Source organism: Streptomyces sp. SX-6 (genome assembly GCF_059089585.1).
The window spans coordinates 1-57671 of sequence record NZ_JBTHHU010000029.1; the positions used below are offsets into that span (position 1 = coordinate 1).

At 71.2% G+C, this 57671-nt stretch carries 47 protein-coding genes and 1 tRNA gene (1 of these 48 running past the window's edge); 31 read left to right on the forward strand and 17 right to left on the reverse strand.

Annotation, left to right across the window (positions count from 1 at the left end; genetic code table 11):
- Nucleotides 1-214: 214 nt before the first annotated feature.
- The 5 genes from ACV530_RS27715 to ACV530_RS27735 are packed head-to-tail and all read right to left on the reverse strand — an operon-like array spanning nucleotide 215 to nucleotide 5844.
- Nucleotides 215-1684 carry a phytoene desaturase family protein gene (locus ACV530_RS27715; protein WP_494335360.1) on the reverse strand — a complete coding sequence of 490 codons (1470 nt, stop codon included), beginning with the start codon at nucleotides 1682-1684 and terminating at the stop codon, nucleotides 215-217.
- A 10-nt stretch (nucleotides 1685-1694) separates the two neighbouring features.
- Nucleotides 1695-2288: a DUF4126 domain-containing protein gene (locus ACV530_RS27720; protein ID WP_494335361.1), complete on the reverse strand. Its 594-nt coding sequence runs from the start codon at nucleotides 2286-2288 to the stop codon at nucleotides 1695-1697.
- 19 nt (nucleotides 2289-2307) lie between these two features.
- Nucleotides 2308-2925 carry a TetR/AcrR family transcriptional regulator gene (locus tag ACV530_RS27725; protein WP_494335362.1) on the reverse strand — a complete coding sequence of 206 codons (618 nt, stop codon included), beginning with the start codon at nucleotides 2923-2925 and terminating at the stop codon, nucleotides 2308-2310.
- Between the two features lie 41 nt (nucleotides 2926-2966).
- On the reverse strand, nucleotides 2967-5102 hold the full coding sequence (locus ACV530_RS27730; RefSeq protein ID WP_494335363.1) for a YhgE/Pip family protein: 2136 nt from the start codon (nucleotides 5100-5102) through the stop codon (nucleotides 2967-2969).
- Complete coding sequence (locus ACV530_RS27735; RefSeq protein WP_494335364.1) at nucleotides 5074-5844, reverse strand: ATP-binding cassette domain-containing protein; 771 nt, start codon at nucleotides 5842-5844, stop codon at nucleotides 5074-5076. Before ACV530_RS27735 ends, ACV530_RS27730 begins: the two co-directional genes overlap by 29 nt.
- A gap of 146 nt (nucleotides 5845-5990) precedes the next feature.
- On the opposite strand from ACV530_RS27735, the gene ACV530_RS27740 reads away from it, so the two are divergent.
- The 3 genes from ACV530_RS27740 (at nucleotide 5991) to ACV530_RS27750 (ending at nucleotide 7917) form a co-directional block, all read left to right on the forward strand.
- Nucleotides 5991-6431 (forward strand): SAV_6107 family HEPN domain-containing protein, encoded by a 441-nt coding sequence (locus tag ACV530_RS27740; protein ID WP_494335365.1) that lies wholly within the window; start codon nucleotides 5991-5993, stop codon nucleotides 6429-6431.
- 45 nt (nucleotides 6432-6476) lie between these two features.
- Nucleotides 6477-7268, forward strand: coding sequence for a methyltransferase (locus ACV530_RS27745; RefSeq protein ID WP_494335366.1), 792 nt, complete (start codon nucleotides 6477-6479; stop codon nucleotides 7266-7268).
- A 247-nt stretch (nucleotides 7269-7515) separates the two neighbouring features.
- Nucleotides 7516-7917 (forward strand): SCO2097 family morphological protein, encoded by a 402-nt coding sequence (locus ACV530_RS27750; RefSeq protein ID WP_494335367.1) that lies wholly within the window; start codon nucleotides 7516-7518, stop codon nucleotides 7915-7917.
- 62 nt (nucleotides 7918-7979) lie between these two features.
- On the opposite strand, the gene ACV530_RS27755 is transcribed toward ACV530_RS27750, so the two are convergent.
- Genes ACV530_RS27755 through ACV530_RS27770 form a run of 4 tightly spaced genes read right to left on the reverse strand, consistent with a single transcriptional unit; the run spans nucleotide 7980 to nucleotide 13165 of the window.
- A complete protein-coding gene (locus ACV530_RS27755; protein ID WP_494335368.1) occupies nucleotides 7980-10295 on the reverse strand; it encodes a transglutaminase TgpA family protein in 2316 nt (771 codons plus the stop codon).
- Nucleotides 10292-11560 carry a DUF58 domain-containing protein gene (locus ACV530_RS27760; RefSeq protein ID WP_494335369.1) on the reverse strand — a complete coding sequence of 423 codons (1269 nt, stop codon included), beginning with the start codon at nucleotides 11558-11560 and terminating at the stop codon, nucleotides 10292-10294. Before ACV530_RS27760 ends, ACV530_RS27755 begins: the two co-directional genes overlap by 4 nt.
- Before the next feature lie 14 nt (nucleotides 11561-11574).
- Nucleotides 11575-12573 carry an AAA family ATPase gene (locus ACV530_RS27765; protein WP_494335370.1) on the reverse strand — a complete coding sequence of 333 codons (999 nt, stop codon included), beginning with the start codon at nucleotides 12571-12573 and terminating at the stop codon, nucleotides 11575-11577.
- Between the two features lie 49 nt (nucleotides 12574-12622).
- Nucleotides 12623-13165: a beta-class carbonic anhydrase gene (locus tag ACV530_RS27770; RefSeq protein WP_494335371.1), complete on the reverse strand. Its 543-nt coding sequence runs from the start codon at nucleotides 13163-13165 to the stop codon at nucleotides 12623-12625.
- A 387-nt stretch (nucleotides 13166-13552) separates the two neighbouring features.
- Here ACV530_RS27770 and rsmH point away from each other — a divergent pair, with 387 nt between their 5' ends.
- The 17 genes from rsmH (at nucleotide 13553) to ACV530_RS27855 (ending at nucleotide 31525) form a co-directional block, all read left to right on the forward strand.
- A complete protein-coding gene (gene rsmH / locus ACV530_RS27775; RefSeq protein WP_494335372.1) occupies nucleotides 13553-14512 on the forward strand; it encodes a 16S rRNA (cytosine(1402)-N(4))-methyltransferase RsmH in 960 nt (319 codons plus the stop codon).
- Nucleotides 14513-14559: 47 nt separating this feature from the next.
- Complete coding sequence (ftsL, locus tag ACV530_RS27780; protein ID WP_494335373.1) at nucleotides 14560-15024, forward strand: cell division protein FtsL; 465 nt, start codon at nucleotides 14560-14562, stop codon at nucleotides 15022-15024.
- Between the two features lie 4 nt (nucleotides 15025-15028).
- Nucleotides 15029-16927, forward strand: coding sequence for a peptidoglycan D,D-transpeptidase FtsI family protein (locus ACV530_RS27785; RefSeq protein ID WP_494335374.1), 1899 nt, complete (start codon nucleotides 15029-15031; stop codon nucleotides 16925-16927).
- Nucleotides 16928-16942: 15 nt separating this feature from the next.
- Nucleotides 16943-18634, forward strand: a complete 1692-nt coding sequence (locus ACV530_RS27790) for a UDP-N-acetylmuramoyl-L-alanyl-D-glutamate--2,6-diaminopimelate ligase (RefSeq protein ID WP_494335375.1) — start codon at nucleotides 16943-16945, stop codon at nucleotides 18632-18634.
- 65 nt (nucleotides 18635-18699) lie between these two features.
- The gene (locus ACV530_RS27795; protein WP_494335376.1) at nucleotides 18700-20109 is read left to right on the forward strand and encodes a UDP-N-acetylmuramoyl-tripeptide--D-alanyl-D-alanine ligase; all 1410 of its coding nucleotides are present in this window, start codon (nucleotides 18700-18702) and stop codon (nucleotides 20107-20109) included.
- Nucleotides 20109-21173 carry a phospho-N-acetylmuramoyl-pentapeptide-transferase gene (gene mraY / locus ACV530_RS27800; protein WP_494335377.1) on the forward strand — a complete coding sequence of 355 codons (1065 nt, stop codon included), beginning with the start codon at nucleotides 20109-20111 and terminating at the stop codon, nucleotides 21171-21173. The genes ACV530_RS27795 and mraY overlap by 1 nt, the downstream gene beginning before the upstream one ends.
- Complete coding sequence (gene murD / locus ACV530_RS27805) at nucleotides 21155-22588, forward strand: UDP-N-acetylmuramoyl-L-alanine--D-glutamate ligase (RefSeq protein WP_494335378.1); 1434 nt, start codon at nucleotides 21155-21157, stop codon at nucleotides 22586-22588. Before mraY ends, murD begins: the two co-directional genes overlap by 19 nt.
- Before the next feature lie 60 nt (nucleotides 22589-22648).
- Nucleotides 22649-24028: a putative lipid II flippase FtsW gene (gene ftsW / locus ACV530_RS27810; RefSeq protein WP_494335379.1), complete on the forward strand. Its 1380-nt coding sequence runs from the start codon at nucleotides 22649-22651 to the stop codon at nucleotides 24026-24028.
- A 6-nt stretch (nucleotides 24029-24034) separates the two neighbouring features.
- On the forward strand, nucleotides 24035-25129 hold the full coding sequence (gene murG, locus ACV530_RS27815; protein WP_494335380.1) for an undecaprenyldiphospho-muramoylpentapeptide beta-N-acetylglucosaminyltransferase: 1095 nt from the start codon (nucleotides 24035-24037) through the stop codon (nucleotides 25127-25129).
- 29 nt (nucleotides 25130-25158) lie between these two features.
- On the forward strand, nucleotides 25159-26031 hold the full coding sequence (locus ACV530_RS27820; RefSeq protein ID WP_494335381.1) for a cell division protein FtsQ/DivIB: 873 nt from the start codon (nucleotides 25159-25161) through the stop codon (nucleotides 26029-26031).
- A 240-nt stretch (nucleotides 26032-26271) separates the two neighbouring features.
- A complete protein-coding gene (ftsZ, locus tag ACV530_RS27825) occupies nucleotides 26272-27513 on the forward strand; it encodes a cell division protein FtsZ (protein ID WP_494335382.1) in 1242 nt (413 codons plus the stop codon).
- Between the two features lie 31 nt (nucleotides 27514-27544).
- Entirely contained in the window at nucleotides 27545-28285 is a 741-nt protein-coding gene (gene pgeF, locus ACV530_RS27830; protein ID WP_494335383.1) for a peptidoglycan editing factor PgeF, read from the forward strand.
- Nucleotides 28282-29001, forward strand: a complete 720-nt coding sequence (locus ACV530_RS27835; RefSeq protein ID WP_494335384.1) for a YggS family pyridoxal phosphate-dependent enzyme — start codon at nucleotides 28282-28284, stop codon at nucleotides 28999-29001. Before pgeF ends, ACV530_RS27835 begins: the two co-directional genes overlap by 4 nt.
- A 118-nt stretch (nucleotides 29002-29119) precedes the next feature.
- Nucleotides 29120-29725: a cell division protein SepF gene (locus ACV530_RS27840; protein ID WP_494335385.1), complete on the forward strand. Its 606-nt coding sequence runs from the start codon at nucleotides 29120-29122 to the stop codon at nucleotides 29723-29725.
- A gap of 78 nt (nucleotides 29726-29803) precedes the next feature.
- Nucleotides 29804-30088, forward strand: coding sequence for a YggT family protein (locus ACV530_RS27845; RefSeq protein ID WP_030364712.1), 285 nt, complete (start codon nucleotides 29804-29806; stop codon nucleotides 30086-30088).
- 49 nt (nucleotides 30089-30137) lie between these two features.
- Entirely contained in the window at nucleotides 30138-31346 is a 1209-nt protein-coding gene (locus ACV530_RS27850; protein WP_494335386.1) for a DivIVA domain-containing protein, read from the forward strand.
- A gap of 106 nt (nucleotides 31347-31452) precedes the next feature.
- A tRNA-Ala gene (locus ACV530_RS27855) sits at nucleotides 31453-31525 on the forward strand.
- A gap of 224 nt (nucleotides 31526-31749) precedes the next feature.
- Here the strand turns inward: ACV530_RS27855 and ileS are convergent.
- On the reverse strand, nucleotides 31750-34878 hold the full coding sequence (gene ileS, locus ACV530_RS27860) for an isoleucine--tRNA ligase (protein ID WP_494335387.1): 3129 nt from the start codon (nucleotides 34876-34878) through the stop codon (nucleotides 31750-31752).
- A 447-nt stretch (nucleotides 34879-35325) separates the two neighbouring features.
- On the opposite strand from ileS, the gene ACV530_RS27865 reads away from it, so the two are divergent.
- The 6 genes from ACV530_RS27865 to ACV530_RS27890 all read left to right on the forward strand — a co-directional run bounded on the left by ACV530_RS27865 (nucleotide 35326) and on the right by ACV530_RS27890 (nucleotide 47238).
- Entirely contained in the window at nucleotides 35326-36165 is an 840-nt protein-coding gene (locus tag ACV530_RS27865) for a TraR/DksA family transcriptional regulator (RefSeq protein WP_494335388.1), read from the forward strand.
- 154 nt (nucleotides 36166-36319) lie between these two features.
- Complete coding sequence (locus tag ACV530_RS27870; protein ID WP_494335389.1) at nucleotides 36320-36901, forward strand: signal peptidase II; 582 nt, start codon at nucleotides 36320-36322, stop codon at nucleotides 36899-36901.
- 38 nt (nucleotides 36902-36939) lie between these two features.
- Complete coding sequence (locus ACV530_RS27875; protein WP_494335390.1) at nucleotides 36940-37881, forward strand: RluA family pseudouridine synthase; 942 nt, start codon at nucleotides 36940-36942, stop codon at nucleotides 37879-37881.
- An 84-nt stretch (nucleotides 37882-37965) separates the two neighbouring features.
- Nucleotides 37966-39558 (forward strand): Na+/H+ antiporter, encoded by a 1593-nt coding sequence (locus tag ACV530_RS27880; RefSeq protein WP_494335391.1) that lies wholly within the window; start codon nucleotides 37966-37968, stop codon nucleotides 39556-39558.
- A gap of 84 nt (nucleotides 39559-39642) precedes the next feature.
- Nucleotides 39643-43092, forward strand: a complete 3450-nt coding sequence (locus tag ACV530_RS27885; protein ID WP_494335392.1) for a hypothetical protein — start codon at nucleotides 39643-39645, stop codon at nucleotides 43090-43092.
- Between the two features lie 3 nt (nucleotides 43093-43095).
- Nucleotides 43096-47238 carry a hypothetical protein gene (locus ACV530_RS27890; protein ID WP_494335393.1) on the forward strand — a complete coding sequence of 1381 codons (4143 nt, stop codon included), beginning with the start codon at nucleotides 43096-43098 and terminating at the stop codon, nucleotides 47236-47238.
- Nucleotides 47239-47285: 47 nt separating this feature from the next.
- Here ACV530_RS27890 and ACV530_RS27895 read toward each other — a convergent pair whose 3' ends face one another.
- Nucleotides 47286-47543 (reverse strand): hypothetical protein, encoded by a 258-nt coding sequence (locus tag ACV530_RS27895; RefSeq protein WP_494335394.1) that lies wholly within the window; start codon nucleotides 47541-47543, stop codon nucleotides 47286-47288.
- A gap of 112 nt (nucleotides 47544-47655) precedes the next feature.
- On the reverse strand, nucleotides 47656-48684 hold the full coding sequence (locus ACV530_RS27900; protein WP_494335395.1) for a mechanosensitive ion channel family protein: 1029 nt from the start codon (nucleotides 48682-48684) through the stop codon (nucleotides 47656-47658).
- A 118-nt stretch (nucleotides 48685-48802) separates the two neighbouring features.
- Between ACV530_RS27900 and ACV530_RS27905 the strand changes: the two genes are divergently transcribed.
- Entirely contained in the window at nucleotides 48803-49378 is a 576-nt protein-coding gene (locus ACV530_RS27905) for a dienelactone hydrolase family protein (RefSeq protein ID WP_494335396.1), read from the forward strand.
- On the opposite strand, the gene ACV530_RS27910 is transcribed toward ACV530_RS27905, so the two are convergent.
- On the reverse strand, nucleotides 49375-51027 hold the full coding sequence (locus tag ACV530_RS27910; RefSeq protein WP_494335397.1) for an alkaline phosphatase D family protein: 1653 nt from the start codon (nucleotides 51025-51027) through the stop codon (nucleotides 49375-49377). The two genes, ACV530_RS27905 and ACV530_RS27910, sit on opposite strands and share 4 nt — an antisense overlap.
- 473 nt (nucleotides 51028-51500) lie before the next feature.
- Between ACV530_RS27910 and ACV530_RS27915 the strand changes: the two genes are divergently transcribed.
- On the forward strand, nucleotides 51501-52364 hold the full coding sequence (locus ACV530_RS27915) for an alpha/beta fold hydrolase (protein WP_494335398.1): 864 nt from the start codon (nucleotides 51501-51503) through the stop codon (nucleotides 52362-52364).
- Between the two features lie 128 nt (nucleotides 52365-52492).
- Entirely contained in the window at nucleotides 52493-54589 is a 2097-nt protein-coding gene (locus ACV530_RS27920) for an NEW3 domain-containing protein (RefSeq protein ID WP_494335399.1), read from the forward strand.
- Nucleotides 54590-54630: 41 nt separating this feature from the next.
- Here ACV530_RS27920 and ACV530_RS27925 read toward each other — a convergent pair whose 3' ends face one another.
- Nucleotides 54631-54843: a DUF7848 domain-containing protein gene (locus ACV530_RS27925; protein ID WP_494335400.1), complete on the reverse strand. Its 213-nt coding sequence runs from the start codon at nucleotides 54841-54843 to the stop codon at nucleotides 54631-54633.
- Between the two features lie 159 nt (nucleotides 54844-55002).
- On the opposite strand from ACV530_RS27925, the gene ACV530_RS27930 reads away from it, so the two are divergent.
- Entirely contained in the window at nucleotides 55003-55269 is a 267-nt protein-coding gene (locus tag ACV530_RS27930; RefSeq protein ID WP_494335401.1) for a GntR family transcriptional regulator, read from the forward strand.
- Between the two features lie 104 nt (nucleotides 55270-55373).
- A complete protein-coding gene (locus tag ACV530_RS27935; RefSeq protein ID WP_494335402.1) occupies nucleotides 55374-55634 on the forward strand; it encodes a hypothetical protein in 261 nt (86 codons plus the stop codon).
- Between the two features lie 63 nt (nucleotides 55635-55697).
- Here the strand turns inward: ACV530_RS27935 and ACV530_RS27940 are convergent, their stop codons facing one another.
- The 3 genes in view from ACV530_RS27940 to ACV530_RS27950 are tightly spaced (at most 49 nt apart) and all read right to left on the reverse strand, a layout consistent with a single transcriptional unit that may run on beyond the window.
- The gene (locus ACV530_RS27940; RefSeq protein ID WP_494335403.1) at nucleotides 55698-56534 is read right to left on the reverse strand and encodes a thioredoxin domain-containing protein; all 837 of its coding nucleotides are present in this window, start codon (nucleotides 56532-56534) and stop codon (nucleotides 55698-55700) included.
- Between the two features lie 45 nt (nucleotides 56535-56579).
- Nucleotides 56580-57239: a hypothetical protein gene (locus tag ACV530_RS27945; protein WP_494335445.1), complete on the reverse strand. Its 660-nt coding sequence runs from the start codon at nucleotides 57237-57239 to the stop codon at nucleotides 56580-56582.
- A gap of 49 nt (nucleotides 57240-57288) precedes the next feature.
- Nucleotides 57289-57671, reverse strand: the 3' portion of a protein-coding gene (locus ACV530_RS27950) for a thioredoxin domain-containing protein (protein ID WP_494335404.1). Its footprint extends 448 nt past the window's final position; only the last 383 of its 831 coding nucleotides appear in the window; the start codon falls outside the window, past its right edge; the stop codon is at nucleotides 57289-57291.

Below are 57671 nucleotides of genomic sequence, written 5' to 3' on the forward strand. Positions count from 1 at the left end.
TGCCCGCGCCGGATTTCGCGCTTGCGCTGAAATCCGGCGCGGGCACGGGAATTCAGCCTGTCCGGCGTTTGAGGACGAGCGGCGGAGCCGCGACAAGCGGGGTCTGGGGCGGAGCCCCAGGGCACCGCGCGGAGCGCGGTCACGGGGTCCGGGGCGGAGCCCCGGGAGACGGCGAGAGGGTGGGACCGGGGCACAACTCACCACCCCCACCCCACTACTGCGAGCCGCGGAACTCCGCCCCCTCCACCACAAGCCCCGCGACCAACGCCCCGCTCATCCCCGCATGCGCAAGCCCCCCACCAGGATGCGCAAAACCGCCGACGCGGTAGAGGCCCGGCAGCCGCGTCGCATTGCCGGGCCGCAGGAACGCCCCCTCCGCACCCGCCAGTACAGGCGCCGGTACGCCGCCACCCTCCGCACCGATTTCCGCTTCCGTATCCCGCGGACTCCGCACTTCGCGCCACAGCAGCCGCTGCCGCAGCCCCGGTATCGCCGCCTCGGCGGCGTCGAGCATCCGCTCCGCGAAGCCGTCGGCCGTACGCTTGTCCGCCCAGTCGACACGGCCGTGCGGGGCGACAGTCGCGGTGAGGGTGACGGCCTCGTGTCCGTCGTCCGGCCGGACGACCGGGTCGTCGGGGCGCAGCACGGTCACCGTCGGCAGGTAATCGGCATCGCTACCCGCCCCGAAGACCGCCTCCAGCTCCGCCGCGCGGTCGGCCGAGTGGACCACCGTGCGGTGCACCGTGCCCTCGGGCCGCGCTCCCCGCAGCGCCAGGAAGACGCTGAACCTCCCCGGCGGCACCGCCGACCGCTCCTCGGTGACCACGCCAGGCGCCCCCGCCACCACCAGCCCGGCCTCGACCACGCTCCCGTCGGCCAGCCGCACCCCCACAGCCCGGCCGTCCTTCTCCACCACATCCGCAACCTCCGCACCGAAGCGGAACTCCACCCGGCGGGCCGCACAACGCGCATGCAGCGCATCGGCAAGGGCACGCAGGCCGCCCTGCACATACCAACTGCCGAAGGTCTGCTCCATGTACGGCAGCACCGTCGCACTCGCGGGCACGACGCGCGGGTCGAGCCCGTACGCCAAGGCGTGGCTCTCCAGGAGGGCGATCAGCCGGGGGTCCTTCAACTCCTGCTCGGCGACGGACGCGAGCGTCGGCGCCGGCGCGCTGCGCCGGCGGAACAACCCCCGCTTGCGCGGCGCCGGATAAGGATCGTGGAGCCCGCTCTCCGCGCGCAGAGGCTCCTCCAGGAGCGGGCGCCGCGTCGCATCCCACACCTCGCGCGCGCGGTTGACGAGGTCGCTCCAGCGCTCGCCCGCGCCCGGGGCGACCGCCTCGTCCAGCGCCCGGACGACGCCCGCGCGCGAGGCGTTGGGCAGGGCGACCGCCGTGCCGTCCGCGAAGAGGTGACTGCTCGCGGGGTCGACCTGGGAGAGCGTGAGGCTCTGCTCCAGCGGCTCCTTGCCGGTCTTGACGAACAGGTCGCGGTACACGGCGGGCAGGTGCAGCAGACCGGGCCCGGTATCGAAGACGAAGCCGTCCCGGGCGAGGCGCCCGACGGCACCGCCGTGCGTCTCCCCGCGCTCGCACACCACGACTTGGTGGCCCGCGACAGCCAGTCGCGCGGCGGCTGCCATCGCGCCCATCCCGGCGCCGATCACCACGATCCGTGTCATGCCGATGACTCTAACCGGAGGGTCTGACAGCCATGCGCCGCTGCCGCCTGCGCTGCAGGAAGGCACGGACCCGCTTCCACAGGAAGACCACCAGCGCGATGCCCAGCGCGAGCAGGGTGCCCGCGATGAGGGCGGCGGCCACCGGGTGGAAGAGGGCGAAGACGACGAGGCACGCGACGCCGAAATCCTCCAACAGACTCAGCACGATGTTGCTGGCGGGCTCCGGCGAGGTGTTGACCGCCATCCTGGTGCCCGCCTTGACCAGATGGCTCAGCAACGCGGTGGACCCACCCATGGCTCCGGCGGCCAGGTGCGACAGCGAGCCGCTCTGACCGGCGAGCAGCGCGCCGACCACCGCACCGGCCAGCGGCCGGATCACGGTGTGCACCGCGTCCCAGACCGAGTCCACGTACGGGATCTTGTCGGCGACGGCCTCGCAGAGGAAGAGCAGCCCGGCCACGATGAGCACGTCGGGCCGCTGCAGCGCGTCCGGCACCTGGTCGGCGCCGCCGAAGCGGCCCAGCAGGCCGAGCAGCAGGACCACGGCATAGGCGTTGATCCCGCTCGCCCAGCCGCTGGTGAAGACGAGCGGGAGAACAGACATGCGAAAGATCGTAGAACGGCTACGGGCCGGAACTCCCGCTGACCCGGCCCTGCAGCAGGCGCGACAGGGCCGAGTGCACCTCGTCGATCGACCGCTCCGGCTGGAACGACTGCCAGTCCAGAGCCGCGACGAGCACCATCCCGAACAGCGCGGACGCCGTCAGCGGGATGTCGATCTCCGGGCTCAGTTCGCCGTTCGCCACCGCGTCCCGCAGCACGGACTCGATCACGGCGATCGCCTTCTGCCGCACCTGCATCAGCGTCGACTGCCAGGCACGGTTGGTGCGCCACAGCTCGGCCACGTACAGCTGGGTGAGCGAGGGATAGCGCGCGATGAAGTCCAGCCCGGCGCGGATCATCGCGTCGAGCGCGTCGATCCGGGTGGCGCCGCGCTCGGCCGCCTCGTCCGAGGCCTGCTGCAGGGAGACGGTCAGCAGCTCGATCCCGTCCCGCAGCAGCTCTTCGAAGAGCACGGTCTTGCTCGCGAAGTTGTAGTAGACCGTGCCCTTAGCGACCCCGGCCCGCTCGGCGATCTCGTCCACCGTGGTGGAGGAGAAGCCCTGTTCGGCGATGAGGGTCACGGCCGCTTCGAAGAGCTTCTGCCGCGTGTTCCGGCGGCGCGTACTGCTGCTGTCCATGGGAGTGATTCTCCCTGTACTTCCTGTGCTCCCGCTCCCGCTCACAGACTCAGCTCCGGGTGCAGCTTGTCGACGGACCACACTTGCTTGCTCCGTGCCGCCCACGCGGTCAGGGCGAGCGCACCGGCCGTGAACGCGGCCAGAACGCCGCATGCCTGCCAGACCGGGCCCAGACCGCCGCCTGTGATCAGGTGGCGCAGCCCCAGTACGACGTAGCTCATCGGCAGCAACGGATGCAGGGCGTTGAAGAACCCGGGCGACGTCTGCACCGGGTACGTACCGCCCGCCGAGGTCAGCTGGAGCATCAGCAGCACCAGGACCAGGATCCGTCCGGCAGGCCCGAAGCGGGCGTTGAGCCACTGTACGATCGCCGCGAAGCAGGCCGAGACCAGGGCCAGGAAGCCGACCGTGCCCGCCGCCCGGTCCATCTGCAGCCCGACCGCCCAGTGCAGCACGGCCAGCAGCGCGCAGACCTGCAGCACACCGATCGCGACCACCGGCAGCCAGCCCGCGACGGCCGTGCGCCAGGCCGAGGCACCGGCGGCGAGAGCGCGCCGGTTGAGCGGCTGGATCAGCATGTAGGCGACCATCGAACCCACCCACAGGGAGAGCGGGAGGAAGTACGGGGCGAAGCCGGTGCCGTAGTTGGGCGCCTTGTGCAGCGCCTGCGAGGCGAGCTTGACCGGGTCGGCCATCACCTCGGTACGGGCGTCACGGTCCTTCTTGCCGTAGTCGGGGATCTTCGCCGCACCGTCGTGCAGCCCGTCGGCGAGCTTGCCGGAGCCGTCGGAGAGCTTGTACATGCCGCTCTGGAGCGTGCCGGCACCGTCGTGCAACTTGCCGATGCCGCCGTCGAGGTCGGTGATCCCGTCCTTGGCGGTGCCCAGGCCGGTGTGCAGCTGTCCGGCACCGTTGTGCAGCTTGCCCGCGCCCTCGGCGACCCGCTGGGCACCGTTGTTGAGGTCGTTGACGCCGCGCACCGCGTCGTCGATGTCCTTGGCCAGGGTGGGCGCCTTGTCGCGCAGCTTCTCGGCACCCGACTGCAGCGCCGCGAGCTTGGCGGGGAAGTCGTCGAGTTCGCCGTTCTTGTTCTGCACGAGGGTGTCGAGCTTCTTGGCGCCCTCCGCCGACTGCTGGGCGGCGAACACGGCCTTCTTCAGCGTCGGGCAGTAGTCGGCGGGCTTCGCCGCGTTGTCGCAGAGATTGTCGTACGCGTCCTTCAGGCCCTTGGCGCCCTCGGCGCTGGCCGCCGCGAGCGCCGAGGTGGTCGTCGACGAGGGCAGGTCGTCGATGTGCTGCCGCAGCGTCCGGGCCTCCTTGGCGACCTCACGGGCGTCGCTGCCGATCTCGGCCGCGTGGTCCTTGACGTACGTCGCGTCGTCGGACGAGGCCGCGTTGTTCACCTTGTCGGCGAGCTTCTGGGTGCCGTCCGCGACCTTGGAGGCGCCGTCCGCGAGCTCCTGCGACTTGCTGTCCAGCGTGCCCGCTCCGTCGTGCAGCTTCTCCACACCCTCCTGGAGTTTGCCGCTGCCCTGCTTGGCGTCCGCGAGCCCGTTCTTGAGGTCGCCCGCGCCCTTCTCCGCCTTGCCGATGCCGTCGTCCAGCTTGGCGGCGCCGTCGGCGGCCTCCTTCGTCTTGCCGTGCAGATCGGAGAAGTTGACGAAGATCTTGTCGTAGAAGCCGCGGGACGCCTTCCGGGAGGCGCTTGCGCGGACCTCGGCGAAGACCGTGCGGGATATCGAGCCGACGATGTAGTTGTTGGAGTCGTTCGTACGGACCTGGAGCGCCCCGGTCTGCGGGTCGGAACCCGCGCTGGAGCCCACGCGCTTGCTGAAGTCCGAGGGGATCGTGAGCGACAGGTAGTACGTGCCGTTCTCCAGGCCCTTCTTGGCCTCGGCGGCACTCGTCTCGTGCCACTGGAACGTCTTGCTGTCGTGCAGCCCCTCGACGATCGAGTCGCCGGCGGCGAGCTTCTTGCCGCTCACGGTGGCGCCCTGGTCGTCGTTGACCAGGGCCACGGGCAGCTTGTCGAGCCGCGAGTACGGGTCCCAGAAGGACCACAGATACAGTCCGCCGTACAGCAGCGGCAACAGCAGCAGCGCGACGAACGCGGCTCGCGGGAGCCTGCCCCTGCCGAACCTCTTGAGCTCAAGAGCGGCCAGCTTGGGCGAGCGCATCCGCCGCCACCTCCTCCTGCGTCTGCGTCTTGTCGTTCTTGTCGTTCTTGCCGGTCGGGACGACCACCGCGTCCGCCGGAGCCTCGCTGCACACCGCGAGCATGGTCGTTCCGCCCGCGGCCAGCGACCGCAACAGGTCCCAGGCCTCGGCGCGTTCGGCGTCGGAGAGTTTGAGGTCGGTGTCGTCGACCGCGATCAGCTTCGGGCCGCCGATCAGCGCGAGGGCCACCGACAGCCGCAGCGACTCCAGCCGCTCCAGGTCCCGTACGGACGTCCGGGGCCCCTTGGGCAGCGCGCCGACGTCCAGCCCGGCGGCCTTCAGCGCCGCGTCGATACGGGCCCGCGCAGTGGCCGCGTGCTTGGCCCGGGAGCCGGTCAGCTCGCGCAGGGAACCGCCGAACCGCCGCTGCAGCAGCGCTCGTTCCCGCAAGTGCTCGGCAACGGTCAGGGACGCCTCGAGCTCGGCGACGCCGGGCACGTGGGCGAGTGCGGTGACCTGCCGTACGGCCGCCATCTTCTTGGGCAGCGGCAGCCCGGCCACCGTGGCCGCGCCTGCCGTGGCCTTCATCCGGCCGGTGAGCGCGAGCAGCAGACAGGTGCGGCCCGAGCCCGACGGGCCCTCGATCGCGACGAGCGAGCCGGGCGCGGCGTCGATGTCCACGCCGCTGAACGTCCAGCCGCGCGGGCCCTTGACGCCGAACCCCCGTGCCGTGACGGCGGCCTCGTGCGGGGTGCTGTCCACGCGATGACCTCCTGGAGCAACGTTGCTTGAACTGACTGGTCAGTCTAAAAGTATGCCGCAGGACCTTGAGTGCACTCAAACCAGCAGGTCAGGGCGATTGTCAGTGGTGGGCCCGAGGATGGGTGCACAGATGAAGGAGGCTCGTCATGGCCCAGACCGCGATGGACGTCCACCCTGTGCCCGTCCGCGCCGCGACCCCGCCCGCGGCCCTCGACCTCCTTCGCCAGGCCCGCCGGGGCCTGGCGGAGGCCGCCGCTCTCGAAGCCCCGCACGAGCGGTATGCCACCGCCCACCTCGCCGCCCTGCGCACCGCCGCCGCTGTCCTCGCCGTCCGCGCCCGCCCCGAGCCCACCACGCGCCGGCGGCGCGCCATCCGCAGCGCCTGGGAGGTGCTGCCCGAGGTGGCTCCCGAACTCGCCGAGTGGAGCGCGCTGTTCGCGTCCGGCGCGGCCCGCCGTGCACGGGCGGAGGCGGGTATACGGTCCGCGGCGAGCTGCCGCGAGGCGGACGATCTGCTGCGTGAGGCAGGGATGTTCCTGCGCATAGTGGAGCGGATGCTCGTCGGGCCCCGGCGCGCGGCACATTAGGCTGGCCCCGTCGACGTCAGTCATCCGCGCCGAGGAGTCCCCGCCGTGTCAGAGCCTTCCCCTGCCCTGGGTGGGGAGACCCCATCGCGCCCCCGGGCGTCCCTGCGTACCGCCGTGGTGTGGGACGTCCTGGAGGACGCTCTCAACCGCCGGGCCGAGGCCGCGGGCCTCGGGAGCGGTGGCGGGCTGGAGATCCTCGACACCGGCGGCGGCAGCGGCAAGTTCGCGGTGCCCGTCGCCCGGCTCGGCCACCGTGTCACCGTCGTCGACCCCAGCCCCAACGCGCTGTTCGCGCTGGAGCGCCGGGCCGCCGAGGCGGGGGTCGACGACCGGGTGCGCGGAGTGCAGGGCGACACCCAGGGGCTGTTCGACGTGGTCGACCGCGGCGCCTACGACGTGGTCCTGTGCCACGGCGTCCTGGAGTACGTGGACGACGCCGCCGGGAGCATCCGCAACGTCGCCGAGGCACTGCGCCCCTCCGGCACCGTCAGCCTGCTCGCCGCCGGCCTCGGCGGTGCCGTGCTCGCGCGGGCCCTCGCCGGGCACTTCACCGAGGCGGAGCGGGCCCTCGCCGACCCCGACGGGCACTGGGGCGCGGGCGACCCGGTCCCGCACCGCTTCACCGCCGACCAGCTGTCCGAACTGGTCACCGGCGCGGGGCTCGACGTCACCTCGGTGCACGGGGTCCGCGTGTTCGCCGACCTGGTTCCCGGCGGGCTCGTCGACGCCGAGCCGGGTGCCCTCGAGGCGCTCTTCCGCCTGGAGGCGACGGCGGCCTCGCTGCCCGCGTTCCATGCGGTGGCCACACAGTTGCATGTGCTGGCCGAACGAGGCTGATTGCCCGGTCTGTCACAGACCCCCCGATCGACCCCCCGATCAGCGCCTTCGCGCCGTATGATCGGGGGCACCGTCCGGCATGACGGGTCGGCGGGCAGGGAATGTACGTCCCGACGTCATCGATTGCCACACCGGAGCCGGTGGGCGAATTGGCGCATAGGGGCGGGTTTCATGGGGGCGATTCCCTGCCTATCCTGAAAGGGTCGCACCCCGGTCGCCCCCCGCGACCGACGAGTAGGAGGACTCCGTGCCGCTCTCGGAGCACGAGCAGCGCATGCTCGAGCAGATGGAGCGAGCGCTGTACGCCGAAGATCCCAAGTTCGCGACAGCGCTCGAGGGCAGCGGCCTGCGCACGTACACCCGGCGACGGGTCTACCAGGCGATCGCGGGCTTTCTGGTGGGTATCGCGCTCCTCATGGCCGGAATGGTCGCCCAGTGGATCTGGATCAGTGTGGTCGGCTTCCTGGTCATGCTGGGCTGCGCGGTGCTCGTGGTGACGGGGTGGCGCAAGGCGCCGAAGCCGGGCGCGCAACAGCGCGGGATGGGCCCGGCGGGCGGCATGCCGCACCGGCAGTCGCGTCCGCGGCGCACGATGATGGACCGGATCGAGCAGCGCTGGCAGCGGCGCCGTGACGAGCAGGGCCACTAGCGACTCGCATATGGCATGGAGCGGGGCCGGGACACACGGTGTCCCGCCCCCGCTCCGTCACGTCATCGCCGCGTCAGCGCGCGTGCCGCCGAGCGCGGTGCCAGCAGGGCCCGCAGCCTCGCCCACCGCCCGGCCGAGGCGCGCAGCCCCGCCCGTACCCGCCGTACCTCGTCGGCCAGCCCGGCGGCGGCCTGCGGCCGCGGTGCGTACATGACCTGTTCCACCGCCCTGGCCACCCGGTCCGCGGCCGCCACGGCCGGGCCGTCCAGCGCACCGGCGTGCGCGATCCGCGCCACGGCCTGGCGGGGCGTGCGGGGCTCCTCGGGCGGAATGCCGTAGTCCCAGGCGGAGTCCGTCAGCTCCCGCCAGGCCGCCAGCGTGTGCCGGGCGGCGTCCTGCTCCGTACGCGGCTCGGGCCCGCCGAGCCGCCGGGCCCTGACACGGGTCCGCCACAGCAGCGGCAGCGTGAGCAGCAGCAGCGCGGCCGGTACGGCCGCCGTGACCGTCGCCGCCGTGTCCCAGGACGTGTCCCCGCCGGTGCCGCCGGCATCGGCCTGGGCCAGCGGGGGCGGGCAGTCGTCGGCCCGTCCCCGCCGCGCGGTGCAGTCGTCGCCCGCCGACGGCGCCGCCGACGGTGCGGCGTGCCGGCTGGGCGCCGGGGCCGGAGCGGCGGGATCCGGCGCGGAGGGCGACTGGGGGATCGTGTACTCGGGCTGCGTGCCCCGGCTCGGCGTCGGCTCGAACCGGGTCCAGCCGACGCCCTCGAAATACAGCTCGGGCCAGGCGTGCGCGTCCTTCGAACCGACCGACACCGAACCGTCCGACTGCGCGGTGCCCGGGGTGAAGCCCACCGCCACCCGTGCGGGAATGCCCAGCGTCCGGGCCATGGCCGCCATCGAGAACGAGAAGTGGACGCAGAACCCCCGCTTGTCCTCGAGGAACTTCACGATCGCGTTGGTGCCGCTGCCGGACTGCACCTCCGTGTCGTAGCGGAAGCCGCCGCTCGCGGAGAACCAGTCCTGGAGCCTGACCGCCTGCTGATACGGGTTCGCCGCCCCCGCCGTCACCTGGCGCGCGGTCCGGGCCACCACCGGTGGCAGCGTGTCCGGCACCTTTGTGTACTCGCGCAGCAGTTGTTCCGGCGGCGCGGGCGCGTCCGCGAGCTGTTCGGCGGTCGGCTGCACCCACAGGCTCGACACCTGGTACCGCACGCCCCGGGTGCTCTGCCCCCGGTCGCCGACCAGCGTGCGGCCCTCCGGTTCGTACCGCCACTGCCCGTCCACGCGCACCCGGTCCGCCGGGTAGGGAAGGGGCAGGTAGTTCTGCCCGTAGGTGGACGCCGCGGCTATCGAGGTGTTCACCACGTCGGTACGGACGGCGGGGGACAGCCCGGTGGGCGGCGGCAGTTGGTCCGGGACGTCGCCGACGTGCCGCTCCGAGGTCCGCCATGACGCGCCGTCGAACCGGTCGAGCGCGACGATGCGCAGATAGAGGTCCTGCGTGCTCTCCGTGGACGTGCGGTACCGCAGGACCTCCCGGTTCTGCGGCTGGTTGAGGCTGTTCTGCAGCGACACCAGCGGGTTGACGGCCGAGATGACGCCCCCGTCGCCGCCGGCGCCCACGCCGCGGCCGCGCGGTTCCAGCAGCCCGCCGTCGATCGTCGGCAGCACGGCCGGCACGGCCAGCGCGACGCCGAGCGCCAGCGCCCCGATCCGCCGGCCCGTGCGCACCGGGGCGAGCGGCCGGTCCGGGCCGAGCGAGGAGTCCGCCGGAGTGCCGCGGCCGCCGCCGAAGACCCGGCCCCACCGGGCGAGCCGGTCGCGGCTCTCGGCCAGGAGCAGCAGCAGATAGCCCGCCGCCGCGGTCAGGAACCACAGCCAGTCGGCCCTGCCCCGCGCCAGCCCGGCGCCGATGGAGTAGAGCGCGAGGAGCGGCAGCCCGGCGGGCGCGGCGCTGCGGAAGGTGACCGCCAGCGCGTCCACCGCCAGTCCGACCGCCAGCACACCGCCCACCAGCAGCAGCTGGATCGCGTCGGTCGCGGGGGCCGGGATCGCGTACCGGGCCACGTCGTCCGCGCCCTGCCGCAGCAGACGCCCGAACTCCTGGAGGGCGTCCGGGCCGGGCAGCACCCCGCCGATCGCACGGTCCCCGACGAAGACCGCGGTGAGCAGCACCAGGGTGACGAGCGCCTGCACGCCGACCGTCAGCGTCCTGCCGAGCGGCACCCGGCGGGCGAGCGCGCCCACGGCCGCCTGGACCGTGAGCAGCACGGCGGCCTGCATGATCCAGGTCGTCTGGTTGACCAGCGGCAGCATCGCGGCCGCGGCGGCGATCGTCGCCACCGCCGCGAAGATCGTGAGTCTCGCCCGACCACTCATGCGCGCCCCCCGTCGGCCAGCCGCCACAGTTCCGGCAGGGACGAGTCCGGGGCGGCCGGCAGCGCCGTCCAGCCCGCCTCGCGCAGCATGCGCAGCGGTTCGCCCGTACCGGGCCGGGAGCGGCCCGGCCGGGCGGACGGGTCCAGGACGAAGGCGACGGCCGTGCCGCCGCGCGAGCGCATGCGGCCGGCGATCGCCGCCTGCTGCTCGTCCAGCTCGCCGAAGAACGCCACCAGCAGCCCCTCGTTCCCGCCCCGCAGGACGTCGTAGGCCGGGGACAGCCCGGTGCCCTCGGAGTGGTCGACGACCGCGAGGACGTCGAGCATCAGCCCCGCCGTGTCCGACGGGTCGTGCGCGGAACCGCTGTAGCCGCCCTGGCCGTCCGGCCCCGGTACCGAGGTGCCGGTGTCGGTCAGCAGCCGTACCGAGAACCCCCGCTCCAGCAGGTGCGCCGCCACCGAGGCGGCACCCGACACCGCCCACTCGAACGCCGAGCCGGGCCCCGCGCCCTCATAGGCGGTGCCCCGGGTGTCGAGCAGCACCGTGCAGTGCGCCCGCCGCGGCTGCTCCTCGCGGCGCACCATCAGTTCGCCGTAGCGCGCGGTGGAGCGCCAGTGCACCCGCCGCAGGTCGTCGCCGTGCCGGTAGCCGCGCGGGATGACGTCGTCCTCGCCCGCCAGGGCGAGCGTCCGCTGCCGGCCGTCGCCGTACCCCGCCGCCTCGCCGCCGAGCCGCACCGGCGGCAGCGGCTCGACGAGCGGCACCACGGTCAGGGTGTCGTACGTGCTGAAGCCGCGGGTCAGCTCGCACATCCCGAACGGGTCGGCCAGGCGCAGCTGCAGCGGCCCCAGCGGGTAGCGCCCGCGCAGGTCCGAGCGCACCCGGTAGGACACCTCTCGCCGGCCGCCCGGCTCGACCCGGTCCAGGACGAAGCGCGGGCGCGGGCCCAGCACATAGGGCACCTGGTCCTGGAGCATCAGCAGCCCGGTGGGCAGCCGCGAGACGTTCTCGACGACCAGACCCACCCGGGCCTCGGCGGACGCGGACACCCGCGACGGCGACAACCGCCTGCTGCCGGAGACGCGGTGGCGGGTCCGGTACAGCACGACGACGCACACCAGCGGCAGCACCGCCAGCAGCAGCCCCACCCGCAGCAGGTCGGACTGGCCCAGGACGTACGAGCACACGGTGGCGGCCGCCCCCGCCGCCAGGAACGAACGGCCGCGGGTGGTCAGCCCGCTGAACGCCTCCCGCAGGCCGCTCATGGTCCCTTGCGGCATCACAGGCGCCGCGCGCCCGGCGCCCGGTGGCCGAACGGGTCGGGCACCGGGGTGCGCTGGAGGATGTCGAGGACGACCTGTTCGGCCGTGCGCCGGTTCAACTGGGCCTGCGCGGTGGGCAGCAGCCGGTGCGCGAGCACCGCCACCGCCAGCGCCTGGACGTCGTCGGGCAGCGCGAACTCCCGGCCCGCGAGCGCCGCGGCGGCCTTCGCGGCCCGCAGCAGGTGCAGCGTCGCGCGGGGCGACGCGCCGAGTCTCAGCTCGGGATGGTGCCGGGTCGCGGCGACCAGGTCCACCGCGTACCGGCGCACGGTCTCGGCGACATGGACGCCGCGCACCGTCTCGACGAGCTTGACGATCTCGTGCGCGTGCGCGACCGGCTGGAGGTCGTCCAGCGGGGAGACCCCGCCGTGCACGTCCAGCATCCGCAGCTCGGCGTCCGGGCTCGGGTAGCCGATCGAGACCCGGGCCATGAACCGGTCGCGCTGCGCCTCCGGCAGCGGATAGGTGCCCTCCATCTCGACCGGGTTCTGGGTGGCCACCACCATGAAGGGGCTGGGCAGTTCGTAGGTGTGCCCGTCGACGGTGACCTGGCGCTCCTCCATCGACTCCAGCAGCGCCGACTGGGTCTTGGGCGAGGCACGGTTGATCTCGTCGCCGATGACGATCTGCGCGAAGATCGCGCCCGGCTTGAACTCGAAGTCCCGCTGCTGCTGGTCGTAGACGCTCACCCCGGTGATGTCGGAGGGCAGCAGGTCCGGGGTGAACTGGATGCGCCGCACCGAGCAGTCGACGGACCGGGCGAGAGCCTTGGCGAGCATCGTCTTGCCCACGCCCGGTACGTCCTCGATCAGCAGGTGCCCCTCGGCCAGCAGCACGGTCAGCGTGAGCCGTACGACCTCCGGCTTGCCCTCGATCACACCCTCCACGGACCTGCGGATCCGCTCCGTCGTGGTGGTCAGATCGGCGAGGCCGGCGCGTTCGTCATAGGTCGTCACATACGCATTCTGGCCGCACGGACGGTGTCATGACACCGCCTGTGGGCAATCAGTCCCGCGGATCGATCTCCCGCAGCGTGCCCGTCGTCACGTCGAAGACGAACCCGCGCACGTCGTCGCGGTGGGGGAGGAAGGGCGAGGTGCGCACCCGCTGCATGGACTGGCGCACGTCCTGGTCGAGGTCCTTGAAGGCCTCCACCGCCCACACCGGGCGCTGGCCGACCTCCGCCTCGATCTCGTGCCGGAAGTCCTCGGTGAGGTCCAGCAGGCCGCAGCCGGTGTGGTGGATCAGCACCACCGAGCGGGTGCCGAGCGCCCGCTGGCTGATGGTGAGCGAGCGGATGATGTCTTCGGTGACCACGCCGCCCGCGTTGCGGATGGTGTGGCAGTCGCCGAGTTCCAGGCCGAGCGCGGCGTGCAGGTCGAGGCGGGCGTCCATGCAGGCGACGACCGCCACCTTCAGGACGGGCCGGGCGTCCATGCCCGGGTCGGTGAACGCGGCGGCGTACTCCGCGTTGGCCGCGACGAGGCGGTCGGTGACCGTGGACTCGGTGCGGTCGGGACCGGTGGACCGGTGCGGGGATATCGACATAGGAACGACGGTAATCGCCCAGGTGGCCGAAGGTCTTTCCCGGACGGGACAATTCCCGGTCAACGCGCCTGTCGGCAGGCACAGGGGCATGACGCCACTCGGGTGATTTCATCACGATCCGTAACTCTTTCCGGGGGTCCGAGGATCCGCCGCACTCCCGTCGGGGGACGCGCTGGCCGGTTGATTGACCGAAGGGACGAGTGGACTAAAGTGGCGCGAAGTGGGAGGCCCGACGCTCCCCTTGGATCCGAAAACCCGCACGTGCGCGACGCGTCCGCATCCCTCGGCCTCCTCCCGCTCCCGGTCGCCCCGGCACCGCGTTCCCCTTCGAGCGGGCGGGGACCCGGCGGTGCGTGCAGCCGCGCCACCGTTGTGACAGAAGGGCGCATGAGCAGCAACGCGCGACACGTACCGGTCATGCTCCAGCAGTGTCTGGACATGCTGGCCCCCGCCCTCGCCGAGCCGGGAGCGGTCGTCGTCGACTGCACCCTGGGAGCCGGCGGGCACAGCGAAGCGCTGCTCGAGCGGTTCCCCGAGGCCAGGCTCGTCGCCCTCGACCGCGACCCCACCGCGCTCGCGCTGGCGGGCGAGCGGCTCGCCCCCTTCGGCGAGCGCGCCACCCTGGTGCGGGCCGTCTACCACGAGCTCCCCGAGGTGCTCGAGCGGCTCGGCATCCCGCGGGTCCAGGGCGTCCTCTTCGACCTCGGCGTCTCCTCCATGCAGCTCGACGAGGCCGACCGCGGCTTCGCCTACGCGCAGGACGCCCCGCTGGACATGCGGATGGACCAGACGACCGGCATCAGCGCCGCACAGGTCCTCAACACCTACCCGCCGGGCGAACTGGTGCGCATCCTGCGGGCGTACGGCGAGGAGAAGCAGGCCAAGCGGATCGTCTCCGCCATCGTCAAGGAGCGCGAGAAGGAGCCCTTCACCAACAGCGCCCGGCTCGTGGAGCTGATCCGCGACGCCCTGCCGCAGGCCGCCAAGCGCACCGGCGGCAACCCGGCCAAGCGCACCTTCCAGGCGCTGCGGATCGAGGTCAACGCCGAGCTGGCGAGCGTCGAGGCGGCCATCCCCGCCGCCGTGGCCGCGCTCGCGGTCGGCGGCCGGGTCGCGGTGCTGTCCTACCAGTCGCTGGAGGACCGCATCGTCAAGCAGGTCTTCGCGGCGGGCGCCACCAGCACCGCACCGCCCGGGCTGCCGGTCGTGCCCGAGCGCTACCAGCCGCGGCTCAAGCTGCTCACCCGCGGCGCGGAGCTGCCCTCGGAGGAGGAGATCGCCGAGAACCGGCGCGCCGCCCCCGCCAGGCTGCGCGGTGCGGAGCGCATCCGGGAGGACGTGTCATGAGCGAGGACGTGTCGTGAGCGAGGACGTGTCATGAGCGAGGGGCGCGCATGAGTGCGGCGGCGCGCAGTCGTGGCGCCCGGCTGGGGCGGCTCCTGCCGATGGGCTCCCGGCGGACCCCGTTCGTCCTGCTCGTCGTGGTGCTGCTGGGGTCCGGCCTGATCTCGCTGCTGCTGCTCAACTCCTCGCTCAACCAGGGCTCGTTCGAGCTCAGCCGCCTCCAGCGCAAGACCACCGAGCTGACCGACGAGCAGCAGGCGCTGCAACAGGAGGTCAACCAGCTCGCCGCGCCCGACGCGCTCGAGCGCCGGGCCCGCGAGCTGGGCATGATCCCCGGCGGCAGCCCCGTCTTCCTCAACCCCAACGGCACGGTCACCGGCGTGCCCGCCCCGGCGACGACCGACGAACCCGGCACCGACGCGGACGCCACGGCGTTCCGGGTGCCGCCCCCGCCCCCCGCGGCGGCGCGCCCCGCGCCGGCCGCCCCCGCCGTTCCAGGATTCCCAGGCAGGTGACGTCGTGACGGCGCCCAGGCAGCCCCGCCGCCCGGTTCCCGGGCCCGCACGTCCCGCCGCGCGACCGCCGCGGCCCCGGGGCGGAACACAGCCCCTCCGACTGGGCAGCCCCAAGCCGAGGCTCCGGCTGATCGGCTTCGTGCTCACGCTCGTCATGCTGGCGTTCACCGTGCGGCTGCTGCAGGTGCAGGCCGTCGACGCGAGCGCGTACGCGGCCCGGGCGAACCTCAACCGCTACATGCCGGTCACGCTGGCCGCCGAGCGCGGGTCCATCACCGACCGCGGCGGCGTGGACCTGGCCACCACCGTCGACGCCTACGACATCACCGCCGACCCGGGACTGCTCACCCCGGAGCGGCTCAAGAGCAAGGGCGGGCCCCGCCAGGCGGCCGAACTGCTCGCGCCCGCCCTCCACGAGAGCGCCGACGCCCTGGAGCAGAAGCTCACCGCCAACCCCAAGTCGCGCTACGTCGTGCTCGCCCGCCAGCAGACCCCGCAGGTCTGGAACCAGATCAGGGAGCTGAAGAAGCAGGCCGCCGCCAAGGCGCCCAGGAAGCACGGCCTCCACGCCCTCAGCGGCATCAACCGCGAATCCCACAGCAAGCGCATCTACCCGAACGGTGAACTCGCCGCCGGGCTGCTGGGGTTCGTCAACTCCGACGGGCAGGGCGGCGGCGGCCTGGAGGCGCTGCTGAACACCGCGCTCGCCGGCCGCGACGGCAAGCGGGTCTACGCCCAGTCGGGCGGGCGGCAGGTGCCCACCGGCGACGTCAAGGAGCAGGCGGCGGTGCCCGGTTCGGACGTCGAGCTGACCATCGACCGGGACATCCAGTGGGCTGCCCAGAACGCCATCACCGAGCAGGTGCGCAAGTCGGAGGCGGACCGCGGCTACGTCGTCGTCCAGGACACCCGCACCGGCGAGATCCTGGCCATGGCCAACGCCCCCGGCTACAACCCCAACGACCTGGCCCACGCCGACCGCGCCGCCATGGGCAACCCGGCCCTCCAGGACGTGTACGAGCCGGGCAGCACCAGCAAGGTGATGACCATGGCGGCCGTGCTGGAGGAGGGCGTCGCCACCCCCGACACGCATGTCGAGGTGCCCAACCGGCTGCCGCGCGCGGACCGTTCCTTCGCCGACGACATCGACCACCCCACCTGGCACCTCACCCTCAACGGGGTGCTCGCCAAGTCCAGCAACATCGGCACGATCCTCGCCAGCGAGCAGCTCGGCAAGACCCGGGAACAGGCCAACCAGGTCCTGTGGTCGTACCTGAACAAGTTCGGCGTGGGCCGGCCCACCGGCCTCGGCTTCCCCGGCGAGACCCAGGGCCTGCTGGCCCCGCCCCAGAAGTGGAGCCTCTCCCAGCCGTTCACCATCCCCTTCGGCCAGGGCCTCTCGCTCAACGCCGTCCAGGCCGCCTCGATCTACAGCACGATCGCGGGCGGCGGCGAGCGCATCCAGCCCACCCTCGTACGCGGCTCCAAGGGCCCCGACGGCCGCTTCACCCCCGCGTCCGCCCCGCCGCGCACCCGGGTGGTCAGCGAGAAGACGGCCAAGGAGCTCACCGCGATGCTGGAGTCCGTGGTCGACGACCGGGAGGGCACCGGCGTGAAGGCGAAGATCCCCGGCTACCGGGTGGCGGGCAAGACCGGCACGGCCAACCGGGTGGATCCCCGTACGGGCCGCTACCACGGCTACACCGCCTCCTTCGCCGGGTTCGCCCCCGCCGACCAGCCCCGAATCACCGTCTACTGCGCCATCCAGAACCCCACGCGGGGCAGCTACTTCGGCGGCCAGATCTGCGGTCCCGTCTACCGGCAGGTCATGGAGTTCGCGCTCAAGACCCTCCAGGTGCCGCCCACCGGCGGCCAGTCCCCGCGACTGCCGGTGAGCTATTGAGGGGCCCCCTCCACCGTGACGACGATCACTCCCGGACCCGGGAACCGCGGCCCGGCGCGCCCCTCGCTTCGCGGCGGGGCGGGTGCGCCCGGTACGCTCACCGCCGTGCCCCACGCTGATCAGTCCCGAAACACCCCGCCCGCCCCGGCCCCGGGAGCGCCGCGTCCCACCCGGGTCCGCCCCGTGCCGCTCGCGGAGCTGGCCGGTCAGCTGGGCATCGCCGCCCCCGCGGGCGAGGCGGCCGCCGTCACCGGCATCACCCACGACTCGCGGGCCGTCCGCGCCGGCGACCTGTACGCCGCGCTGCCCGGCGCCCGCTTCCACGGTGCCGACTTCGCCGCCCAGGCGGCGGACCTCGGCGCCGTGGCCGTGCTGACCGACCCGGCGGGCGCCGAGCGCGCCGCCGCCACCGGGCTGCCCGTCCTCACCGTGGACGACCCGCGCGCCCGGATGGGCGCCCTCGCGGCGACGGTCTACGGCGAGCCCGGCCACGACCTGCTCCAGATCGGCATCACCGGCACCTCCGGCAAGACCACCACCGCCTACCTCATCGAGGGCGGGCTCCGCGCCGCGGGCGGTCTCACGGGCCTCATCGGCACCGTCGAGTCCCGCATAGGCGACGAGCGGCTGAAATCGGAGCGCACCACCCCGGAGGCCACGGACCTGCAGGCCCTGTTCGCCGTCATGCGCGAGCGCGGCGTCCGCTCGGTCGCCATGGAGGTCTCCAGCCACGCGCTCGTCCTCGGCCGGGTCGACGGCTGCGTCTTCGACGTCGCCGTCTTCAACAACCTCAGCCCGGAGCACATGGAGTTCCACTCCGGCATGGAGGACTACTACGGGGCCAAGGCCGAGCTGTTCACCAAGCAGCGCAGCCGCCTCGGCGTCGTCAACATCGACGACGAGTACGGGCGCCGCCTCGCGGCGGACGACTCCGAGGTCCCCGTGATCACCTTCTCCGCCGAGGGCCGCCCCGAGGCCGACTGGCGCGCGGTGGACGTCGAGTCCGGCCCGTTCGACTCGTCCTTCACGGTCCTGGGCCCCGAGGGCCGCTCCGTACGGGCCAGGGCGCCGCTCGCCGGCCCGTTCAACGTCGCCAACGCGCTCGCCGCCGTCGTCGCGCTCGTCGCCGCCGGGATCGACGCGCAGACCGCCGCCGACGGTGTCGCCGCCGTCACCGGCGTACCCGGCCGGCTGGAGCGCGTCGACGCCGGCCAGCCCTACCTGGCGGCGGTCGACTACGCGCACAAGACGGACGCCGTCGAATCGGTTCTCCGCGCCGTGCGCAAGGTGACCCCCGGCCGTCTGCACGCCGTGCTCGGCTGCGGCGGCGACCGCGACCGGACCAAGCGCGCCCCCATGGGCGCCGCGCTGGCCCGGCTCGCCGACACCGCCGTGCTGACCTCCGACAACCCCCGCTCCGAGGATCCGCTCGCGATCCTCGCGGCCATGCTCGGGGGCGCCGTCGAGGTGCCCGCCGCCGAGCGCGGCGAGGTCCTGCTGCTCCAGGACCGTGCCGCCGCCATCGCCGCCGCCGTCTCCCGTGCCGAACCCGGCGACACCGTCCTCGTCCTGGGCAAGGGCCACGAACAGGGCCAGGACATCGCCGGAGTGGTACGCCCCTTCGACGACCGCCTGGTGCTGCGTGCGGCCATTGAGGCCCGCGCGTTCACCGAGCCGTCGACCACGCACCGGAACGACCAGGGATGACAGACCGCCATGCGCGCACAAACCTCCCCCCGGAAACCCGACCGAACGGCCGGAGGTGACCCTCGGTGATCGCACTGTCCCTCGCCGAGATCGCCGAGATCACCGGCGGGCAGCAGCACGACATACCGGACCCGGGGCGCACCGCCACCGGGCCCGTCGTGATCGACTCCCGTGAGGTGCAGCCCGGCAGCCTCTTCGCCGCCTTCGCGGGCGAGCACGCCGACGGCCACGACTTCGCGCGGCGCGCGGTCGAGGCCGGCGCGGTGGCCGTACTGGCCGCCCGCCCCGTCGGCGTCCCCGCGATCGTGGTCGACGACGTGGAGCGGGCGCTCGGCACCCTCGCCCGCGTCGTCGTGGAGCGGCTCGGCACCACCGCCGTCGCCCTCACCGGCTCGGCCGGCAAGACCAGCACCAAGGACCTCATCGGTCAGCTGCTGGCGCGGCTCGGCCCCACCGTGTGCCCGGCGGGCAACCTCAACAACGAGATCGGCCTGCCGCTGACCGCGCTGCGCGCCACCGACGAGACGCGCTACCTCGTCCTGGAGATGGGCGCGCGCGGGGTCGGCCACATCCGCTACCTCACCGAGCTCACGCCGCCGCGCATCGGCGTCGTCCTCAACGTCGGCACCGCGCACATCGGCGAGTTCGGCGGCCGCGAGCAGATTGCCCTGGCCAAGGGCGAGCTGGTCGAGGCGCTGCCGCCGGCCGAGGAGGGCGGCGTCGCCGTCCTCAACGCCGACGACCCGCTGGTGCGCGCCATGAGCGCCCGGACCCGGGCCCGTACGGTCCTGTTCGGCGAGGCCGCCGACGCGGACGTACGCGCCGAGAACGTCCGTCTGACCGAGACCGGGCAGCCCGCCTTCACGCTTCACACACCCACCGGGTGCGGTGAGGTGACCATGCGGCTGTACGGTGAGCACCACGTGTCGAACGCGCTCGCCGCGGCCGCCGTCGCCCATGAGCTGGGCATGCCCGTGTCCGGGATCGCCGCCGCGCTCTGCGGGGCCGGCCAGGTCTCGCGCTGGCGGATGGAGGTCACCGAGCGCGCGGACGGCGTGACGATCGTCAACGATGCCTACAACGCGAACCCCGAATCCATGAGAGCCGCGCTGCGTGCGCTGGCCGCCATGGGAAGCAACGGGCGCCGCACGTGGGCGGTGCTCGGTCAGATGGCCGAACTCGGCGAGGAGTCACTCGCCGAGCACGACGCGGTCGGACGGCTCGCCGTCCGGCTCAACGTCAGCAAGCTCGTCGCAGTCGGGAACAGGGAAGCGGCCTGGCTGCGGATGGGCGCCTACAACGAGGGTTCGTGGGGTGAGGAGTCGGTGCACGTATCCGACACACAGGCGGCGATCGACCTGCTGCGCGGTGAACTGCGCCCGGGAGACGTCGTGCTGGTGAAGGCATCCAGGTCGGTGGGCCTGGAACGGGTCGCGCAGGAACTGCTCGCGGGTGAGGGCGAGGTCGCCGGCTGATGAACCAGATCCTCTTCGCGGGTGTCATCGGTCTGGTCCTGACACTCATCGGCACCCCGCTGCTGATCAAGTTCCTCGCCCGCAAGGGCTACGGCCAGTTCATCCGCGACGACGGCCCGCGCGGCCACGCCGGGAAGAAGGGCACGCCCACGATGGGCGGCATCGCCTTCATCCTGGCCACCCTGGTCGCCTATGCCGTCACCAAGGTGATCACCAGCAAGGCGCCGACCACCTCGGGTCTGCTGGTGCTGTTCCTGACCGCGGGCATGGGCCTCGTCGGCTTCCTCGACGACTACATCAAGATCGTCAAGCAGCGGAGCCTCGGCCTGCGCGCCAAGGCCAAGATGGCCGGACAGCTGATCGTCGGCATCGCCTTCGCGGTGCTCGCGCTGCAGTTCGCGGACACCCGGGGCCAGACCCCGGCCTCCACCCGGCTGTCGTTCACGCAGGACTTCGGCTGGTCCGTCGGCCCGGTGATCTTCGTGATCTGGGCGCTGTTCATGATCCTCGCGATGTCGAACGGCGTGAACCTCACCGACGGCCTCGACGGCCTCGCCACCGGCGCCTCCGTGATGGTCTTCGGCGCGTACGTCTTCATCGGCACCTGGCAGCACGGCCAGTGGTGCGGCAACTCGCTGACCTCCGGCGCGGCCTGTTATGAAGTGCGCGACCCACTCGACCTGGCGGTCGTCGCCTCGGCGCTGATGGGCTCCTGTTTCGGCTTCCTGTGGTGGAACACCTCGCCCGCGAAGATCTTCATGGGCGACACGGGCTCCCTCGCCCTCGGCGGCGCGCTCGCGGGCCTGGCCATCTGCTCCCGCACCGAGCTGCTGCTCGCCCTGCTCGGCGGCCTGTTCGTCCTCATCACCATGTCCGTGGTGATCCAGGTCGGCTCCTTCCGCCTCACCCGCAAGCGCGTCTTCCGGATGGCCCCGCTCCAGCACCACTTCGAACTCAAGGGGTGGAGCGAAGTCCTTGTGGTGGTCCGGTTCTGGATCATCCAGGGCCTGTGCGTGGCCGTGGGCCTCGGAATCTTCTACGCCGGATGGTTGGCCATCAAGTGACCTTCAGCGACCAGCACATCACCGTCGCCGGCCTCGGCGTGAGCGGCATCAGCGCCGCCCGCGCCCTGGCCGGCCTCGGCGCGTACGTCACCGTCGTCGACGGCGGCGATAACGAGACCCTGCGCGAGCGCGCCGGCGCACTCGAGGCCCAGGGCATCACCGTCCGGCTCGCCGACGCCGACACCCTGCCCGAGGGCACCGAGCTCGTCGTCACCTCGCCCGGCTGGCGGCCCGACAGCCCGCTGTTCGCCGCCGCGGCCGAGGCGGGCGTCGACGTCGTGGGCGACGTCGAGATCGCCTGGCGGCTCCGCGGCGAGGGGGCGGCCCCCTGGCTCGCCGTGACCGGCACCAACGGCAAGACCACCACCGTCCAGATGCTCGCCTCCATCCTGGAGGCCGCGGGCCTGCGCACGGCCGCCGTCGGCAACATCGGCACCCCGATCGTCGACGTCGTGCTCTCCCAGGAGCCGTACGACGTCCTCGCCGTCGAGCTCTCCAGCTACCAGCTGCACTGGGCGCCCTCGGTGCGCGCCCACTCCGCGGCCGTCCTCAACCTCGCCCCGGACCACCTCGACTGGCACGGCTCGATGAAGGCCTACGCCGCCGACAAGGGCCGGATCTACGAGGGCAACAAGATCGCCTGCGTCTACAACGCCGCCGACCCCGCCACCGAGCGCCTGGTCGAGCGGGCCGACGTCGAGGAGGGCTGCCGCGCCATCGGCTTCACGCTGGGCGCCCCCGGCCTCTCCGAGCTCGGCGTCGTCGACGGCATCCTCGTCGACCGGGCCTTCGTCGACGACCGGCGGACGAGCGCCCAGGAGCTCGCCGAGGTCTCCGACATCCACCCGGCCGCGCCGCACAACATCGCCAACGCCCTCGCCGCCGCCGCCCTGGCCCGCGCCTTCGGCGTCGAGCCGCGCGCCGTGCGCGACGGACTGCGCGCCTTCAGGCCCGACGCCCACCGCATCGCCCACGTCGCCGACGTCGACGGCGTCGCGTACGTGGACGACTCCAAGGCCACCAACACCCACGCCGCGGCCGCCTCCCTGGCCGCGTACGACTCCGTCGTGTGGATCGCCGGCGGCCTCGCCAAGGGCGCCACCTTCGACGACCTCGTCAAGGGCGCCGCGAAGCGGCTGCGCGGCGCCGTCCTCATCGGCGCCGACCGGGCGCTGATCAAGGAGGCGCTGGCGCGACACGCCCCGGATGTCCCGGTGGCTGACCTCGACCGGACCGACACTGGGGCGATGGCCGCGGCCGTCCAGGAGGCGGCACGGCTCGCCGGGCCGGGGGACACCGTGCTCATGGCCCCGGCGTGCGCCTCGATGGACATGTTCACCAACTACAGCGAGCGCGGCGAGGCCTTCGCCGAAGCGGTCCGGGAACTGCCCTCCGGCCGCGGCACGCAGCAGTAGCCGCAGGGACCCCGCGTTGCGGGCCGCGCGGCGCGGGACACCAGCGGAGGGACACCCCGGATGTACGCCGACGACACTGCGGGCCGCCCCGCCGCCTGGCCGGCCCTGCGCAGCCCCACACCGCGCCCCGTACGGGCCTCCCGCCCGGCGGCGGGCCGCGGCCCGGCCGGTTCCCGGCCGCCCCGCCCGCCGCGCGGCACCGTCCTCGGCGGACTGCGCACCCTGCACAAGCGTGCCAAGCGCGCCTGGGACCGTCCGCTCACGGCCTACTACCTGCTGCTCGGCGGCTCGCTGCTGCTCATCGTGCTGGGCCTGGTGATGGTCTACTCCGCCTCCCAGATCAAGGCACTGCAGAGCGGCCTGGCCCCCACCTTCTTCTTCCGCAAACAACTGCTCGCCGCCGCCATCGGCGCCGTCCTGCTGCTCGTGGCCGCCCGTACGCCCGTCAGGATCCTGCGCGCCCTGGCCTACCCCCTGCTCGCCGGGTCGGTCTTCCTGCTCGTTCTGGTCCAGGTCCCCGGCATCGGCGAGACCATCAACGGCAACACCAACTGGATCTCCCTCGGCGGCCCCTTCCAGGCCCAGCCCAGCGAGTTCGCCAAGCTCGCGCTCGTGCTCTGGGGCTCCGACCTGCTCGCCCGCAAACACGCGAAGAAGCTGCTCACCCAGTGGAAGCACCTCCTGGTGCCCCTGGTGCCCGTCGCCTTCGTCCTGCTCGGCCTGATCATGCTCGGCGGTGACATGGGCACCACCGTCGTCCTCACCGCGGTGCTGCTCGGCCTGCTGTGGGTGGCGGGCGCCCCCACCCGGCTGTTCTCCGGGGTGTTCGGCGTCACCGTCCTGCTCGCCATACTGTTCATCAAGACCAGCGCCAACCGGATGTCCCGGCTGGCCTGCATCGGCGCCACCGACCCCGGACCGAACGATCAGTGCTGGCAGGCCGTGCACGGAATCTACGCCCTGGCCAACGGCGGCTGGTTCGGAGCCGGACTCGGTGCGAGCGTCGAAAAATGGGGCGAACTTCCCGAGCCGCACACCGACTTCATCTTCGCCATCACCGGCGAGGAACTGGGGCTGGCGGGGACACTGTCGGTACTCGCCCTGTTCGCGGCTCTAGGCTATGCGGGTATCCGCGTGGCCGGACGCACGGAGGAACCCTTCGTGAGGTACGCCGCGGGAGCGGTGACCACCTGGGTCACGGCCCAGGCCGTGGTCAACATCGGTGCGGTGCTCGGCCTGCTGCCGATCGCCGGTGTTCCGCTCCCGCTGTTCTCCTACGGAGGGTCCGCCCTGCTGCCGACCATGTTCGCCATCGGGCTGCTGATCGCCTTCGCGCGCGAGGAACCCGGTGCGCGGGCGGCGCTGGCCATGCGGCAGCCTGGGGTGAGATGGAAGACGATGAGACGGCGCGTCAAGAAGCGACCGTCCGGAGAGCGGTGAATTTCGGTGCATGTCGTACTCGCCGGCGGGGGGACCGCCGGCCACATCGAGCCCGCGCTCGCCCTCGCGGATGCCCTGCGCAGGCAGGACCCGACCGTGGGGATCACGGCACTCGGCACGGAGCGGGGCCTCGAGACCCGGCTCGTGCCCGAGCGGGGCTATGAACTGGGGCTGATCCCCGCCGTACCCCTGCCGCGCAAGCCCACCCCGGAGCTGATCACCGTCCCCGGGCGGCTGCGCGGCACCATCAAGGCCGCCGAGCAGATCCTGGAGCGCACCAAGGCGGACTGCGTGGTCGGCTTCGGCGGCTATGTGGCCCTGCCCGGCTATCTGGCCGCCAAGCGGCTCGGGGTGCCGATCATCGTGCACGAGGCCAACGCACGTCCCGGCCTCGCCAACAAGATCGGCTCGCGGTACGCCTCGGGCGTCGCGGTGAGCACCCCGGACAGCAAGCTGCGCAACGCCCGCTACGTCGGCATCCCGCTGCGCCGCTCCATCGCCACCCTCGACCGGGCGGCCCTGCGCTTCGAGGCGCGGGCGGCCTTCGGCCTCGACCCCAACCTGCCGACGCTGCTGGTCTCCGGCGGCTCGCAGGGCGCGCGCAAGCTGAACGAGGTCGTCCAGACCGTCGTCCCCGTGCTCCAGCGCTCCGGCATCCAGGTCCTGCACGCGGTCGGCCCGAAGAACGACCTGCCGCGCGTGGACAACATGCCCGGAATGCCGCCGTACGTGCCGGTATCGTATGTGGACCGCATGGATCTCGCCTATGCCGCGGCCGACATGATGCTCTGCCGCGCGGGCGCGATGACCGTCGCCGAACTGTCCGCCGTCGGGCTCCCCGCCGCCTACGTCCCGCTGCCGATCGGCAACGGCGAACAGCGGCTCAACGCCCAGCCGCTGGTCAAGGCCGGCGGCGGCCTGCTGGTCGACGACGCCGAGCTGAACCCCGCCTGGGTCCAGAACAACGTGGTTCCGGTGCTCGCCGATCCGCACCGGCTGTACGAGATGTCCCGCGCCGCCGCCGAGTTCGGGCGCCGGGACGCCGACGAGCTGCTGGTCGGCATGGTGTACGAGGCGATCGCCGCACGCAGGGCGGGCTGACGGCCCGCGGCAGGCAGGAGGCTGGGAGCGTGGCCGGATCGACGACCGCCCGGCGCGGCGGCGAGAAGAGCCGTAAGCCGAAACGGAAGCCGTCGGCGTCCGGCGCCTCCCGGCCGGCCAAGGGCGCGGGGAAGCGCCCCAAGGCCGGCCCGGCCAAGAAGGCCCGCAAGGGCCTGGCCCGCTTCCGCCCCCGCCTGCCCGGCCGCCGCGGACTGATCCTCTGGTCGGTCGCGGCGGTCGTCCTCGCCGCCGCCGTCGGCTGGGCGCTCTACGGCTCCTCCTGGCTGAGGGCCACCCGTGTCGTGGTCGCCGGCACCGAGGTGCTGACCCCCGATCAGGTCCGCGCCGCGGCGGAGGTGCCGCTCGGCGACCCCCTGGTCTCCGTGGACACCGACGCCATCGCCGAGCGGCTGCGCCACCGGCTGCCGCGGATCGGGTCGGTGGAGGTGAGCCGGTCCTGGCCGCACGCCGTCAGCCTCAAGGTGACCGAGCGGCGGCCCGACGCCGTCCTCGAGAAGGACGGCAAGTTCATCGAGATCGACGGCTCGGGCGTGCGGTTCGCCACAGTCGACCGCGCCCCCGAACGGGTGCCCCGGCTGTCCGTCGAGGTGCCCGACGATTCACCGAGCGCACGGAAGTTCGGCCGCGACCGGCTCGAGCGCGAGGCCGTCTCGGTCACCGGGGATCTCCCGGCGGCCGTCCGCAAGGACACCCTCGCCATCCGCGTACGCTCGTACGACTCCATCACCGTGGAGCTGACGGACGGTCGGACCGTCGTCTGGGGCAGTGGTGAGCGGGGTGAGGCGAAGGCCCGTACGCTCACCGCACTGATGAAGGCGGCGCATGGCGCGAAACACTTCGATGTCAGCGCTCCGAGTGCCCCTGCGGCGTCAGGGAGTTGACGGGGGGTCCGGCCTGCCAGCACCCTGGTTGGCTACGCCTATGGGTGATCACATAGGGTGAAAAGAAAAACGGGAGGTTCGGCGTGTTCGTTGAACACGCACCACTTGTCGACTTAGTGTCCTGTCCCGAGAACCCAGGGGACAGCGGCATGGGTAACCCTAAACTTCAACGTTAGGGTCCGGGTCGGCAGTGCGAACCGTCCTCCAGGCATACGTAACTCGAGGCGAGAGGCCTTCGACGTGGCAGCACCGCAGAACTACCTCGCAGTCATCAAGGTCGTCGGCATCGGCGGCGGTGGCGTGAACGCCATCAACCGGATGATCGAGGTCGGTCTCAAGGGCGTCGAGTTCATCGCGATCAACACCGATGCACAGGCCCTGCTGATGAGCGACGCCGACGTCAAGCTCGACGTGGGGCGCGAGCTCACCCGCGGGCTCGGCGCCGGCGCCAACCCCGACGTCGGCCGCAAGGCCGCCGAGGACCACCGCGAGGAGATCGAGGAGGTCCTCAAGGGGGCCGACATGGTCTTCGTGACGGCGGGCGAGGGTGGCGGCACCGGTACCGGTGGCGCACCCGTCGTCGCCAACATCGCCCGTTCCCTGGGCGCCCTGACGATCGGTGTGGTCACCCGGCCCTTCACCTTCGAGGGCCGCCGCCGCGCCAACCAGGCCGAGGACGGCATCGCGAGTCTGCGCGACGAGGTCGACACCCTGATCGTCATCCCGAACGACCGACTGCTGTCCATCTCGGACCGCCAGGTGAGCGTGCTCGACGCGTTCAAGTCCGCGGACCAGGTGCTGCTGTCGGGTGTCCAGGGCATCACCGACCTGATCACCACCCCCGGTCTGATCAACCTCGACTTCGCCGACGTCAAGTCCGTGATGTCGGAGGCCGGTTCCGCGCTCATGGGCATCGGCTCGGCGCGCGGCGACGACCGTGCGGTGGCCGCCGCCGAGATGGCGATCTCCTCGCCGCTGCTGGAGGCGTCCATCGATGGCGCCCGAGGCGTGCTCCTGTCCATCTCCGGCGGCTCCGACCTCGGTCTGTTCGAGATCAACGAGGCCGCCCAGCTGGTGAGCGAGGCCGCCCACCCCGAGGCCAACATCATCTTCGGTGCCGTCATCGACGACGCCCTCGGCGACGAGGTCCGGGTCACCGTGATCGCGGCCGGCTTCGACGGCGGACAGCCGCCGGCCAAGGGCAGCCGCGACAAGGTGCTCGGCTCCACCTACGGCGGCCGGGAGGAGAGCGCTCCGTCCGCCTCGACGGCGGGTCGTCAGACCGCCGCGGCGGAGCCGTCGGTCCGCCCGTCGTACGGCGGCCTCGGCAGCGTGACCCCGCGCACCGAGGAGCCGGCGCCCGAGCCGGCCCAGGTGGCCGAGGTCCCGCCGCCGCCCATGACCTCCCCGCAGGTTCCGCCGGCCCGGCCGTACCAGGACTCGACCGCCGAGGAACTGGACGTCCCCGACTTCCTCAAGTAAGCGGCCGGCAGTGATAGGCCATCAACAGACAGTGCCCTCTGCAGACGTGGCACATGTGAGCGGCGCCCATTTCGGCTTCACCGACAGGTGGGGCGGAGTGAGCGCCGCTCCGTATGCGGAGCTGAATCTGGGCGGCGCGGTCGGCGACGACCCCGCGGCCGTACGGACGAACCGGGAGCGCACGGCGCGCGCGCTCGGCCTCGACCCGGCGGCCGTCGTCTGGATGAACCAGGTGCACGGCAAGGACGTGGCCGTGGTGGACGGGCCGTGGGAGCGCGGCGAGGTCCCTGCCGTGGACGCGGTGGTGACGGCCCGTCGGGGCATCGCCCTCGCGGTGCTGACCGCCGACTGCACCCCGCTGCTGCTCGCCGACCCGGTCGCCGGGATCGCGGGTGCGGCGCACGCGGGCCGGCCGGGGCTCGTCGCCGGGGTCGTGCCCGCGGTGGTCGAGGCGATGACCGGCCTCGGCGCCCGGCCGGAGCGGATCCTCGCGCACATAGGCCCCTCCGTCTGCGGCCTGTGCTACGAGGTGCCCGAGCAGATGCGCGCCGAGGTGGCCGGGGAGGTGCCCGAGGCGTGGGCCACCACCCGCGCGGGCACTCCGGCGGTGGACGTCGCGGCCGGGGCCGTCGCCCAGCTCGGCCGAATGGGCGTCAAGGTCCGCGGGAGATCTCCCATTTGCACGCTCGAGTCGGCGGACCACTTCTCCTATCGGCGCGAGCGCATCACGGGGCGGCTCGCGAGCTATGTCTGGTTGGACGCTGAGCAGTGACGGATCGCAGAACCCAATTGGCCCACAACCTCGCCCAGGTGGAGGAACGTATCTCTGCCGCGTGCGCGGCTGTGGGCCGAAAGCGTGAAGAAGTGACCCTGATCGTGGTCACCAAGACCCACCCCGCGAGCGATGTGAGACTTCTCGCCGAGCTGGGAGTGCGTCATGTCGCGGAGAACCGGGATCAGGACGCGGCGCCAAAAGCTGCGGAATGCGCGGATTTGCCGCTGACTTGGCACTTCGTTGGTCAATTGCAGACAAACAAAGTGCGGTCAGTGGTGAATTACGCCGACGTGGTGCACTCCATTGACCGGGTCAGATTGGTCACAGCGCTTTCCGCGGCGGCGGTCCGGGCGGGGCGAGAAGTGGAATGCCTTATTCAGGTCGCGCTCGACACCGAGACCTCGGAGGCGTCCGGCCGCGGCGGGGTCGGACCGGCCGGGGTGGCGGCGCTCGCCGACGCCATCGCGGAGGCCGAGGGGCTGCGCCCGGCGGGGCTCATGACGGTGGCTCCGCTCGCGGGCCCGTACGCGGGCCGTCCCCGGGCCGCGTTCGAGCGGCTGTGGGAAATCGCAACGGACCTGCGCGCGGCTCATCCGACTGCGAACATGGTGTCAGCCGGGATGAGCGCGGACCTCGAAGACGCGGTGGCTGCGGGTGCGACACATGTACGCGTCGGCACAGCGGTACTCGGAGTACGCCCCAGGCTCGGGTAACGTCGCCAAGAGTCGGACCACAGCACAAAATATGGTCATTCCCGTCAAAAAGCGGGCATGGCACGTGGATCCAGCGCCGTTGAGGAGCCGATCCACCACAGAGCGGAGGACGCAGAGAATGGCCGGCGCGATGCGCAAGATGGCGGTCTACCTCGGCCTCGTGGAGGACGATGGGTATGACGGCCGGGGGTTCGACCCCGACGACGAGTTCGAGCCCGAGCCGGAACCCGACCGGCGCCGGCAGCAGCAGCATCAAGCTCAACAGGCGCAACCGGACGAACCGGTTCGAGTCGCCCAGCCTCCCGCGCAGCGCGAACCCACTCCGCTCGTAGCGGAAACGGGACGACCCGCCCGAATCGCCCCCGTGTCGTCCATCACATCCGAACGCCACTCTCTGGAGAAGAACGCACCGGTGATCATGCCCAAGGTTGTGTCCGAGCGGGAGCCCTACCGCATCACGACATTGCACCCCCGGACCTACAACGAGGCCCGTACCATCGGGGAACACTTCCGTGAAGGTACCCCGGTGATCATGAATCTGACGGAGATGGACGACACCGATGCGAAGCGGTTGGTCGACTTCGCGGCCGGCCTCGTCTTCGGCCTGCACGGGAGTATCGAACGGGTGACGCAGAAGGTGTTCCTGCTGTCTCCTGCTAACGTCGATGTCACGGCGGAGGACAAGGCCCGCATCGCAGAGGGCGGGTTCTTCAACCAGAGCTAAGAGACGCAATAACGGGCGACACCTGGTGGATGACGGTCAAACAGACCGGGTACGAGCAAGGGGAGAGGGAAGCGCGAGATGAGCATCGCACTACAGGTGATCTACATCGCGCTGTATTGCTTCCTGTTTGTGCTGATCTTCCGGCTGGTGATGGATTACGTCTTCCAGTTCGCCCGCTCATGGCAACCCGGCAAGGCGATGGTGGTCATCTTGGAGGCCACCTACACTGTCACTGATCCGCCACTCAAGCTTCTGCGGCGGTTCATTCCGCCGCTGCGTCTCGGGGGCGTGGCGCTCGACCTGTCCTTCTTCGTATTGATGATTATCGTCTTCATCCTGATCCGCGTTGTGGAGCAGGTGTGAACGATACGGTCTTGCCGATTGCCGACGACTACGTTGAGGTGAAGAAGAGATGCCGCTGAGCCCCGAGGACGTGCGGAACAAGCAGTTCACGACCGTCCGTCTCCGAGAAGGCTATGACGAGGACGAGGTCGATGCCTTTCTCGACGAGGTCGAGGCCGAACTGACGCGCCTGCTCCGGGAGAACGAGGACCTGCGGGCCAAGCTGGCCGCCGCGACGCGTGCCGCCGCGCAGAACCAGCAGCAGGGAATGCGCAAGCCCGAGCCGCAGGACCAGCGACCCGGCGCTCCGGTGCCCGCCGCCATATCCGGCCCGCAGCCGGTGCCGCCGAACCAGCAGCAGATGGGCGGCCCGCCGCAGTTGCCGGGCGGTGCCCCGCAGCTGCCGGCCGGGCCGGGCGGACACGGCCACGGTCCCCAGGGTCCGCACGGTGCGGGTCCGATGGGACAGAACCCCATGGGCCAGAACGGTCCGATGGGTGGCCCGCTCGGCGGGCCGATGGGCCAGGGTGGCCCGATGGGTCAGGGTGGTCCGATGGGCCAGGGCGGCCCCATGGGTCAGGGTGGTCCGATGGGTCAGGGCGGTCCGATGGGCCAGGCCGGTCCGATGGGTCAGGGTGGTCCGATGGGCGGCCCGCAGCTGCCTCAGCCGGGTCAGGGCCCGGGCGGTGACAGCGCCGCTCGCGTGCTGTCGCTCGCTCAGCAGACCGCCGACCAGGCGATCGCCGAGGCTCGTTCCGAGGCCAACAAGATTGTCGGCGAGGCCCGCAGCCGCGCCGAGGGTCTGGAGCGGGACGCCCGTGCGAAGGCCGACGCGCTGGAGCGGGACGCGCAGGAGAAGCACCGCGTGGCCATGGGCTCGCTCGAGTCCGCCCGCGCCACGCTGGAGCGCAAGGTCGAGGATCTGCGCGGCTTCGAGCGCGAGTACCGTACCCGCCTGAAGTCCTACCTGGAGAGCCAGCTGCGTCAGCTGGAGAACCAGGCGGACGACTCGCTGGCCCCGCCGCGTGCGTCCAACGCCCCGTCGCTGCCGCCGGCCCCGTCGATGAGCGGGTCCATGGCATCGAACGGTGCGGGGATGAGCGGGCACAGCATGGGCGGCGGCCACAACCAGTCGTCGGGCAGCCCGTCGTACGGTGGGCAGCAGCAGATGTCGCCGGCCATGACGCAGCCGATGGCGCCGGTGCGGCCGCAGGGTCCGCAGCCGATGCAGGCGCCCTCGCCGATGCGGGGTTTCCTGATCGACGAGGACGACAACTGACAGCAGCTCAGGCGTAGTCGCCGGGCAAGTCGGATATGGGCCGGGCCCCTGGGGATACCTCAGGGGCCCGGCCCATTGTGCGTGTCGTAGGCTACGGGGCAGCGCCGGGGCGGAAGTTCTGCTGGTGGAACGCCTTCATTGCGTGTGGGATGACGCCGGTTCGAGTCCGGCTCGCGTCGGCGCGTTTGCGTTTGTGTGTTTGGGGCGGGGTGGGGGATGTTGCCCCTGCCCCGCCCTTTCACCGTTTCTTCCGGGGGCAAGCCCCCGGGCCCCGCAACGCGGCTTCGCCGCGTTGGTCCTCAAACGCCGGACGGGCTGGGTTGCGCCGGGCCGCGCTGGATGGTGCTGGGCCGCACTGGATTGCTCCGGGCCGGGCTGCAAGTGCAGCCCGGCCCGGTGTTGTTTACGCCTTGCGGAGGCGGAAGGTGAGGGACAGGCCCTCGTCCTCGAAGGGGGCGCCGAATGTGGTGTCGGCCTCGCCGGTGGTGAAGTCCGTTGCCAGGACCTCGTCCGCGATGAGTGCCGCGTGCTCGGCCAGGGCCGTACGGACCTCCTCGTCGGCGGACTGCCAGCGCAGGGCGATCCGGTCGGCGACGTCGAGGCCGCTGTTCTTGCGGGCCTCCTGGATCAGCCGGATGGCGTCGCGGGCGAGGCCCGCGCGGCGCAGGTCCGGGGTGATCTCCAGGTCGAGGGCGACCGTGGCACCCGAGTCGGAGGCCACCGACCAGCCCTCGCGGGGGGTTTCGGTGATGATGACCTCGTCGGGGGAGAGGGTGACCGTCTCGCCGTCGACGACGACCGAGGCGTTGCCCTCGCGCAGGGCCAGGGACAGGGCGGCCGCGTCCGCGGCGGCCACGGCCTTGGCCACGGCCTGGACGCCCTTGCCGAATCGCTTGCCGAGAGCGCGGAAGTTGGCCTTGGCGGTGGTGTCGACCAGGGAGCCGCCCACCTCCGAGAGGGAGGCCAGCGAGGAGACGTTGAGTTCCTCGGCGATCTGGGCGCGCAGTTCCGTACCCAGCGTCTCGAATCCGGCCGCCGCGACCAGTGCGCGGGACAGCGGCTGGCGGGTCTTGACGCCGGACTCGGCGCGGGTGGCCCGGCCCAGTTCGACCAGGCGGCGGACGAGCACCATCTGCTGCGACAGCGCGGGGTCGATGAGCGCGGTGTCGGCCACCGGCCAGGTGGCGAGGTGGACCGACTCGGGGGCCTCGGGGTCGACCGGGACGACCAGGTCCTGCCACACCCGCTCGGTGATGAACGGTGTCAGAGGCGCCATCAGCCGGGTGACCGTCTCGACGACTTCGTGCAGGGTGCGCAGCGCTGCCGCGTCCCCCTGCCAGAAGCGGCGGCGGGAGCGGCGGACGTACCAGTTGGACAGGTCGTCCACGAAGGCGGACAGCAGCTTGCCGGCGCGCTGGGTGTCGTAGGACTCCAGGGCCTGGGTGACCTGGTCGACGAGGGTGTTGAGTTCGCCGAGCAGCCAGCGGTCGAGCAGCGGGCGGTCGGCCGGGGCCGGGTCGGCCTGGGACGGGGACCAGCCGGAGGTGCGGGCGTACAGGGCCTGGAAGGCGACCGTGTTCCAGTAGGTCAGCAGCGTCTTGCGGACGACTTCCTGGATCGTGCCGTGACCCACGCGGCGCGCGGCCCACGGGGAGCCGCCGGCGGCCATGAACCAGCGGACGGCGTCGGCGCCGTGCTGGTCCATCAGCGGGATGGGCTGGAGGATGTTGCCCAGGTGCTTGGACATCTTCCGGCCGTCCTCGGCCAGGATGTGGCCGAGGCAGACGACGTTCTCGTACGACGACTTGTCGAAGACGAGCGTGCCGACGGCCATCAGCGTGTAGAACCAGCCACGCGTCTGGTCGATGGCCTCCGAGATGAACTGCGCGGGGTAGCGCTTCTCGAAGAGCTCCTTGTTCCGGTACGGGTAGCCCCACTGGGCGAACGGCATGGAGCCCGAGTCGTACCAGGCGTCGATGACCTCGGGCACGCGCGTGGCCGTCGTGGCGCACTGCGGGCAGGCGAAGGTGACGTCGTCGATGTACGGGCGGTGCGGGTCGAGGCCCGACTGGTCGGTGCCGGTGAGCTCGGAGAGCTCGGCGAGCGAGCCGACGCAGGTGAGGTGGTCCTCCTCGCAGCGCCAGATGGGCAGCGGGGTGCCCCAGTAGCGGTTGCGGGAGAGCGCCCAGTCGATGTTGTTGTTCAGCCAGTCGCCGAAGCGGCCGTGCTTGACCGACTCGGGGAACCAGTTGGTCTTCTCGTTCTCCTCGAGCAGCCGGTCCTTGACGGCGGTCGTGCGGATGTACCAGGACGGCTGCGCGTAGTACAGCAGCGCGGTGTGGCAGCGCCAGCAGTGCGGGTAGCTGTGCTCGTACGCCACGTGCCGGAAGAGCAGGCCGCGGGCGTCGAGGTCGGCGGTGAGGGCCTCGTCGGCCTTCTTGAAGAACTGGCCGCCGACGAGCGGGAGTTCTTCCTCGAAGGTGCCGTCGGCGCGGACCGGGTTGACCACCGGCAGGCCGTAGGCGCGGCAGGTCCGCAGGTCGTCCTCACCGAAGGCCGGGGCCTGGTGGACGATGCCGGTGCCGTCCTCGGTCGTGACGTACTCGGCGTTGACGACGAAGTTGGCGCCCTCCAGCTCGACCAGGTCGAACGGGCGGCGGTACGCCCAGCGCTCCATCTCGCGGCCGGTGAAGGACCGGCCGGTCGCCGTCCAGCCCTCGCCGAGGGCCTTCTCCAGCAGCGGCTCGGCGACGACCAGCTTCTCGGTGCCGTCCGTGGCCACCACGTAGGTGACGTCCGGGTGCGCGGCGGCGGCCGTGTTGGAGACCAGGGTCCAGGGGGTGGTCGTCCACACCAGCAGCGAGGCCTCGCCCGCGAGCGGGCCGGAGGTCAGCGGGAAGCGCACGAAGACGGACGGGTCGACGACCGTCTCGTAGCCCTGGGCCAGCTCGTGGTCCGACAGGCCGGTGCCGCAGCGGGGGCACCAGGGGGCGACGCGGTGGTCCTGGACCAGCAGGTCCTTGTCGAAGATCTGCTTCAGCGACCACCAGACGGACTGGATGTACTCCGGGTCCATCGTGCGGTAGGCGCCGTCCAGGTCCGTCCAGTAGCCCATGCGGGTGGTGAGCTCGGCGAACGCGTCCGTGTGCCGGGTGACGGACTCGCGGCACTTGGCGTTGAACTCGGCGATGCCGTACGCCTCGATGTCCTGCTTGCCGCTGAAGCCCAGCTCCTTCTCCACGGCGAGCTCGACGGGCAGGCCGTGGCAGTCCCAGCCGGCCTTGCGGGCCACGTGGTAGCCCTGCATGGTGCGGAAGCGGGGGAAGACGTCCTTGAAGACGCGGGCCTCGATGTGGTGGGCGCCCGGCATGCCGTTGGCGGTCGGCGGGCCCTCGTAGAACACCCACTCGGGGCGGCCCTCGGACTGGGCGAGGGTGCGGGCGAAGGTCTTCTGCTCGCGCCAGAAGTCGAGCACGGCGTGCTCGAGGGCGGGCAGGTCGACCTGAGCGGGTACCTGGCGGTACTGCGTCATGGGGTTCCTCCGGCGGGACGGTAGTGCGCTGTCCGTCGGAGGGACGAGAGCCATGGACTCCCGCGGTACCACCCTCCTTGGCCGCCGGCCGGTGCGCCTGCAGCCCCCTCATTGGGGTCGCGATGCCGGTTCTACTGACCCGTTACGGGCGTTCTTCCGGCGGCTCAGGGCTGATCTTCACGCCGTGCACACCCCCCGGGCTCGCACCGTCCCCGGGTCGCTGATGGCTGCGTACGACGCTACTGGTCCCATCCATGCCTTTCGCTGCGGTCAGTGTACGGGGCACGGCCTGCCGGGCACGACCGGATTCCCGGCCCGGGACACGGGGCCGGGGGGGCGGGCCACACGGGGTGCGCCCGGCGTGCCCCGTTGCCGACCGCCGTGCGCCGATTTATCGTTCCCGCACGATTGGCGCGCAAGATCATAAAATGTGAAGGGATCGCGGCCATGGCGGAGAAGTCCTCGACGAAGGTCGCGTCCGCGAAGAAGTCGGCCCCCGGCCGCAAGGCCGTGAAGACGGCCGTGGCCGAAAAGGCACCCGCGAAGAAGACCGCGGCCACGAAGGCGGCCACGAAGAAGGCCGATGCCACGAAGAAGACGGCTGCCGCCAAGAAGGCCGCACCGGCCAAGAAGAACGCCGCGTCCGAAAAGGCCGCCGTGACCAAGCGTGCCGCAGCGGGGGAAGCTGCTGCGAAGACAGCATCGGTGAAGAAGGGCGCGCAGGCCGGGAAGAAGGCAGGGGAGAAGGCCGCACCGAAGAAGGCCGCGGCGGCGAAACCCGCGGCGGCGGAAACCGCGAAGAAGACGGGAGCCAGGACGGTGGCTGCGAAGAAGACCGTGGGTGAGGCGCAGGTCGCGAAGAAGGTGCCCGGAGCCCGCGAGGGCGCCTTCACCGGGGGACTCGCCGTACGGCCGGGGGAGGAGCCCTGGTCGCCCGCCGAGGTGGCCGAGGCGCGCACCGTGCTGCTGGACGAGCAGAAGCTGCTCCTCAGCGAGATCCACCTCGCCGAGGAGGCGGTCAGCGGCCTGATGCGGGACTCCGGCGACGGGGCCGGCGACGACCAGGCGGACACCGGCACCAAGAACATCGCCCGCGAGCACGAGCTGGCCCTCGCCGCCAGCGCCCGCGAGCGGCTGGTCCAGACCGAACGGGCGCTGGCCCGGCTCGACGCGGGCACGTACGGGCTCTGCGAGAGCTGTGGCAACCCCATCGGCAAGGCCCGGATGCAGGCATTCCCCCGGGCCACCCTCTGCGTCGAGTGCAAACAGCGGCAAGAACGCCGTTGAACGCAGCTGACGGGCGTCGCGTGCCGTGCCGTACCCTCGTCCTCAGCCGGGCAGAGCACCCGGCACCCATCCGTCGCAGTAGTGCACAGCACTGTCATGCCCGATGGTGGTGGGAGACGAGCGGTACAGGCGCCGAGAGACGCGAAGGACTCACGTGACAGAGGCGGAGCAGACCGGAAGGCCCACCGGTGCGCCGGAGGGCCCCGACGGGGCCGGCGGGCCGGCGGCCGGGGAGAACGGCACCGCCAAGGGCAGGAGCCGCATCGCGGTGCTGCTCGGTGTGGCCGCCTTCGCCTACCTCCTCGATCTGACCAGCAAGCTGTTCGTGGTGGCCAAGCTCGAGCACCACGACCCGATCGAAGTGATCGGCACCTGGCTCCAGTTCGAGGTGATCCGCAACCGCGGCGCCGCCTTCGGCATCGGGGAGACGATGACTATCGTCTTCACGGTCATCGCCGCCACCGTGATCGCCGTGATCGCGCGCATCGCGCGCAAGCTCTACAGCGTGCCGTGGGCGATCGCGCTCGGAATGCTGCTGGGCGGCGCGTTCGGCAATCTCACCGACCGGCTCTTCCGCTCGCCCGGCGGGTTCGAGGGCGGGGTCGTGGACTTCATCGCGCCCGCGCACTTCGCGGTCTTCAACCTCGCGGACTCGGCGATCGTCTGCGGCGGCTTCCTGATCGTGATCCTCTCGTTCCGCGGTCTGGACCCGGACGGCACCCTCCACAAGGACTGATTTACGGTCCCGCGTCACCCGTCCGGCATACTCGACGGGTGAGCACCATTCCCGAGATCCGCACCCTGCCCGTCCCCGATGGCCTCGAGGGCGAGCGCGTCGACGCCGCGATCGCACGCATGTTCGGCTTTTCCCGTACCAAGGCGGCCGAGCTCGCCGCCGCGGGCAAGGTCCAGCTCGACGGAGCCGAGGCCGGGAAGTCCGACCGGGTCAGCGGCGGGGCCTGGCTCGAGGTCGAGATGCCCGCGCCACCCGCCCCCGTGCAGGTCGTCGCGGAGCCGGTCGAGGGCATGGAGATCGTCCACGACGACGAGGACATCGTGGTGATCGTCAAGCCGGTCGGCGTCGCCGCCCACCCGAGCCCCGGCTGGACCGGGCCCACCGTCATCGGCGGCCTCGCCGCGGCGGGCTACCGCATCTCCACCTCCGGCGCCGCCGAGCGCCAGGGCATCGTGCACCGGCTGGACGTCGGTACCTCGGGGCTCATGGTCGTCGCCAAGTCCGAGCGCGCCTACACGCTGCTCAAGGCGCAGTTCCGCGAGCGTACGGTCGACAAGCGCTACCACGCGCTGGTGCAGGGCCACCCGGACCCGATGAGCGGCACCATCGACGCCCCCATCGGCCGGCACCCGAACCACGACTACAAGTGGGCGGTCGTCGCCGAGGGCAAGCCGTCCGTCACGCACTACGACCTCATCGAGGCATTCCGGGCCGCCAGCCTGCTCGACATCAAGCTGGAGACCGGCCGTACGCACCAGATCCGCGTGCACATGTCCGCCCACCGGCACCCGTGCGTCGGTGACCTCACCTACGGCGCCGACCCCACCCTCGCCAAGCGGCTGAGGATCACCCGGCAGTGGCTGCACGCCGTGAAGCTCGGCTTCGAGCACCCCTCGGACGGGCGCTGGGTGGAGTTCGAGAGCGGCTACCCCGACGACCTCCAGCACGCGCTGGACAAGGTGCGCGCCGAGAGCGCCTGAGCGGACTCCCCGAGGGGCCGTCCTCCGGGCTCCGTGGCACGCTGGGCGTGATCGACTCTCCGCCCGGCTGCCCGGAGGGCTCCCGTGGACCAGTTGGCCCTGCTGTTCGTGCTGCTCCTCGGGGCGCTCGTCACGGTGCCGCTGGGGGACCGGCTGGGGCTGCCGTCGCCGGTGCTGATGACGCTGGGCGGGATCGTCCTCGCCCTGCTGCCGTTCGTACCGAACATCGCCATCCCGCCGGAGTTCATCCTCCCGCTGGTGCTGCCGCCGCTGCTCTACGCGTCCGCCCAGCGCACCTCCTGGCGGCAGTTCATGGCCAACCGGCGGCCGATCTTCCTGCTGGCGGTGGCGCTCGTCTTCGTCACCACCGCCGCGGTCGCCGCCGTCGCCAACGCGATCGTGCCGGGGATCTCGCTCGCCGCGGCCGTGGCCCTGGGCGCGCTCGTCGCCCCGCCCGACCCCGTCGCCGCGACCGCCGTCGCGGGCTCGCTGGGGCTGCCGCGCCGCATGGTCTCCATCCTGGAGGGCGAGGGGCTCTTCAACGACGTCACCGCCATCGTGCTCTACCACGTGGCCATCGCGGCGGCCGTCAGCGGCACCTTCTCGCTGCCGAGAGCGGCCGGCGAGCTGCTGTTCTCCGCCATCGTGGCCGTCCTGGTCGGCCTGGTGCTCGGCTGGGTCACCAAGCGGCTGATGGACGTCCTCGGCGACGCGACGCTCCAGATCGGGCTCACCCTGCTGGTGCCCTTCGTCTCCTACGTCCTCGCCGAGGAGTTCAAGGGCTCCGGGGTGCTCGCGGTGCTGACCACCGCGCTCTACCTCGCCGAGTTCGCCAGCGACGCCGACGACGTCCTGGGGCGGCTGGCCGGGCACACCTTCTGGGAGATCGTCGACACCCTCGTCACCGGCGTCGCCTTCGGCCTCGTCGGCCTCGAGCTGCACACCGCCATCGGCACCGCCGCGGGCCGCTGGGGCGAGATGCTCGGCATCGGCGGCGTCGTCGTCGCCGTCGTGGTCGGTGTGCGCCTGGCATGGCTGCTGCCCGCCGCCTGGCTGGCCAAGAGGCTGCACAAGGGCCGCGACATCGACGAGGAGATCCTGACGAACTGGCGGGAGACCCTCATCATGTGGTGGTCCGGCATGCGCGGCGTGGCCTCCGTGGCGCTCGTCCTGGCCATCCCGCTGACCACGGACGACAAGACGCCCTTCCCGGCCCGCGACGAGATCCTCTTCGTCGCCTTCGCCGTCATCATCGCCACGCTCGTCGTCCAGGGCCTGACCCTGCCCCGGCTGGTCAGGGTGCTCGGGGTGCGCGCCGACTCCGACTGGACCCGGGAGCTGGAGCGGCAACTGGCCATCCGCGCCTCCAAGGCGGCCAAGCACCGGCTGCTGGAGATCGAGCGGGACGAGGACCTCCCCGAGGACCTGATGGAGATGCTGCACCGGCGCGCCTACGACATCGGCGCCCGCATCAGCCCCGAGATGGTCGACGACGAGCGGCGCGAGGCCCACGCCCAGCGTGTCGACCGGCTGCGCACCATCCAGCGCATCCACGGCGACCTGCTCTCGGCCGCACGTCACGCGGTGCTCGACGCACGCAGCGAGCCGTGGATGGACCCGGAAGTGGTCGACCGGGTGCTGCGGCATCTGGACGTACGGAGTCTGCGAGGCGGGTGAGGAGAGGGTCTTTCACCCATTTGGGTAGTACACCCCGTATGCCATTCGGGCGTATTCAAGGGAGTGGCATCTCAGGGGGAAGACATGACCACTCCTGCACCGATTCGTGTGCTGCGCGTCACCGATCTGCTCGACCTGCGCTTCGCCTTTCCCGGGCTGGTGATCGACCGGCAGCCGGGGGGACGCCGGCTGATCCGCGCCGATCCCGCGCAGGACGGCCTGCTGGTCGTCGCCTTCGGGCCGCAACACCTTGCCGAGCACGCCTTCCCGGAGCCCGGCTCCGCCCCGACGGACCCGCCGGTCGGCGCGCTCATCAGCGGCCGGAGCACGCTCGTCTTCGAGGTGGGCCCGCAGGACGCGATCGACTACTCCGAGGCCGGACTCCTCGACGCCATGCGGACGTTGCCGCTGCGCGTGGTGGACGCGGCCCGCGAGGGCGGCACCGCCGCGCGCGCTCCGCAGGACCCGTTCGCCGACCCGGCCCACCCCTTCACGGGCATCGAACTGCCCTACCGGCTCTTCCTGTCCCCGCCGCAGACCGCCCGGTGGGTCCACCGGGGCGAGATCGCCGACCCGCTGCCGGGGGAGCGGGTCGAGCTCTGGCACACCCGGCTGTCCGCCGCCACGGCCCGGGCGGTGTGGAACCGGGACCGGGATCCGGGGGTGGCACCGCCGGACCTTCCCCTGCTCTCGCTGACGGCCGAGGACCGTACGCAGATCGTCGAACTGACCGCCCATGACGGGCAGTTCACGGCCGAAGGAAAGCCCTTCGTGCCCTCGCCCGTCACGGTGCACAACCTGATGCTTTCGGCCGTCGGCGGCTGGCTGGACAGCCTCGGCACATGGCCTGTACGGCCCGACCACATCGACCTCTCCGAGTGGCGGCACCAGGCGACCATGGGCCGTGACCATTATGTACGGGTACTGCACGAAGGCTTTCTCGCCCCGTTCGGGCACCGGGCGGAGCTGGTCACGGTCACGGAGCGCAAGTTCAAGGATCCGCGGGCGGCATATCTCTTCCAGCGCAACTTCATCGTGGTCCGGCAGCCGGTCCGTATCTTCGACCCCACGGTCCCGCTGCCCGCCGACACCTCGCCGACCAGCAGCCTGACCAATCTGCTGTTCCCGTTCACCAGTGTGCGGCTCGAGACCCTGGTGACACCGGACTTGGCCAACGCGCAGCAGGGCACGGCGTTCTACCCCGAGACACAGGATCCGTCGAATCCGACGGGCCCCGGCCTTCTCTTCCTCTTCAGGGCCACCGCGGTCGACCACGACAAGCGGATCGTCGAGTTCCGAACACCGCTGAAGTTCATCCCCGAGGGGCTGACCGGTCAAGGTCAACTTCCGTCCACGGTTGGCGATTACAACACGGATGCCGGACACGTGCCCGGCCTGATCGCGGATACCGCCGTACCGCCAGAGAGGACGAGTGCCGCCCTGCTCGGGCAGCCCGTGGCGCTCGCGCCCGGCAGCAAGCCCGACGACACCAGCCTCGACGTCGCCCATCTCGTCTGGAACATGGCCGCCCCTCCCGGACTGGCCGCGGTGAACCAGAACAAACCGGGCGAGGCCCCCTTCATCCCCCAGCTCTTCTGGGCCAACGTGACCGTGCCCGCTGTCAGCGGGCTCAGCGGCAGCGCCACCACTGTGCCGGTCAACTACGCGGCACGGTACGCCCTGAGCGGCTTCGAGCAGGTGGCCAGCGGCCCGCGCACGGCCAACCTCGGCGAGGTCTTCCTCAACGTGCTCACCCCGCAGGGCAGTCCGCTGACGATGGACTTCGGCAGTCAGAGCGACCGCTCCGGCGCTCTGACGACGCCGAGCTTCGGCGTGGCCGGGCTGTCCCGGAAGACGGGCCCGATCGGAGGCAGCGGGGGCGACCCGCTCGGGACCATTGCGGACGGGCAGTTCGACCCGACGGCCTTCTTCAGCGCCCTGGACGCACGACTGCTGGGCATCATCCCGCTGGCTGGGATCATCAAGGCGGTAGTGCCCGGCGAGGTCCTGTCGGCCCTGCACGTACCGAACTTCTTCACCGAGACCGTCAACGCCGTCACCGGGTTCCTCTCCGATCTGCGCCGGATGCAGGACCTGGTCGGCAATGCGGAAAGCACTCTCCCCGCAGAGGCTCAGCGCGTGCTCGACACCGGGCGGCAACTGCTCACGGTCATCGGCGAGTTCCTCGCACAGGGTCTGCCTGCCCGGAGCGCGCCCGTCTCACTGGCCGATGTCGACAACGCCGTCAATGCCTTCACGTCCGCGCTCGGCGACCTTGTCAACGCCCTCCCGAACCGTGCCGATCCGGGAATCCGCGCGTTCCTCGCCCGGCTGCAGCAGCAGGCGGCGACCTGGACCACCGCCGCCGGACAGGCACTGTCCCTGCGGGACGCCCTCCAGCAGGCAGCCAGGGGGTTCAAGCTGCCGGAGACCGTGAACACACGACTGGAGTGGAACCCGACGATCCAGCCGTGGTCTCCGTTCAAGGGCGGCGATCCCATCTTCGTCCCGAAGGACGACCAGGGAAATCCCGGCCGGTTCTCCCTGGTCGTCGACGTACGAGGATCGCTGCACCCCGACGTGCCCCCGGGCGCCGACATCAGCTGCAGCCTGGAGACGTTCTCCCTCAAACTCGTGCCGAAATTCAATGCCATCGAGCTGAACTTCGACCGCGTCCGGTTCTCCATGCGCGTCGGGCAGAAACCCGACATCGACATCGGCTTCAAGGGAATCCAGTTCATCGGCCCGCTGGCCTTCGTCGAAACCCTGCGCAAGCTCATCCCCGTCGACGGCTTCAGCGACCCGCCCGGAATCCAGGTCACTCCCGAGGGAATCGTCGCCGACTACGGGCTACCGCTGCCGAATCTCGCCATCGGTGTGTTCAGTCTGGAGAACCTGCGGCTCGACGCCAATCTCAATCTGCCCTTCATCGGCGGCCCGTTCACGATCGGCTTCGCCTTCTGTACCAGGGACGCGCCCTTCCGGCTCACCGTCTCCCTGCTCGGCGGCGGAGGGTTCTTCGGGATCGGCCTGACCGGCATGAACGTCGCCTACCTCGAGGCGGCCCTGGAATTCGGCGCTGAACTCGCCATGAACTTCGGCGTGGCCAGCGGCAGTCTGTCGGTCATGGCGGGCATCTACTTCCGGCTGGAAACCGGCGGTGCCAACGACGGCGAATCCCGGCTGACCGGGTACTTCCGGGCCCGCGGCGAGGTCGACGTGCTCGGCATCGTGTCCGCCTCCATCGAAATCAGCCTGGAACTGACCTACGAGATCGCCACCGGGACCGTCTACGGCCGTGCGAAGATCTCGGTCAGCATCCACATCGGCTTCTTCTCGAAGTCGGTCACCATCGAATGCGAAAAACGCTTCGTGGGCTCCGGGCCGACGCCCGCCGCCCTGCCGGGCGCGGACCCGGCCGGTGTCCAACCACCCACCTTCGCCCAGATGATGGCGCCCTTCATCGACCCCGTGACCGGGCTGCCGCGCGACCCGGTCGACGAATACTGCACCGCCTTCGCGGAAGTGAGCTGAGCCATGGCACCCGAGTCGATCCGGTGGACCGTACTTCCCGACGGCCTGGCCACCGACGGCAGCCTCCGCCTGACCGTCCTGGTCAGCCCGCGCCTGGCCGGCGGAACCACCCTCAACGACTTCGCCGGATTCCACGACTGGCCCGCCACCCTCGGCACATATCTGCCCGCGCTCCAGGTCGCGTTCAGGGCACCCGGCGACACGGGCCCCGGCGTCATGATGCCGGTCACGCCCGAGCCCGGCCGGTTCCCGCCGCCCGACAGCGCGCTGTGGAAGCTGCTCTTCCCGCTCACCACCAAGATCCAGCCGCCGCCCGTCGGCTTCACCGCCGCCGCCGCGGCCGGGCCGCCCGTCCTGCGCTCGTTCCCCAGCAAGGCGGTGCACCAACGGATCGGCACCCTCTACGAGTCCGCTGTGACGGCGACCGCGCAGCGCCGGGTGTTCCCGCCCGGCAGGCAGGGTGTACAGCAGGAACCGGTGCCCCCGTTGACCTGGGACCACCCGGAGCTGGCCGATCTCCTCACCGCCATCACGCAGCCCCTCCAACACCTTGGCCGGGACTTCACGGGTGCCTTCAATGCCCTTGATCTCCTGCTCCACGGCACCAGCCCCGCAGCTGCCGCCAACCCGTTCCGGCCGATCACCATGCCGAGGAACGCTGGGGGATACACGAGCAACAGCGCACAGCTCAACTTCGCGGAGGCGTACCGCTTCTACGACCGTCCGCAACCGGCACCGACCACGCCGCCGACTCCGGCACCCCCGGTGAACCCGCCCGACTTCGACTTCCACTCCGCCTGCGCCCTGCTCGCCGACTACCCCGAACTCCTGCGCCGCTTCGGCCTCGCGGTCGATCTGCTGGTGACACCGTCCGCCGGGCTCGCCGACCAGTGGCAGGCCCGCGTCTCCTTCACCGCCGCCCAGGGACAGCTCAACACCGACGAGACCCTGCGGCCGTGGACCCGGCTGCGCTACGTCGCGGGCGCGGGCGCGCGGCTCGAGCCGTACTCCGCCGACGACGAGCTGTACGGGCAGCGCATGCTGCGGCTGAGCGCCGACGACGTGCACGTCACCGATCTCGATGTGGACGCCGCGGCCATGAAGTTCGTGGAGTTCTCCCGGATCGTCGACCAGGCGCTGACCGCCCTCCCCGACCCCACGCTCCCCGCCGCCCCGGACAGCGCTGCTCCCCCCGCCCTGCACACCGCGGGGATCACCGTGCTCTTCGAGAACCGCGACGCCTCCCTCGCCGACCAGATGGAGGCCGACGCACGGAACAGCGCCGCCGCGGACGCGGCCGTACTGGAGGCAGCCCAGCTCGTCCGCGGCTACCGCGTCGACGTCGGCGTCGTCGACGACACCACGGGCCAGGTCGCCGTCTGGCGCCCGCTGTGCGCCCGTACCGGCGACTATGCGATCAGGCCCGCCGGACAGCCGCCCGTCCCCATCGCCGTCGGCCCGGACGAGGGCCAGGTCAAGGCGAGCGCGGTGACCCACGACAAGGTCGCCGACAACGAGCTCTACGTGCACCAGGCGTTCTTCGGCTGGCACGGCTGGAGCCTGGCCGCCCCGCCCGCGGGCCGGACGATCGGCCTGGACAACCAGCCGCAGGTGCCCAACCCCGAGGTGTCGGCGGACTTCCCGCTCGACACCACCTTCCGGCCGCCGGCCGGGAGCCTGCCCGCCCTGCGCTACCGGCGTACGTACCAGCTGCGCGCCCGCCTCGTCGACCTCGCCGGCAACAGCCTCGCCCCCGGCACCGCCACAGCCGAGGGCGCGGCCACCGCCGCGATCACGTACCGGCGGTGGGAACCCGTGCCGCCGCCCGCGATCGTGCCCCGATGGCCGTTCCTGGAGGGCGAGTCGGAGCCCCGGCTGGTGATCCGCAGCACCCTCCACGACGACGGAACGCCCATGACGCCCACCGAGTGGGCACTGCTGCGCAACTCGCAGGTTCCCGACCACGAGCAGCACTCGCAGGTCGACGGGCTCGACCGGCGCTACCGCGACTTCGACGAGCGGCACGTCAGCCCGCCGAAGACCCCGCTGCGGACGGCCGAGCAGTACGGGATGTACGACGCCGCCTTCGGACCGGACAAGCCGGACGCGGTGCGCCGGCAGTTCCTCGCGGCAGCCTCCCGCGAGGCGGGCAGCTACCTCGACACCGTCGTCAGCTTCCCCGAGGACCCCTCGCTCACCCGTGACCTCAAGTTCTTCGGCGAGATCCATGTCGCCAAGCACGACGTCCACGACACCACACCGCTCACCGAACTCCCCGTGCCGCGAGGGGCGGGCCTCCAGCCCGGCGAGTACGTGGTGCACGACGCGGCCCAGTTGCTGCTGCCCTACCTGCCCGACGTACCCGCCCGCGGGGTGTCCCTGCGCGGGCTGCCGGGGGCCGCGCCCAACGAGACCTTCGACTTCCCCGGGCCCTGGCCGGAGGCCAGGCCGCTCCGGCTGAAGATCGAGGAGGGGGATGGAGCGCCGGTCTGGGACGGGCTGGTCCAGCGGCAGCTCACCGTGTTCCTGCCCAAGGCGGAGATGGCCACGGTGCGCATGAGCTGCCGGCTCGACGCGGGCGACCTCGACACGTTCCACAACTGGCAGATGCTGACGGGCTCCGCTGTCTGGAACGGGCTGCCGCAGGACAAGAAGGACGAACTGACGGCCGCCGCGGCCGACGGCGAGAACTGGATGATCACCCCCTGGGTGGAGCTCACCCTCGTCCACGCCGTCGAAAAGCCGCTGACCCAGCCGGTGTTGGGCGCCCTCACCTTCCCCCGCGAGGCCGGGCAGACCTTCACCCGCGTCGAGGGTGCGGTGCAGACCCATGCCAAGAGCACCGGCCGGATCGACATCGACGCCACATGGAGCGAGCAGCTCGACGACGTCGCCCAGCCCGCGCCGCAGCAGATCAACGGCCATGCGCATGTGGACGACTTCGCCCTGGGCGACCCGGTGCTGGGCGACCGGGTCTTCTTCGACATCCGCCACGAGTTCCGCGACACCAAGCACCGCAACATCACCTACACCCCGACCGCGACCACCCGCTTCCGTGAGTACTTCCACCCGGCGATCACGGCCCAGCCGGCGCTGATCACGAGTACGGGGCCTGCCAGTCAGATCTGGGCGGTGCCGAGTTCACGCCGGCCCGATCCGCCCGTACCGAGCCACCTCGTGCCCACCTTCGGTCGGGAGCGCACCGTCGACCACGTCCTGCACAGCGTGACCCAGGTCCGGCGGCACGCGGGTGTGCGGGTGCACCTCCAACGCCCCTGGTTCTCCTCGGGGGACGACGAACTCCTCGCGGTCGTCCTCGATCCGGGGACGAGCCTGCCCGACCACCTGGTCACGCGGTACGGCCACGACCCCGCCTGGGCGGATACGACCGTCCTGCCCCACCTCGACCCCTCCGCCTTCCCGAACGCGGTACGCACCGCGACCGGCCTGGTGCCGGAGGAGACGCTCGGCCCGGTGTCGGTCGCCGCGTTCGCCCCCGTCTACGACCCCGAACTGCAGCTGTGGACCTGCGACATCGACGTGGATCTCGGCCAGCCCGCCGACGGTACCGCCTACTTCCCGATGCTGCGGCTGGCCCTCGCCCGTTACCAGCCGTTCTCGGTCGATCCTCTCCAGCTCTCCAAGGTGGTCCTCGCGGACTTCATCCAGCCGATGCCCGACCGCACCGTCACCGCCACCATGACCGCGACCGGTGCGATCCACCTCGAGCTGAGCGGGCCCGTCACCCTCAACGCCCTGGGCGCACGGGTCGGCACGGGCCAGGCGGCCATGGCGGCGAGCCGCCGGGTCACCGCATCGGTGCAGCGGCGGGACCTCCTGGGCGGCGACCTCGACTGGACGGGGACGGGGGCTGTGGCCGAACTCGTCTGCGTCGCCGCTGGTTCCGGCTCCGGTTCCGGCTTCGTATGGTCCGGCGACCTCACGCCCCCGTCCGCGCAGGTGCTGCCGCCGTCGGTGTACCGGCTGGTGGTGGAGGAGCACGAGGTCCACGAGACCGACCCCGCCACGGCGACGGATACGGTCACGGCGCAGGGGGTGTCCGTACCGGTAGGCAGTCGTCTGATCCACGCGGAGCAATTCGGGTTGGTGGTCTCGCTGTTGGGCGGGATCGTGCTGGAGGAGTAGCGAGAGGGCCCGGGCCGTGGAGGCCCGGGCCCTTCGCGGGCGGCTGGTCAGCCGAATCGCACCTGCATGGCGAAGGGGCCGATGGACGGGGGGCCGGTCTGGCCCGGATCCAGCGTGTCGATGAGATCGTCGTCGAGACACCCCCGCGCCAGCCCGTAGAGCTTGGCGGTTTGGTCGGTGTTGTTGGTCGCGCTCGCGGGCTGCGCCTGTCCGGGAATGTCGAGACACTTGCCGTTGTCCGGATTCGTGAGCTTGTCCCGCTTACCGTTGTCACCCCGGGTGTAATCGAAAGTCCCCAGTGCCATGGCAAACTCTCCTTCCATAAAGGGAAGTTGGCATATGTGCCGTACGCCAAAGCGTCCGCTTTCCTGGAGATTCAGTGAAGAGTCCGGATAAAGCATCCACCCGAACGGATTATTAGTCCGACGATGTCGTCGTAATGCGCGGCAGCGCGTACGGATGCTCGCGGCGCAGCCAGGTGAGCAGTTTCTCGCGCACCGTGCACCGAAGGGTCCAGATGTCATCGGGGTTGCGGGCGGTGACCAGCACCCGTACGAGGATGGTCGACGGCGTGGTGTCGGTGACCGCCAGGTCCCAGTCGCGCCCGTCCCACTCCGGGCAGTTGTCGAGCACCCCGTGCAGGTGCGCCCGCATCAGGTCGAGTGGGGCGGAGTGGTCGAGGTGCAGGAACACTGTCCCCGTCATCCGCGGGGTTCCGCGCGACCAGTTCTCGAAGGGGCGGCCAGTGAAGTACGACACCGGCATGGTCAGACGCCGCTCGTCCCAGGTCACCACCACCAGGTAGGTCAGCGTGATCTCCTCGACGGTGCCGCGCTCGCCCGCGACCACTACCGCGTCGCCGATCCGCACCATGTCGCCGAAGGCGATCTGCAGGCCCGCGAAGAGATTGCCCAGCGTCGACTGGGCGGCGATGCCCGCCACGATGCCGATCAGCCCGGCCGAGGCCAGCAGTGACGTCCCCGCCGTCCGCATGGCGGGGAACGTCAGCAGCATCGCCGCCACCGCCACCACGGCGACGGCGGCCGTGACGATCCGCTGGATGAGGGTCACCTGCGTACGCACCCGGCGCAGCCGGGCCGGGTCCCGGTCGCGCGCCGCGTAGCGGGCGTAGCCGGACTCGACTGCGGCGGCGGCCACCCGCACCACGAGCCAGGCACAGGCCCCGATCAGGAACAGCGTCAGCACCTGCCCGACGGCGGTGTCGTGCTTCTGCATGAGTTTGGAGGCCTGGTAACCGCCGCGCAGCAGTGCCGCGCACAGCGCCAGCCGCAGCGGCCACCGGCAGCGGCGCAGCTGGTCCCACAGCGGGGTCTCGGGGTGCCGGGCACCCATCCGGCGCAACGCCAGGTCGACGGCCCAGCCGACCGCGTAGGTGACGATCACCGCTCCGCCCAGGACCGCGAGGGGGCGCAGCACGTCCTCCATGGGTGCTCAGCCCCTTCCGACGGTCCGCTGCCGGGCGCCCCCCTGCCGACCGTAGCTGGCACGATGGAAGGACGCGATCCCGCGGCTTGTTGAGCAGCTTGTTAAGGAAGTGACCCCAGTGCCGTCAGTTGTCGTCCTGTTCCATTCGGCCTACGGCCTGCGTCCCGCGGTGCACGCCGCCGCCGAGCGGCTGCGTGCCGCCGGGCACGAGGTGCACGTCCCGGACCTCTACGACGGCCGCACGGCCGGGACCGTCGAGGAGGGCATGGAGATCAAGGACGAGATCGGCCGCGAGGAGCTGCTGCGGCGCGCGGTGAAGGCGGCGGCACCGCTGTCCGACCGCGGCTTGGTCTACGCCGGGTTCTCGCTGGGCGGGTCGATCGCCCAGAACCTGGCGCTGGGCGACGAGAAGGCCCGCGGTCTGCTGCTCCTGCACGGCACGTCCGACCTCGCCGACGACGCGGCCATGGACGAACTGCCCGTCCAGCTGCACGTCGCCGACCCGGACCCCTTCGAGCCGCACGACTGGCTCAACGCCTGGTACCTGCGCATGGGCCGGGCCGGTGCGGACGTCGAGATCTACCGCTACCCCGGGGCCGGGCACCTGTACACGGACGAGGAGCTGCCGGACTACGACAAGGAGGCGGCCGAGACCACGTGGAAGGTGGCCCTCGGCTTCCTCGACTCGCTTTAACTCACTGGTTTGGTGCGCTCGATCCGCTGCGTCCCGGAGCGCGTCCGGTACGAACGGACGCAGCGGGCCGTCGCCTTCGGGTCGCGCTTGTCGGACAGCACGTAGTAGTCCATCTGCGCGTGCTCGGCGGTGACGTCGAGCACCCCGTAGCCGTGCGCGTCCATGTCCACCCACTTCACATGCCAGTTGGCCGCCTTGACCGCCGCGTCGGCGGCGAGCGAGACGGTGTGCGCGGGGACGTGCAGGGTGTCGTCGAGGTTGTCGGCCGTGACGGAGGTGACTACGAACTCCGTCGCGACGGACTTCGAGAGCGGGTACGTCGCGCCTTGCTTGGGCACCTCGTTGGCCCACGCCATGTGGATGTCGCCCGTCAGGAACACGGTGTTGCGGATGCCGTGGCCGGTGAGGTGGTCGAGCAGTTCACGCCGGTCGTGCGTGTACCCGTCCCACTGGTCGGTGTTGGCCGTGATGCCCTCGGCCGGCAGCCCCAGCAGCTTCGCGAGCGGCTTGAGCAGATACGCGGGCATCGACCCGAAGGCGACGGGCGCCATCATGACGGGGTTGCCGACGAGCCGCCAGGTGGTGTCGGAGGCCGCCAGCCCCTCCTTCAGCCAGTCGAGCTGAGCCCGCCCGGTGATCGTACGGTTCGCCGAGTCGACGGCGCCGCTGCCGGTCTTGGCCTGCTCGCTACGGAACGACCGCAGGTCGAGCAGGTGCAGATCGGCGAGCTTGCCGAACCGCAGCCGCCGGTAGGTCGTGCCCGCGACGGAGGTGCGTACGGGCATCCACTCGAAGTACGCCTGCTTCGCCGCCGCCATCCGCGCCGACCATTCGCCCTCCGCCCCCGGGGTGTGGTTCACGGCCCCGCCCGACCAGGCGTTGTCGGCGAACTCGTGGTCGTCCCAGATGGCGACGATGGGGTGCGTGTGGTGCAGGGCTTGGAGGTCCTGGTCGGTCTTGTAATGCCCGTGCCGGGTGCGGTAGTCGGCGAGGGTGACGATCTCGTGGGTGGGCTTGTGCGGACGTACGACGTACTTGGCGGCGGGATACTCGCCGGACTTGTACTCGTAGATGTAGTCACCGAGGTGAAGGACGGCGTCGAGATCGCGGCGGGCGGCGAGGTGGCGGTACGCGGAGAAGTACCCCGACTCCCAGTTGGCGCAGGAGACCACGCCGAAGCGGATGCCGTCGTTGCGGGCATCGACGGCCGGGGCGGTACGGGTGCGCGCGGTGGGGGAGTTGACGCCTGCCGCTTCTGCGGTGAAGCGGAAGTAGTAGTCCGTGGCGGGGCGCAGTCCGCGCACGTCCGCCTTGACGGTGTGGTCGGTGGCGGCGGTGGCGGTGGTGCTGCCCTGGGCGACGACGCGACGGAAAGCCTGGTCCTCGGCCACTTGCCAGGTGACGCGGGTGTCGGGCCCGAGCCCGGAGCCGGGCACGGCGTCGGGGGTGGGGGTGACGCGCGTCCAGAGCAGGATGCCGTCGGGGAGGGGGTCGCCGGAGGCGACGCCGTGGAGGAAGGCGGGCTTGCTGCCGGTCGCTTGGGCGGTGGTTGCTCCGGCTCCGGCGAGGGGGAGCAGTGCGGCGGTGGCGGCAGCGGCCGTGACGGCGGCGCGGCGGGATATGTGGGGGTTTCGGGGGCGTTCACTCACGGGTGATCATCGTAATGGAACGGTAAAGCGGGTGGGTGGGGGCGGCATCTGTGGGCGGTTTACGTGACGGGTGCTCGGCCGTCCGCCCCCGTTTCGTCGTGGCGGGCGCTTGAAAAGCGGCGGGCCACGGGAGGGGGGTGCCGGGCGCCTGGCCGCCGTTGCCGTCGCCGGGGTGGGCGGATGGGAGGGGTGGCTGAGGCGGGTGAGATGTGACGGGGCGTCAGCGGTGAGTTGGTTACGTTCCATTTCGGGCATGCCTCACATATTTACGTCACCTTCTCACCGCTGACATGTAGTCAGGCTGCCCAGCCGGGCCGCGCACCCGGCGACGCGAGCCCGGCCCGGGTCCCACCTGTCCCGTAGCCCGCCGCTTTTCACGTGCACAACGACGAAACGGGGGCGGACGGCCAAGTACCCGTCACGTAAACCGCCCACAGATTCCGCACCCCACGGCGGCTGGCAGGATGGTGATCATGGATCTGCGTATCGATGCCCCAGTCCGTGCCGGTGAAGAACAGCTCCCTGATGGACGGTTGTTGGGCTGGGCGGAATGGGGGCCAGTGGATGGCGTGCCGGTGGTGCTCTCGCCGGGGGCGGCTACCAGCAGGCATCTCGGCTTCGGGATGGACGTCGTCAACGCGCTAGGCGTACGGCTGATTTCCGTCGACCGGCCCGGACTCGGGGCCTCCACGCCGTCGCCCGGCCGGAGCTTCGCCGACTTCGCCGCCGACATCCGCGCCTTCGCCGCCCGGCGGGAGTTGGGGCGCCCGGCGATGGTGGGGAACTCGCAGGGCGCGCCGTTCGCCCTTGCCTGCGCGGCGAGCGGTGCGGTCTCCGCGCTCGCCGTGGTCTCGGGCGCGGACGAGGTCGCCGACCCGCGGTTCGCCGATGCGCTGCCCGGCGAACTGCGGGGACTCGTGGACACCGCCGTGGCCGATCCGGCCGCAGCGGAACGGATCTTCGCCGGGTTCTCGCCGCAGGCCATGTGGGACATGGTCATGGCCCACAGCCCTGACTGCGACCTCGCTGTATATCGGCAGCCCGCGTTTGCCGCCGTGTACCGGCGAGCGTTGGAGGAAGCCTTCGCCCAGGGGCCGGACGGCTATGCGCGCGACACCGCGCTGGCCATGGGTCGGTGGGGGATCGACCTCGCGGCGATCGGCGTACCGGTCGATCTCTGGTACGGGGAGCGGGACTTCGGCCACTCGTCCGACCAGGGAGCCGGTCTGGCGGCGCGCATCCCCGGGGCCGTACGGCACGTCGTCCCGGAGGCCGGGGGCGCGGTGCTGTGGACGCACGCCGAGCGGATCCTGCGGACGCTGCTGGAGCGCTGCTAGGTTGCGTCGTTGTTTTCGGTTTTCTTCTGTTTCCCCTTGACTGGTTGTGTTTGCTTTGGTTCGATTCCCCCCGCGCTCGACGTAAGGCATCAGATCCACTCCCGGACCACCGGACCACAGGAGAACCGATGCGAAGAACGTGGGCTGCTCTCATCGCCGGCACGCTGGCAGTGGCACCTCTGGCGGCTCTTCCGCTCACTGCCGCCCCGGCTGCCGCTCTCGACAACGGACTTGCCCGGACCCCGCCCATGGGCTGGAACGACTGGAACACCTTCGGCTGCGACGTCAGCGAGAAGCTCGTCGAACAGACCGCTGACAAGCTCGTCACCAGTGGGCTGCGGGACGCCGGGTACCGGTATGTGAACATCGACGACTGCTGGATGGCCGGATCCCGCGACGCCAAGGGCCAACTCGTACCGGACCCGGTCAAGTTCCCCCATGGCATCAAGGGCGTGGCCCGCTATGTGCACAACAAGGGCCTCAAGCTGGGCATCTACGAGAGCGCCGGCACGATGACCTGCGCCGGCTACCCCGGCAGCCTCGGCCATGAGCAGCAGGACGCCAACTCCTTCGCAGCCTGGGGAGTTGACTACCTCAAGTACGACAACTGCCACAACCTCGGCATACCGTCCCGGAAGCGTTACCAGGCGATGGGCGATGCCCTGGCCAAGACACATCGCCCCATCGTCTACAGCATCTGCAACTGGGGCGAGGAGTCCGTGGCGAGCTGGGGCGGCTCGGTCGGCAACCTCTGGCGCACTACGGGAGACATCGACGCCTCCTATGGCCGGATGCTGTCCATCTTCCACCAGAACGTCAAGCTCGCCGACGCCGCCAAGCCGGGCGCCTGGAACGACCCCGACATGCTGGAGGTCGGCAACGGCATGACCCCGGCCGAGGACCGCACCGAGTTCTCGCTCTGGGCCGAGATGGCCGCCCCGCTGATCTCCGGCGCCGATCTGCGCAAGGCGTCGGCCAAGACCCTGGCCGTCTACGGCAACAAGGAAGTCATCGCCGTCGACCAGGACCAACTCGGCAGGCAGGGCAGGCCGGTGAGCATGAAGAACGGCCTGGACGTGCTCGCCAAGCCGCTGGCCGACGGGAGCGTCGCGGTGGCGCTGTTCAACGAGGGTGCCAAGCCGGCCGTGATCTCCACGACCGCCCAGGCCGTCGGGCTGGGACCCGCCCGTGGTTACGCCCTGCGCGACCTGTGGGAGCACCGCACCAACGAGACCGCGGGGGTCATCAGCGCCACCGTGCCCGGTCACGGCACCGTGATGTACCGGGTGTGGCCGACCGGTACGCCCGGCCAGCACACGCCCCACGTGGTGCTGGACACCACCGCGCCCGCCTGGACGGCCGGCAGCTCCGCCACCGTGACCTCGACCGTCACCAACTACGGCACGCAGACTGCCACCGGAGTGGGGCTGGGGATCGACGTGCCGTCCGGTTGGGCCGTCACCCCGCTCACCCGGACCCGTTTCCCCGAACTCCCCGGTGGGCAGCGGGCCGTGGCCAGCTTCAGGGTGACCGCCCCGGCCGTCCTCCCCGCGCCGATCACCCACGCCACGGTGACCGGCACGGCATCCGTTCAGGGACCGGGCGGCTCCCGGACGGTCACCGCGCCCAACCCCACCGAGCTCTCCGCCCCGGTACGGGCCCCGCTGAAGACCTTCACCAACAACACCGCCGCCTTCGGCGCACAGGGAAACCGGCTCGCCATCGACGGAGCGGGCGCCGACCTCTGGTACCACAACGACCAGTACAGCGCGATCTACCAGCCGGGTGCGGAGCGCGACGGTTCCACGACGGTCGTCAGGCTGACCGCCCAGACCTCCACCAACGAGTGGGCCAAGGCCGGAATCATGGTGCGCAATGACATCACCAAGCCCGACGCGTCGCCCGGCTACGTCATCCTCGCCGAAGCCCCCGGCAAGGGCTACGTCCTGCAATGGGACAGCACAGGCAGCGGTCACCTGGACTCCAACAGCGCCCCGCCCAACCAGGGAAGCGGTACCGCCGCCTATCCCAGCCTGCTCAAGCTGACGCGTTCCGGATCCACCTACACCGGCTACTACTCCACCGACGGCAGCACCTGGACCCGGGTCGGCACGGCCAGCCTGCCTCGGGTGAACGCCGCTCAGGATGTGGGGGTGTTCACCAGCTCCCACAGCGAGGGCGCCACGGGTGAAGCCGATTTCACCGACTTCGTACAGACCGGCTGAGGCGTTGGCGGGGGCCGGGAGATCGGCCCGGCCCCGCCGTTTCACCTCGTCGGGGTGGCGTGCCAGTGACGGTGGATGACCTCGCGGTAGGCGGGGTGAGTGGGGTTGCGGTCGGCGTGGCTGGCGGCCCAGCTGTGCGCGATCCCGAAGTCGGGGTCGGGGGTTGAAGCTGCGCCGCATGTGGTGCAGTGCATGGCGAAGGTGACGGGGGTGCGGGATTCGCTCTCGGGGCGGATGATGCGGGTGATGTTCATGTTCCCTGCCTGCTCCAGGAGTTGACCGTACGGGCAGCCGTTCGGCGGCTTTGGGTGTCCGGGAGCCTAGTGGATGCGTGGCAGGTGTGGCAGGCATACCACCCCTAGTAGGTGCGCCATATCTCGACTAGAACGCGATGGTGTGCGTAGCGTGTTCATGTGATCGAATTCGCCCCCGATGTGCCCCGCTGGCGCCAGGTAGCCGAAGTGATCCGACAGCGCATCGTTGATGGCACGTACTCGCCGGGATCTCGCGTGCCGTCCGTGGTGCAAATCCAGGAGGAGTTCGGCATCGCCGGGCAGACGAGCCAAAAGGTGCACCGCGCGCTGCGGGCGGAGGGGTTGATCTACACGGAGCCGGGGCTCGGGTCGTTCGTCGCAAAGCGGCTGCCGAGGCAGGCGACGAAGGGATCGGGTAGGTCCTGAACGCCCTACCCCTGACTCTGGGGGACCGGCCGAAGCGACCTCAAGAGCACCCTGGCGGCCCGCCAGCCGTTGAGTATGGCGCCACCGCCGAAGAGGAGTCGCTTGTGAACGATCAGTCCGCAGCCAGGCTGCCCGAAGAAGAACCCCCGATCATCGCGAGCGTTGTCGCGACCGGGGAAACTGCCGGATACATCCGCGACACCGCTGCCATCACCGGGCGCAGCGAACATGAGCTGACGTTGTTGTGGGCAGCGGGCCAGTTCACGGTTCCCGAGACGGCGTTGGGCGAGGACCCCCGCGTTCCCCCGTGGCCTGACCTGTTCGATGGGCCGGAGGATCTGTCCGAACCGGGAACATCGCATTGAAAGCACCGCCCCGGTACCGGCTTCCTGCCGGTACCGGGGCGGGAGTTGCCAACTGCCCTTCGATTACTTCTTCTTCGGGCCGAACAGCTTGTCGATCTGCTCGGTGAAGGTTTCCTTGGTCATCGGAGGTACCGGCCCTTGGGGGCCCTGCACCGTGATCTGCTTGCCGTCCTTGATCAGGGTCGGGGTGCCGTTGACGCCGTCCTTGCCGAAGAGCTTGCCCATCTCCAGGCCCCACCTGTCGAAGGTGTGGTCGTTGACGCTCTTCTCGAACTTCTCGAAGTCCTTGCTGTCCTTCAGCGCCGGGACCTGCTTGGCGATTTCGATGAGGCGCTTGTCGCTGGAGAAGGCGTCGTCCTGCTCGTTGGGGTGGTTCTTCTCCGAGTAGAGGGCTTCCTTGTACTCGACGAAGGCGTCCTTGCTGACGTTCAGCGCGGCGCCGAGCGCGTTGACGGCGTTCTTGGAGCCGGTGCCGCTGCCCGCGGTGTCGATGAAGTTGACGATGACGTAACGGACCTTGTATCGGCCGTCCTTGACGTCCTGGCGCAGCTGCGGGCCGGCCTGCTGCTCGAACGCGGCGCAGGCCGGGCAGCGTGCGTCCTCGAAGACGGTGAGCGTCTCCTTGGCATTCTTGTCGCCGATGACGATGTCGCCGTTGGTCAGGTTGGCGGGCTTGACGAGTTCCTTCTTGGCGGCTGCCGCCCAGTGGTCGTCACCGCCGCCGTCCTTCATGTTGGCGACCGCGACGCCTATGCCCGCCGCTATGGCCAGGACGACCACCACCGCGCCGCCGACCAGGAGTTGGCGGCGGGTCTTGTCCTTCTTCGCCTGGCGCTCGCGCTCGGCGCGCAGCCGCTCGCGGGCGGCCTGCTTGTTCTGCGGGTTGTTGCGGTTGCTCATGATGTCTTCTCCGTTGACGTACGAGTGTTGAGGGGACCGGGCGGCTCAGGCGAAGGCCGGCGGTCCGCGTCGTACGACGGAGTGGACGAGGTGCGGGAGGGCGGGGGAGGGGTGCAGGGCGCGTACGGGGCGTACGGCCGTACCGCCCGGCGGGCGGGGGACGGACGTGGTGGCCGCCAGCAGCAGCGGGCGGAACGCGAACGCGCCGATCGCGCGCAGCAGTCGGGCCAGGGCCACCTCGCCGCGCCGTAGCCAGGCGGCGGCCAGCAGGCCGACCGCGACGTGCCCGGCGAGCAGCAGCCAGGGGCCGGTGGAGTCGAGGGGCGGGGCGGCGGTGGCCATGCGGGCGAGCGGGGTGCCGAAGGTGCCGCCGTGGCAGACCAGGTCGATGCCCATCTCGCGCAGGGTGCCGGAGACGGGGCCGCCCGCGGGGCCGTAACAGGCGTGCTGGCCGGTCGTGAAGACCGTGTCGGCGGTCAGCTCGAAGGGGATAAGGAGGGCGGCTATTTGTCCGTAAGTGCGCTCGCCGTCACCGCCCGCCAGGGCGTACGCGATCGCGAAGAATGCGGCCGACAGCAGGGCCACCGTGGAGAGCGGCAGCGGCATCCGGGAGAGCAGGACGTGGGACGCCGCCGAGAGGGTCACGCAGACAGCCGTGAACAGCGCGGCGCGCAGCGCCCGCAGTCGAACTCCCGTCCCCTCCATAACGCGGAAGTGTGCCACGTCCGGAGGGGACGGGGAACGGGAGGCGGTGTCAGGACTTCAGCTGGGCGTCGATCGCCTTGGTGAAGTCGTCCGGGGTCATCGGGGCACCCTTGCCGTTGGGGGTGTCGACCTCGATCTTCTTGCCGTCCAGCTTGATCGTCGGGGTGCCGGTGACGTCCTTGGCGTTGTCGAACGTGCTGGACATCTCCAGGGCCCACTTGTCGAAGGTGCCGTCCTCGACGTTCTTGCGGAAGTCGGCATTCCCCTTGAGCGCGGGGACCTGGTCCGCGATCTTCAGCAGGTTGTTCTTGTCCGAGAACGAGTCCTTGGTCTCGTCGGGGTGGTTGGCCTTGGAGTAGAGGGCCTTGTTGTAGTCGACGAAGGCCTGCGGGCTGACGTTGAGGGCCGCGCCCATGGCGCTGAGGGCGACCT

Bases quoted from the DNA above. Each gene is read 5' to 3' on its own strand.
- ACV530_RS27715 (WP_494335360.1), bottom strand. From the start codon at position 1,684: ATGACACGGATCGTGGTGATCGGCGCCGGGATGGGCGCGATGGCAGCC.
- ACV530_RS27720 (WP_494335361.1), bottom strand. From the start codon at position 2,288: ATGTCTGTTCTCCCGCTCGTCTTCACCAGCGGCTGGGCGAGCGGGATC.
- ACV530_RS27725 (WP_494335362.1), bottom strand. From the start codon at position 2,925: ATGGACAGCAGCAGTACGCGCCGCCGGAACACGCGGCAGAAGCTCTTC.
- ACV530_RS27730 (WP_494335363.1), bottom strand. From the start codon at position 5,102: ATGCGCTCGCCCAAGCTGGCCGCTCTTGAGCTCAAGAGGTTCGGCAGG.
- ACV530_RS27740 (WP_494335365.1), top strand. From the start codon at position 5,991: ATGGCCCAGACCGCGATGGACGTCCACCCTGTGCCCGTCCGCGCCGCG.
- ACV530_RS27755 (WP_494335368.1), bottom strand. From the start codon at position 10,295: ATGAGTGGTCGGGCGAGACTCACGATCTTCGCGGCGGTGGCGACGATC.
- ACV530_RS27760 (WP_494335369.1), bottom strand. From the start codon at position 11,560: ATGAGCGGCCTGCGGGAGGCGTTCAGCGGGCTGACCACCCGCGGCCGT.
- ACV530_RS27770 (WP_494335371.1), bottom strand. From the start codon at position 13,165: ATGTCGATATCCCCGCACCGGTCCACCGGTCCCGACCGCACCGAGTCC.
- rsmH (WP_494335372.1), top strand. From the start codon at position 13,553: ATGAGCAGCAACGCGCGACACGTACCGGTCATGCTCCAGCAGTGTCTG.
- ftsL (WP_494335373.1), top strand. From the start codon at position 14,560: ATGAGTGCGGCGGCGCGCAGTCGTGGCGCCCGGCTGGGGCGGCTCCTG.
- mraY (WP_494335377.1), top strand. From the start codon at position 20,109: ATGAACCAGATCCTCTTCGCGGGTGTCATCGGTCTGGTCCTGACACTC.
- murD (WP_494335378.1), top strand. From the start codon at position 21,155: ATGGTTGGCCATCAAGTGACCTTCAGCGACCAGCACATCACCGTCGCC.
- ftsW (WP_494335379.1), top strand. From the start codon at position 22,649: ATGTACGCCGACGACACTGCGGGCCGCCCCGCCGCCTGGCCGGCCCTG.
- ACV530_RS27840 (WP_494335385.1), top strand. From the start codon at position 29,120: ATGGCCGGCGCGATGCGCAAGATGGCGGTCTACCTCGGCCTCGTGGAG.
- ACV530_RS27845 (WP_030364712.1), top strand. From the start codon at position 29,804: ATGAGCATCGCACTACAGGTGATCTACATCGCGCTGTATTGCTTCCTG.
- ACV530_RS27850 (WP_494335386.1), top strand. From the start codon at position 30,138: ATGCCGCTGAGCCCCGAGGACGTGCGGAACAAGCAGTTCACGACCGTC.
- ileS (WP_494335387.1), bottom strand. From the start codon at position 34,878: ATGACGCAGTACCGCCAGGTACCCGCTCAGGTCGACCTGCCCGCCCTC.
- ACV530_RS27865 (WP_494335388.1), top strand. From the start codon at position 35,326: ATGGCGGAGAAGTCCTCGACGAAGGTCGCGTCCGCGAAGAAGTCGGCC.
- ACV530_RS27885 (WP_494335392.1), top strand. From the start codon at position 39,643: ATGACCACTCCTGCACCGATTCGTGTGCTGCGCGTCACCGATCTGCTC.
- ACV530_RS27890 (WP_494335393.1), top strand. From the start codon at position 43,096: ATGGCACCCGAGTCGATCCGGTGGACCGTACTTCCCGACGGCCTGGCC.
- ACV530_RS27895 (WP_494335394.1), bottom strand. From the start codon at position 47,543: ATGGCACTGGGGACTTTCGATTACACCCGGGGTGACAACGGTAAGCGG.
- ACV530_RS27900 (WP_494335395.1), bottom strand. From the start codon at position 48,684: ATGGAGGACGTGCTGCGCCCCCTCGCGGTCCTGGGCGGAGCGGTGATC.
- ACV530_RS27915 (WP_494335398.1), top strand. From the start codon at position 51,501: ATGGATCTGCGTATCGATGCCCCAGTCCGTGCCGGTGAAGAACAGCTC.
- ACV530_RS27920 (WP_494335399.1), top strand. From the start codon at position 52,493: ATGCGAAGAACGTGGGCTGCTCTCATCGCCGGCACGCTGGCAGTGGCA.
- ACV530_RS27925 (WP_494335400.1), bottom strand. From the start codon at position 54,843: ATGAACATCACCCGCATCATCCGCCCCGAGAGCGAATCCCGCACCCCC.
- ACV530_RS27940 (WP_494335403.1), bottom strand. From the start codon at position 56,534: ATGAGCAACCGCAACAACCCGCAGAACAAGCAGGCCGCCCGCGAGCGG.
- ACV530_RS27945 (WP_494335445.1), bottom strand. From the start codon at position 57,239: ATGGAGGGGACGGGAGTTCGACTGCGGGCGCTGCGCGCCGCGCTGTTC.